Below are 57,671 nucleotides of genomic sequence, written 5' to 3' on the forward strand. Positions count from 1 at the left end.
CGGTCGAGGGCTTAACCAAAAGGTTATGGTTAAGGATAGGTAAGAGGAAGTTATTTCCTAAAGGATGGAAGATAGAAAGTAGAAGAAATTCAGTGTGCAGTTTTGAAGGTATATAAACGTTCAAGAAAATCAAATATAAACGTGGATGACGGGGTGTGGCTCAGCTTGGCTAGAGCGCCTGGTTTGGGACCAGGAGGTCGCAGGTTCGAATCCTGTCACCCCGATTCTTACAAATATGCGCGAGTGGCTCAGTTGGTGGAGCGCGACCTTGCCAAGGTCGAGGCCGCGGGTTCGAGTCCCGTCTCGCGCTCTTTTTATTTCTAGGATTTATGCGGGTTCCGAGGTTTTCGGAGCCCGCTTTTAATTTACATAGAATTGCTAAAAGTTTTTACTGAAGGTTTTGTATTATCATTCCGTATATGCTTGCTGGAAGAAATTCAAGAAACGAAGAAAAATGAAGGAAAATGCGTGATTTTTTTAATTTCCACTTGCATGTATACCGTGCCTGTGATATAGTATAAAGGCTGAAAATTCACGCCGGTCGGATTTACGCAGGACGGTGCTCATTATGAGTCCCCGCGGAAAGCATGAGAAGACGGCGGAAGAAAAACCAAAATTGGAGGAAAGAAACATGAGCGTTATTTCAATGAAGCAGTTACTCGAAGCAGGTGTACATTTTGGACACCAGACCAGAAGATGGAACCCGAAAATGGCTCCGTACATCTACACCGAGAGAAATGGTATCCACATCATCGACCTTCAGAAATCTGTAGGTAAAGTAGATGAGGCTTACAAGGCAGTATCCGATATCGCAGCAGACGGCGGCACAATCCTGTTCGTTGGTACAAAGAAGCAGGCTCAGGACGCTATCAAGACCGAGGCTGAGAGATGTGGTATGTTCTATGTAAACGAGAGATGGTTAGGCGGTATGCTGACAAACTTCAAGACCATCCAGAGCCGTATCGCTAGATTAAAACAGATCGAGGCTATGTCTGAGGACGGAACTTTCGACGTTCTGCCGAAGAAAGAAGTTATCGAGCTGAAAAAAGAGTGGGAGAAGCTGGAGAAGAACCTGGGCGGTATCAAAGATATGAAGAAGATCCCGGATGCTATCTTCGTAGTAGATCCGAAGAAGGAAAGAATCTGCGTACAGGAGGCTCATACTCTGGGTATTCCGCTGATCGGTATCATCGATACCAACTGTGATCCGGAAGAGCTGGATTATGTAATCCCGGGTAACGATGATGCTATCCGTGCCGTAAAACTGATCGTTTCCAGAATGGCAGACGCTGTTATCGAAGCTAAGCAGGGCGAGGCTGAGGCAGCTGCAGCAGAGGGCGAAGCAGAGGCTACAGAGGCTTAATTAACCCCAAAATTAAAAACTGAAACCAAAAGACCAGGAGCACGCCGCGGTTTTCCGCATAAAAGCGTGCTCCGCGCGGGTATACGAACGTGTACCTGAATTTATATACACGGAGGGATTTAAGATGGCAGTTACAGCCGCAATGGTAAAAGAGTTACGTGAAATGACAGGCGCTGGTATGATGGACTGTAAGAAAGCTCTTGCAGCTACAGATGGCGACATGGACAAAGCTGTTGAGTTCCTGAGAGAAAAAGGACTTGCAGGCGCTACTAAGAAAGCTGGCCGTATTGCAGCAGAGGGTATCGTTATGACTAAGGTTACCGCTGATGAAAAGAAGGCAGTTGTAGTAGAAGTAAACGCAGAGACAGACTTCGTAGCTAAGAACGAGAAGTTCCAGAACTATGTATCTGATGTTGCTGAGCAGGCGCTGAACACAAGCGCAGCAGATATTGACGCATTTCTGGCTGAAAAATGGGCAAAGGATCCGTCCCTGACAGTTGCAGAGGCTCTGTCTTCCCAGATCTCCATCATCGGCGAGAACATGAAGATCCGTCGTTTTGCTCAGTTAGCTGAGGAGAACGGTTTCGTTGCTTCCTACATCCATGCAGGCGGCAAGATCGGCGTTCTGGTAGACGTTGAAACTGACGTTGTAAACGATGCAATCAAAGAGATGGCTAAGAACGTAGCTATGCAGGCTGCAGCTCTGAAACCGCTGTACACCAACGACAGCGAAGTAGATGCAGATTACATCGCAAAAGAGAAAGAGATCCTGACTGTAGCAGCTAAGAACGAGAAGCCGGACGCAAACGACAAGATCATCAGCGGCATGGTTATGGGTCGTATCAAGAAAGAGCTCAAAGAGATCTGCCTTCTGGATCAGGTATATGTTAAGGCTGAGGATGGCAAGCAGAGCGTAGCTCAGTATGTAGCTCAGGTTGCTAAAGAGAATGGTGCGAAGATCACTGTTAAGAAGTTCGTTCGTTTTGAGACTGGTGAAGGTATCGAAAAGAAGGAAGAGAACTTTGCAGAGGAAGTTGCAAAGCAGATGGCACAGTAAGCGAACTACTTGTTGTAACTTCATATAACTTATTAGAAAGTGCTGAAACCCAGTATTTATGTAGGGTTTCAGCACTTTTTTGTGTACTGTTTTTTGATACTTTTTTATATAACTTGTTGCAATTTATTCTATCTTCTTATGCGAATTGTGTAAAAAAGTGTGTAGTGAGTTGTGTAGAGGTTTTGGGGGATTTGTGTAATAACACGAATGGAACGCCTCAGCTGATTGCAGACGCACCTTTGCAGTCTGCTCAGCATTACATTTACCGGTCTCAGGATCCCATTAGCGATTCTTTTGGGTGGCATTATGGGACTCACCGGAATCTGGCGGGCGCTTATGCTGACCTTGATCGTGAAAGGATAGGGGATAAAAGTGCACCAGAAAGTCGCACTTGAAAATTTCGCCAGATGCGCTATAATAAGTCTGGCGATGGTTCAGCATGGAAACATTGCAAATTTGATAAAAACAGGGGAGCTCGTTAGCGGGCTGAGAGGAAGTAATCGAACTTCGACCCTTTAACCTGATGCGGATAATGCCGTCGTAGGAAGTCATGAGATGAATTTTTACAGGAGATATCCGCAGGGGTATCTCCTGTTTTTTCATATAACAGGAAAATCCGTTGAAATTTCCTGTTATATAAAAAGTCCTACCGGGCGGGATCGCACTGCGGCGGAAGGGAATCATGTCGCAAGCGACCGCGCTCGGCGCGGGAATGTGCCAGGGCACATTCTTTTAAAATTAAATTCTTTGAAAGGGGGAACGTATTCCGCATGTGTGCGGCGAGCTGAGGGGGAGCGCCCTGAGCTTTGTAGGCAGCGATGGGAAGCCGTGTTCCGGCGTGAGAGGATACCAGAGAGTATCGACCGAATTTCATGCAGAAAACGTAAATTGTTCGTAACTGTTCAAGAATATCAAAGAAACAGAACAGTTGCAAATTTTCAAAGAAGGAGAAGAAAAATGAATAAGACAAACACGAAAAAACTGGCGATTGCGGCTGTATTCTGTGCCGTTGCCATCGTAGGAAGTTTATTTTCCGTTCCGGTGTTCGGAAGCAAGTGTTCCCCGGTACAGCATATGGTAAATATCCTGTGTGCCGTTCTTCTGGGACCGGGCTATGGACTGGGAGCGGCCTTTGCAGCGGCGCTGATCCGAAATCTGTTAGGACTTGGAAGCCTGATGGCATTTCCGGGCAGTATGTTTGGCGCCCTGATCTGCGGACTGGTTTACAAGAAAACGCAGAGTGTGTTCGCAACTTTGATCGGTGAGGTGCTTGGAACGTCCATTCTGGGCGGATTTGCAGCATATCCGGTGGCAGTTTTCCTGATGGGAAAGAGCGCGGCGGGACTGGCTGTCTATGCCTATGTGGTTCCGTTTTTGATCTCGACCGCGGGAGGCGCGATCATAAGCGCGGTTCTGATTTTAAGTTTAAAGAAAGCCAATATTTTAGCAGGAATGCAGGAAGCACTGAGAGAGGAGAAGCCAGCACATGTTTAAAGAAATATTTGATAATGTAAGAGAAAAATGTCCGTTAATCCACAACATTACGAACTACGTGACTGTCAATGACTGTGCCAACGTGGTACTCGCATGCGGCGCGTCCCCGATCATGGCGGATGATAAGGACGAAGTTTCGGATATCCAGACCATCTGCGGCGGACTGAATATCAATATCGGCACATTAAACAGCCGGACCATCGAATCCATGCTGCTTGCCGGAAAGCGGGCAAATGAGCTGGGTCATCCGGTAGTTTTAGACCCGGTAGGCGCCGGTGCGTCGAAACTCAGAACAGAGACCGCCAATCAGCTTTTAAAGGAAGTCAGGTTTACCGTGATCCGCGGGAACATTTCGGAGATCAAGACACTGGCACTTGGAAATGGGACGACGAAGGGCGTGGATGCCGATCTGGCAGACCGGGTGACGAAGGAAAATCTGGACGAGGCGGCAGCTTTTGCGAAGGCATTTGCCGGAAAGATGAATGCGGTCGTTGCGATCACCGGTGCGATCGACATTGTGGCGGATGCGGAGAAGGCATACTGCATTTACAACGGTCGTCCGGAGATGTCTTCCATCACGGGAACCGGCTGTCAGCTCTCGGCTCTGACGGCGGCCTTTGTGACAGCCAACCAGGAACAGCCGCTTGAGGCAGCTGCTGCGGCAGTCTGCGCGATGGGACTGGCCGGGGAGACGGCATACGCCCGTTTAAGTGAACTGGACGGCAATGCGACTTATCGGAATTATATCATTGATGCTATTTATCGCATGAACGGAGAAGCGCTGGAGGCTGGAGCAAAATTTGAAGTAAGATAATAGAGCTTTAGTGTCCGTTTTTATAAGAACAGCTGAGAAAAGGAGGAAATGCAGATGAACTGCAGACCGGAAGATATGCTGCTTTACGCGGTGACAGACCGCGCATGGCTGAAGGGGGAAACTCTGGAGAGTCAGGTTGAGAAAGCTTTGAAGGGCGGGGCGACGTTTGTCCAGCTGAGAGAAAAGGAGCTTGACGAGGCGGAGTTTCTGGAGGAGGCAAAGAAGCTTAAAATGCTTTGCAGAAAGTATCAGGTTCCGTTTGTGATCAATGACAACGTGGAGATTGCCCTGGCGGTGGATGCGGACGGCGTCCATGTGGGACAGAGCGATATGGAAGCGGGAAAGGTCCGGGAAAAGCTGGGACCAGATAAGATCATCGGCGTTTCCTGCAAAAATGTAGAACAGGCGCTTCTTGCGAAAAAGCATGGGGCGAATTATTTGGGAGTCGGAGCCATCTATCCGACGGGAACCAAAAAGGACGCCGATGCCGTGACGCCGGGGATGCTTGCCAAGATCTGTCAGGCAGTCGATATTCCGGTTGTTGCGATCGGCGGACTGAATAAAGAACATCTGGAACTGTTAAAAGGAACAGGTGTGGACGGCATTGCAGTGGTCAGCGCCTTGTTTGCGGCCGATGATATTGAAAAGGCAGCAGAGGAACTGAAGGAAGCTGTAAAAAAGGTCCTGTAAAGATGAAAACGTTGTCATTTTGTCAAAAAATGGCATGAAAAAGTTTATAAGAAAAAGCTTGTGAAAAAAGCTTCATTAAAAAATGGTAAGAAACTTTGCAAAAAGTTTTTTATGGCGGCACATTGGGGGCACCACCTTGTGTCGCCTTATAAAAGTTATTGATGCCTGAAAGGAGTTAATTATGAAGACAGCATTAACAATCGCTGGAAGTGATTGCAGCGGAGGCGCCGGTATCCAGGCCGATTTAAAGACGATGATCGCCAATGGAGTATATGGAATGAGTGCGATCACGGCGCTGACGGCCCAGAACACAACCGGCGTCCAGGGGATTTTTGAGATAACCCCGGAATTTCTGGAACAGCAGATTGACAGCGTATTTACGGATATTCGTCCGGATGCGGTAAAGATCGGTATGGTTTCTTCAACCGGACTGATCAAGTCGATTGCGAAGAAGCTTTGTGAGTACCAGGCAGAAAACATTGTTGTGGACCCGGTTATGGTGGCGACGAGCGGAGCAAAGTTAATCAGCGACGACGCCATCGACACCTTGAAAGAATCGCTTTTTCCATTAGCGGCGGTTCTGACACCGAACATTCCGGAGGCGGAGGTCTTATCAGGAATGGAAATTAAGTCTGCCGACGATATGATTACGGCAGCAAAATGTATCAGTGAAACGTACCATTGTGCGGTTCTCTGCAAGGGTGGACATCAGTTAAATGATGCCAACGATCTTTTATACCGGGACGGCGGATACCGTTGGTTTAACGGAAAACGCATCCACAATTCCAACACCCATGGGACGGGCTGTACCCTGTCCAGCGCGATTGCATCCAATCTGGCGAAGGGCTATGATCTTGACACCGCGGTGGAACGTGCCAAGGCATATATTTCCGGCGCACTGGGAGCGATGCTGGATCTTGGAAAAGGATCCGGGCCGATGGATCATGGATTTGATTTCTGGGGAAAAGGATTTGCGGAGGAACGCGTATGACAATGACAGAGAGGCTTTTGGAAGCCACAAAGGAGATCTGGGCTGGTTACAATGAAAAACCGTTCGTAAAAGGCATTGCGGACGGCAGTCTGGATCATGATAAATTCAAATATTATATGATACAGGATTATCTGTATCTGATTGATTACACAAAGGTGTTTTCCATCGGGGCGGCAAAATCAACGGATCTCGCATTTATGCGCCTGTTTGCCGGATATACCCACTCGATTCTGGATGGGGAGATGGATATTCACCGTGCTTACATGGAACGTTTGGGGATAACCAGAGAAGAGGCGGAACAGACGCCGGTCGCTCTGGATAACCTTTCTTATACTTCTTATATGCTTCGCATCGCTTATGAGGGGGGCACGCCGGAGGCGGCAGCAGCGATATTGTCCTGCGCCCTCAGCTATGAATGGATTGCGAAGAAAATCGCAGCAGACAGACCGGATGCCGACAAACATCCATTTTATGGGGAGTGGATCCGGGGATACGCTTCCGAGTCTTACCACAAGGAAAATGAAGTCCTTGTAGAGTGGATGAACCGTCTGGCAGAGGATCTGTCTGAGAAACAAAAGAAACATCTGGTGGATATTTTTGTGGCCTGCTCCCGCTATGAAGCGGCATTCTGGGATATGGCGTGGGAAATGAGGCGGTAAATATGCTTACATTTGACAACGTGCGTTTCCAATATGCGGTAGAGGATTTTTCGATCATTGACCATCTGTCGTTTGAAGTCCAGGATGGGGAGTTTGTGTCCATCATCGGCGCTTCCGGCTGTGGAAAAAGTACGATCTTCCGGCTGGTAAATAAGCTTCTTACCCCGGCTTCCGGTGTGATCCGGGTGGATGGGGAATCGATCGAAACGAAGAAAAATTACTGCGGATATATGCCGCAGCAGGATCTGCTGTTTCCATGGCGCACCGTGCGGGAGAATCTGATGCTTCCGATGGAGATTCAGGGCGGATATTCGAAGGAACAGATGCAGAAAAAAGCGGATGATGCGCTTCGATCGGTTGGACTTGCAGACTGGGGAGATAAGACGCCGAAAGAGCTTTCCGGCGGTATGCGCCAGAGAGCCGCCTTTGCGAGAACGGTTCTGACGGGTTCAGACCTTCTGCTTTTGGATGAGCCGTTTTCAGCCCTGGATTATCTGACAAGACTGTCTATGCGGGAGTGGCTTCTGGAACAGTGGGAGAAGGAGAAAAAGACGGTTCTTTTCATCACGCATGATGTGGAAGAAGCGGTGTTTCTGTCCAGCCGGATTCTCGTGGTGGAACAGTCACCGATCACACATCTGCGCTCCATCGAGGTCCCGGCGGGATATCCGCGATCCCGGGAAGAGCTTCGCAGACCGGAGATTCTGTCCTTAAAGGAAGAACTGATCGGAATGCTTAAGAAGGAGAAGGCGTGATGGAACAGAAAAAAACAAATAAAATGGGAAGCCGGATGAATGCGAATCTTCCAGCCCTGATTCTGGTGGCGGTGCTTCTGTTTACATGGCAGGCAGCGGCTATGGGGATTGATGCGGCCTATATTCTCCCGTCTCCGGTTCAGGTGGTTGTACGGCTGTGGGAACTTCGGGGTCCATTATTTACGGCACATCTGCCGGCGACGATGTCGGTAGTTGCGATTGGACTTTTGATCTCGATCGTGCTGGGCGTGGGACTGGCTGTGCTGATGGATGCCAGTGAGACGGCAAGAAAGGCGCTGTATCCGCTGATCATCGCCTCGCAGACGATCCCGACGACGGCGCTGGCACCGCTGTTTGTCCTCTGGTTTGGCTACACGATCTGGAGCAAGGTGCTGGTAACGGTGCTGATTACGTTTTTCCCGATCACGATCACGGTATTTGACGGGTTCCGGTCGGTGAAGACGGAAATGGAAGAACTTTTGTTTACATTTGGCGCGGATAAGCGTCAGATCTTTTTGAAATTAAAGATTCCGGCGACGCTTCCGTACTTTTTTTCAGCGATCAAGATGGCGGTACCGCTGTCGATCATCGGAGCGGCGATTGGAGAATGGCTGGGCGCTCAGAGCGGACTCGGATATTTCAGCCGGAGAATGATGACCCAGTTAGATGGAGCCGGTGTATTTGCACCGATTCTGCTCCTATCGGTAGTGGCGATGGCGGCAACGTGGGTTGTCTCGCTGCTTGAAAAGCGGATGATTTTCTGGAGGAATGAGTAGGAAATTGTGATATAGGATGAAATTTTGAAGTATGTGTGCGGATATTGAAAAGTCTGTATTTTTGAAATGTGTGCTGCAGGCCGAAAAAGTGTATTCACAAAAAGAGCTACTCGTGAAGAAGTCCAGATCGTTGAGATTGGTATGTGAATCCAGTAAGTCATATGCAAAAAAACTGGAAAACAGATAAGTGATAGGGAAATATAAACGGAAATTTGTAAAACTGAAAGGATATGAGATGAAAAAACGAATGAGAATGGCTGCCGCAGTGATGGCAGCAGTGATGGGAATGATGACACTTGGCGGATGTGGAACGGCCAGCGAAAAGAGTGAGACAGCTGCTCAGGCAGAGGGCACGGATGCGAAACAGACCTCGGAAGATGGAAAAAGTCAGGATCTTAAAGAGATCAATGTGGTTCTTGACTGGTATCCGAATGCGATCCATACCTTTATTTATACGGCGATCGAGCGCGGCTATTATGCGGAAGAAGGACTGGATGTGAATGTGCGTTTTCCGGCCAATGCGAACGATGCGTTATCACTGGTAGCGGCTGGAAAGGCGGAGATAGGCATGTACTATCAGCAGGATGTGATCCAGGCGGTTGCCAATCAGGGAACGAAGATCAAATCCATCGGTGCGATCGTGCAGTCCCCGTTAAGTGTCGTTCTTTCTTTAAAGGATAAGAATATCACAGGACCGGAAAATCTGGTTGGAAAAACCGTTGGTTACGGCGGAACAGCACTCAGCGAGGCGGTTGTCAAGAGCATGATGGAATATGTGGGAGCGGATGCATCGGATGTAAACCTGATCGATGTCGGATTTGAACTGATGAGTTCTATGACGACCGGCAATGTGGATGCGACGATCGGATGCCTTGTCAACCATGAGGTTCCGCAGATGGAGGAAGAGGGCTTTGATGTCAACTACTTCATGGCAGATGGATATGGAATCCCGAATTATTATGAGGAAGTATTCCTTGCCAACAACGAAATGATCCAGCAGGAGCCGGAAGTTCTGGAAGGATTCTTACGCGCATCGAAGAAGGGCTTTGAAGACTTTAAGAACGATCCGAATGGCTGCCTGGCAATCCTGATGAATAATCAGAATGAGGAAAACTTCCCTCTGACCCAGAGCGTGGAGGAGAAGTCCTGTGAGACACTTCTGCCGCTCATGGAGAGCGATGAGGTTCCGTTTTTGACCCAGACCGAAGAGTGCTGGCAGGAAAACATCGACTGGATGAGCGAGAGCGGGCTGATCGATAAGAAAGTGGATGTTTCGGATGTGATGGTAAACCTGCAGGAGTAAGAGCCAGAAGTAGTCAGAGACTGGCTGTTTGCGCAGAGCAAGTAAATTTCCGGAACTGGAAATTCTGGTGTTTAACATATATATGCAAGACAAGAATGGTAACAGAGTTACAGAGTTACTGGGGAAGATGGAGTCTCAGAATGTTGACAGTCTGCCAGCCAGGATATATAATATTTTCGTAACTGTTCAGTACCTTAACAGTCACGCGCAAAAATCCATTAAAGAAAAAACACCAGAATGGAAGGGGAAACAAATAGATGAAGAAAATTATTTTAACCGGCGATCGTCCTACCGGGCGCTTACATGTCGGACATTATGTTGGCTCTCTGAGCGAGAGAGTGAGACTTCAGAACTCCGGCAAGTTCGATGAGATTTATATTATGATTGCCGATGCGCAGGCACTGACGGACAATGCCGATCACCCGGAAAAGGTGCGTAAAAATATTCTGCAGGTTGCCCTGGACTATCTGGCTTGTGGAATTGACCCGGAGAAATCCACCATCTTTATCCAGTCGATGGTGCCGGAGCTGACAGAGCTTACTTTTTACTATATGAACTTGGTTACGGTATCCCGTGTACAGCGAAATCCTACCGTAAAAGCAGAGATTCAGATGCGTAATTTTGAGGCAAGCATCCCGGTTGGATTCTTTACTTATCCGATTAGCCAGGCGGCGGATATCACTGCATTCCGCGCGACGACCGTTCCGGTTGGAGAGGATCAGATGCCGATGTTAGAGCAGTGCAAGGAGATCGTCCATAAATTCAACAGCGTGTACGGCGAGACTCTGACGGAACCGGAGATTCTGCTTCCGTCCAACAAGGCGTGTCTGCGTCTGCCGGGTATCGATGGAAAGGCAAAGATGAGCAAATCGCTTGGAAACTGCATCTACCTCTCTGATTCGGAAGCAGATGTGAAGAAGAAGATCATGTCCATGTTTACAGATCCAAATCACCTGCGTGTCGAGGATCCGGGTAAAGTCGAGGGCAATCCGGTCTTCATCTATCTGGATGCATTCTGCCGTCCGGAGTATTTTGCAGAGTTCCTGCCGGATTACCAGAACCTGGACGAGCTGAAAGCGCATTACCAGAGAGGTGGTCTGGGCGATGTGAAGGTGAAGAAATTCTTAAACAACGTCATGCAGGCTGAACTGGCTCCGATTCGCGCGAGACGCCAGGAATGGGAGAAGAGAATCCCGGATGTATTTGACATCTTGAAAGAGGGAAGCAAGGCAGCAGAGGCGAAGGCTGCTGAGACACTTCGCGATGTGAAGGCTTCGATGCGGATCAATTACTTTGATGATGACAGTCTGATCGATACGATCGAAGACTAAGATAAAAAGTGGAAATTCGGCGTGGCTTTCTGGAATGCCGGGAGTGTGCTGCCGGAAATGAATTGAATTAAGAAATAGAGAAAAGTCTGTCTTTTGGCATGGGAAAGGTGTCGGGGGACAGGCTTTTTTGCGTGATTCCCACTTAAAAACGGTTTACATAGTCCCTAAAATTCGATATAATAGTCCATATTGCGTTATAACGCAAGGCTATATCAAATATGAAATGAAAGAATACTAAGAGGGCTACACATGAGTAAAAACAAACAATGGGCGAGTAAGCTGGGCTTTATTATGGCGACGGCTGGGGCGGCGATTGGATTGGGAAATCTGTGGAAATTTCCATATCTGATGGGAAAGAACGGTGGATTTCCATTTCTGGTTGCGTATCTGTTTTTTATCGTCGTTCTCGGACTGCCGGTTATGATCACGGAAATGTCCCTGGGACGGAAGACGCGGCATGATCCGGTGCAGGCATATGCGGACATTCATCCGCACGCACGGATTGTCGGTATATTCGGCGTACTGGCGGCGTTTATTATTTTGAGTTATTACAGCGTCATCGGCGGCTGGATTTTAAAGTATATTGCCAGCTATGTGACGACGGCGGCAGCGCCGGATTTTAACGCCTTTATCGGCAGCAGCGAGCCGGTGATCTGGCATATTGTATTTATGGCAGCGACTATAGCTGTCTGCTATTTTGGCATCAATGGCATTGAGAAAGCGAGCAAATTGATGATGCCGATGCTTCTGGTTCTGTTATTTGTCATCATTTTCAGAAGCGTGACGCTTCCGGGAGCTTCGAAAGGACTGTTATTTATCTTCCAGCCGGATTTTTCGGCGTTCACGCTTTCTTCTGTCAGCGCGGCACTGGGACAGGTGTTTTATTCCCTGAGTCTCTGTATGGGTATCACGATCACCTACGGAAGCTATCTGAGTGGAAAGGAAAATATTCCAAAAAGCTGTATGATCGTCGGTGGTCTGGACACCGTGATTGCGGTTCTCGCGGGTATCGCGATCTTTCCGGCAGTATTTGCCTTCGGTCTGGAGCCGGGACAGGGACCGGGACTGATTTTCGGCACACTGCCGATGGTATTTGCGAATATTGCGGGGGGAACTTTCTTTGCAATCCTGTTTTTTGCGCTGGTTTTTTTCGCAGCCGTTACGAGTGCGATCGCACTTCTGGAAGTCTGTGCCTCTTTTGCGATTGATTCGCTGGGCTGGGAACGCAAGCATGCGGCGCTTGTGATTGGTACGGCGATCACGCTGCTTGGCATTCCGAGTGCGCTGTCCTTCGGCGTCCTGAGTGATGTCACAATCCTGAATCAGTCGGTCTTTGATTTCGCCGGACTGGTAACGGATAATATTCTGATGCCGCTCGGTGGACTCACGATGTGCTACTATGTAGGCTGGAAATGGAAACCGGAGTATCTGCTTGCGGAGATCGAGGCGGACGGTACGAAATTCCGTCTGGGAAAACTCTGGGTGTTCTGCATCCGATTCCTGACGCCGATTATGGTGGGAATCGTCAGTGTAACTGGATTTTATAATTTGTACTTGGCGATTCGGTAGGAAGAGCGGTTTTGTTGACAAAAACAGGAAATTGCCGTATAATTTGTTAAAGTTCAGACAAGGTCATGGAAATAGGGATAGGATGTGCTTGACGGTGGATCAAGGGCGGAAAAAGACCATTTGTGTGATAATCTGAATGGACAGACAACTTGGGGAAACTTGAATATAAGACAATTAAATTATGGGGATACCGCAGAATGACAAGGATGTGATTAGGCGGTGTCCCTACTTCGACTGTCGGGAATGAATCGGATATGAGGCATTGCCGCAGGCAGAAAAGCTGCGCCGTGTGAGTGAGCACAGAATCACAAGCCGGAAGACGTTGCGGAGAAAGCAGAGAAGGAGGATGAGATATATGGTTCAGAGAAAGAAAACATTAGCCAAGACAGCGGCAAAGAAATCTGTTTCAACGGAAGAGAAAAAGGTTCCGTCTGTTGTGGAGAAAAAAGAGACAGCCGTAGCTGAAGTGGCGAAGAAAGAAACGGCAGTGGCAGCAGTCGCAAAGAAAGAGACAGCGGTAGCGGAAGTGGCAAAGAAGGAAACAGCTGTTGCAGCGGTGGAGAAAAAAGAGACGGCAGTAGCATCCGTTCCGAAAAAGGAAACTGCACTGGCACATGTAGAGAAGAAAGAAACAGCCGTAGCGCCGGTACAGAAGAAGGAGACCGCCCTCGCAGAGAAGAAAGAGGTGGCAGCAGCCGCAGAGAAAAAGGAGACAGACGTGACCGTAAAGAAAACAACTGCAAAGAGAACCACAAAGACAACCACAAAGACAACCACTGCAGCAAAGAAGACAGCTGAGAAAAAGGAAGTAAAGACAGTTGCATACGTACAGTACGCAGGTGCTGAGATTTCTATCGAGAAGCTGGAGGCAGAAGCAAAGAAAGCATATGCAGCTCTGGGACATAAAGAGGACGAGATTGAGACTCTGACCCTGTATGTTAAACCGGAAGAGCGTGCCGTTTACTATGTGGTAAATGGAGAAGGTTCCAGCGAGTACAAGATTGTGTACTAAGGTGGTCGTTCGGTGAAGTTTCCGGCTCTGTATGACGGGAAGTTTACATACCATATCTGCTTAAAATGAGGGAGCAGGTATAAAAATTTAAGAATGGTAAAAAGCCAGTTTTTATATCTTTGGTGTATTAAGAGAGATATAGAATTGGCTTTTTTTGTTGATAGGGAGATGTTTAAAAAACGCTTTGCAAGAATTACAACAGGGAATGCGGATGATTCGATGCCAGGCGTAGTGAAGGAAAAAACAGCCAGAACAGTACGCCAGCGGTTAAGGTCAGGCAAATTTCCATGGCACTGTTGATGATTCCCGATAAAATCCAGCTGTCCAGACAGAAAACACAAGAAGTCCAGAGAAGCAGGAGGCAGAGGCGCCCACGGGCAGCAGGAGAATCCAAAGAGTGAGTCAATTTGCTGAAAAAGGCAGTATTGGAGGGGGGTTGGGAATAACGGGCAGGAGCTGGGGACGAAAGATAGAGCTGCAAGCTTAAATAAAACAGATTATAAAGAAATAACAGTGCAGCCGCCAGTGCCAGAAGCGTGTGAAGGATAGCACAGACTGGGAGGTGCTCCGGGGTATAGGGCAGCAGGGCAGCGGCAGTGAGGAGAAGCAGGCAGTATTTTGCCTGGCGGGGGCGGTACAGGGAGAGTTGGGAGTAGAAAAAGCCGCCGCAGAGCAGGCACCAGAGAAAAAATTCCCCGCGTCGGTGCAGTGCGATGCTGATACTGGAAAAATTGGAAGAAAACAGATTGCATCCGCGTGTGAGTGAGAAACTAAAAAATGGGAGGAGAACGAACGTAAATATCCATCGAATCATGAGGATAGTGTGGGAAAATGGGGCGGAAAAGATACTGGAAAGAAGAGGCAGAAATAGTTGACGGAATTGCTGTTTATGTAATAGTATTATTATTTAGGAAAGATGAATTATATGTTTGATTAAGAAGGATAATACAAAACCATGATAAATTTACCAGCAGCATTTACTGAACGAATGAAACAGATGCTCGGCAGGGAGTACGATGCGTTTATCGCCAGTTACGACAAGGAGCGCTCACAGGGACTGCGCGTGAACGGACTGAAAACGGATCCGGCGGAATTTGCTAAGACGGCTCCATTTTCTCTGAATCCGGTTGCGTGGGCGGCGGAGGGATTCGCTTATGGGGCGGAGGATCGTCCGGGGCGTCATCCGTACCACGATGCGGGCGTTTACTATATTCAGGAGCCGAGCGCGATGATTGCGGCTTCGCTTTTAAACCCGCAGCCGGGGGAAATGATTCTGGATCTCTGTGCGGCACCGGGCGGAAAATCGACGCAGGCGGCGGCGAGACTGAGCGGAGAAGGACTTCTGGTGAGCAATGAGATCCATCCGGCGCGTGCAAAGATTCTCTCGCAGAATATCGAGCGCATGGGAATCCGGAATGCGGTTGTGACAAATGAAGATTCCGGGCGGCTGACGAAGTATTTTCCGGCATTTTTTGATGGGATCATCGTGGATGCACCGTGTTCCGGCGAGGGAATGTTCCGCAAGGATGAGACGGCGGTCACGGAATGGAGCCCGGAGAATGTGCGTCGCTGTGCTGGGCGGCAGCAGGAGATTCTTGAAAATGCGGCGATGATGCTGAAACCGGGCGGACGGCTGGTGTACTCCACCTGTACTTTTGCGCCGGAGGAGGACGAGCAGGCGATCGGACGTTTCTTAGAGGCACATCCAGAGTTTGCGCTAGAGGAAACGCCGGACTATCCGGGACTTTCGCACGGCGTTCCAGCCTGGGGGGCGGGTGTGACGGATGGAATCGAGAAAACGGTCCGTATCTGGCCGCACCGGACCGAGGGAGAAGGCCATTATGCGGCACTTCTTCGAAAAACGGGTGAGCCGGAGATCGTGAAGCGTAAATATCCGGCTTCAATGAAGGACAAGAAGCTTCTGGCAGTCTATGAGGATTTCTGCAAAGAGATATTTATTGAGCCGAAGAAATGGACAGCGGACAGTACGATGACGATGTTTGGCGACCAGCTTTACCGGACGCCGGAGGAGATGGTCGATTTTAAGGGGCTGCGGGTGCTTCGCCCGGGGCTTCAGATGGGAGAATTTAAGAAAAACCGTTTTGAGCCGTCCCACGCGCTGGCACTTGCCCTGCATCCATCGGAGGTAAAACAGAACGTGAACCTGTCTGCCGCCGCGCCGGAGACGGCGGCATACCTGCGCGGCGAGACGATCCAGCTTTCTGAGGAAGACGCCGGAAAAGGCTGGTGCCTTGTGAGTGTGGACGGGTATTCGCTCGGATGGGGCAAGAAGAGCGGCGGTACGCTGAAAAACCATTATCCGAAGGGACTGAGAAAGCAGTATTAATGGAAAAAGGAAAAATCCTCCGGCATCGGAGCCGTAAACTCCATTGCTTCCCCTGTGATCGGATGCCGGAATGCCACCGTATAGGAGTGAAGCGCCTGCCGTCCGATGAAGCGGTAATCCGGGTTGTATAGAAAATCCCCTAAAAGTGGGTGCCCGATGGCTTTCATGTGGACCCGGATCTGGTGGGTGCGCCCCGTTTCCAGGCGAAGCCGGACGAGGGAGCAGCCGAGATCGTCCCGGTAATCGAGACACCGGTAATGGGTGACGGCGTGTTCCCCATGATCCATATCGATGCAGCGTTCGATGGTGGAACCATCTTTTCGGGCGATCGGCAGATCGATGGTGCCGGATTCTTCTGGTTTACCGGCAACAATCGCGAGATATTCGCGGCGTATCTCTTTTTTTGCAGTCATGGCGGAGAGAAATGCGCCGCTTATTTTATGTTTGGCGATCAGCAGAAGACCGGTGGTGTCGCGGTCTAAGCGGTTCACGGCACGGAACACGAAATGTTCGCCGCGCGAGGCAAACCGGTACGCGAGGGCGTTTGCCAGAGTATTTTCATGGTGTCCCTGGGATGGGTGGACAGGCATTCCGGTGGCTTTGTTGAGTATTATGAGATCTTCGTCTTCATATACTATATCGATCGGAAGATTGACCGGAAGAATATCTGAAGAAACGGGTTCGTCCGGGAGAAAGAGCGTCAGGGTGTCTCCGATCTGAAGCGGTGTGTTTAGCCAGGACGGTGTTCCGTTCAGGCAGATCTGCTCAGGGTTCTGTTTGAGCTCGATGAGTATGCGGCGGGAATATCCGGCATCGCGGAGGAAGGCGCCGATGGTGTCAGCTTTGTTTTTATTTGTAATAGTGTATGATAATGTCCGTTTCATTTAGGGAACCTCTTTGGGGTGAAAATGGGTTATTTGTTGTCATTCCAATAAGGATAACATAAAAGCAGGATGGGCTGCAATGTCAGAGTGAAATTTGTTCTTGATTACGGCTACATTATTTTGGAACAGGAAGCGCCACATGAGAACGTATGACGAAATTTTGAAGGATTCTCGAAACACTATTGACTTGCCATGAAAAACCTAGTATCATTACTAATAAGTAAGGCTGTTTTTATTCAAATTACTTATAAGTAGAACTAATAAATACAATGCAGAGAAAAGGAGAATGAACGATGGCAAAAGTAGGAATTGTAATGGGAAGCGATTCGGACATGCCGATCATGGCACAGGCAGCAGATTTTCTGGACAAGATGGGGATTGATTATGAAATGACAATCATTTCTGCACACCGTGAGCCAGACATCTTTTTTAACTATGCAAAATCCGCTGAGGAGAAAGGCTTTAAGGTTATCATTGCAGGTGCTGGCAAGGCAGCACATCTGCCGGGTATGTGCGCGGCACTGTTCCCGATGCCGGTAATCGGTATTCCGATGAAAACCTCGGATTTAGGCGGAGTTGATTCTCTGTATTCGATCGTACAGATGCCATCCGGTATTCCGGTTGCAACGGTAGCGATCAACGGCGGCAAGAACGCGGGTATTCTGGCAGCCAAGATTCTGGCAACTTCCGATCCGGAGCTGTTAGCGAAATTAAAGGCATACTCCGAGGAGATGAAGAATGAAGTAGCCGGTAAGGATGAGAAATTACAGAAGCTGGGACATAAAGAGTATCTGGCACAGAAATAAAAACAAAAAATATAAACAAGGACATACGGAGGAAAACCATGGATTACAAGAATTCCGGAGTAGATATTGAGGCTGGTTATAAGTCGGTAGAACTGATGAAAGAGCATGTAAAGAAAACGATGCGTGAGGAAGTGCTGGGAGGTCTGGGCGGCTTTGCCGGTGCATTCTCCCTGGCAAAGATTAAAGAGATGGAAGATCCGGTTCTCTTATCTGGTACGGACGGCTGTGGTACCAAGGTAAAACTGGCGATCATCATGGACAAGCATGACACGATCGGTATCGACGCGGTTGCGATGTGTGTCAACGACATTGCATGTGCAGGTGGCGAGCCGCTGTTTTTCCTGGACTATATTGCCTGCGGCAAGAACTATCCGGAAAAGATCGCGGATATCGTAAAAGGCGTTGCAGAAGGCTGCTTACAGTCGGAGGCAGCTCTGATCGGCGGCGAGACAGCCGAGCATCCGGGACTGATGCCGGAGGAAGATTATGATCTGGCTGGTTTTGCTGTCGGTGTGGTTGATAAAAAAGACATGATTACCGGCGAAAACCTGAAACCGGGTGATGTACTGATCGGTATGGCATCCACCGGCGTTCACAGCAATGGTTTCTCCCTGGTCCGCAAGGTATTTGAGAAGGAACTTAACAAAGAGGGGCTGGAGACCTACTATGAGGAGTTGGGAACCACGCTTGGCGAGGCCCTTCTGGCACCGACCCGTATCTATGTAAAGGCGCTGAAAGCAGTGAAGAATGCAGGCGTGACTGTGAAAGCGTGCAGCCATATCACAGGCGGCGGCTTCTATGAGAATGTTCCGCGTATGCTGAAAGACGGTGTCCGCGCAGTCATCAAGAAAGACAGCTATCAGATTCCGCCAATCTTTGGTATGCTGGCGAAGAAAGGCGATATCGAGGAGCATATGATGTACAATACCTACAACATGGGTATCGGCATGGTTGTAGCAGTCGATGCGGCTGATGCAGAGCGTGCGATGGAGGCAATGAAGTCCGCTGGCGATACACCGTACATCATCGGTTCCATTGAGGCAGGAGAAAAGGGAGTAACATTATGCTAAGAGTCGTTGTAATGGTGTCTGGCGGCGGTACAAATCTGCAGGCAATCCTGGATGCGGTTGATAACGGCAAGATCACGAACGCAGAAGTTGTGGCGGTTATCAGCAACAATGAGGGCGTTTATGCGATTGAGCGCGCGAAAAAACACGGTGTCCCGGCGTTTGTTGTGACTCCGAAGGCGTATGAGACGCGAGATGCATTCGATGAGGCGCTTTTAGAGACCGTCAAGGCGTGTAAGCCGGATCTCATCGTTCTGGCTGGATTTCTTGTGAAGATTCCGGCGGCGATGATCGAGGCATACAGAAATAAAATTATTAATATCCACCCGTCCCTGATTCCGTCCTTCTGTGGCGTCGGCTATTATGGACTGAAGGTGCATGAGGCGGCACTGGCGCGCGGCGTCAAGGTGACGGGCGCGACGGTTCACTATGTGGATGAGGGAACCGATACCGGTCCGATCCTCTTCCAGAAAGCCGTAGAGGTGCAGCCGGATGATACGCCGAAGACGCTGCAGCAGCGCGTGATGGAACAGGCAGAGTGGGTACTGCTTCCGCAGGCGATCGATGCGATTGCAAACGGAAGAATATAAGGAGAAGAACATGAAAGTTTTAATCGTTGGCAGCGGCGGACGTGAGCATGCGATCGCATGGAAAGTGTCTCAGAGTCCGAAGGTAGATAAAATTTATTGTGCACCGGGCAATGCGGGAATCGCAGAGTATGCAGAGTGTGTGCCGATCAGTGCGATGGAATTTGATAAGCTGGCGGCATTTGCGAAAGAGCATGAGGTTGATCTGACCGTGATTGGCATGGACGATCCGCTGGTTGGCGGTATCGTGGATGTGTTCGAGGCACAGGGACTGCGTGTATTTGGACCGAGAAAAAATGCGGCGATTCTGGAAGGATCGAAGGCATTTTCCAAGGATCTGATGAAGAAATACAACATTCCGACCGCAGCCTATGAGACTTTTACCGATCCGCACAAGGCGCTGGAATACTTACAGAGCGCTAAGATGCCGATCGTTTTGAAAGCAGATGGTCTGGCACTTGGAAAAGGTGTTCTGATCTGCAATACTTTAGAGGAAGCAGAGGCAGGCGTCAAGGAGATCATGGAGGACAAGAAGTTTGGTTCTGCCGGCAATCAGATGGTCATCGAGGAGTTCATGACAGGACGCGAGGTTTCTGTCCTTTCCTTCGTCGATGGCGATACGATCCGCATTATGACTTCCTCCCAGGATCACAAGCGGGCGCTGGACGGCGATCAGGGCTTAAATACAGGCGGTATGGGAACCTTCTCGCCAAGCCCGTTCTACACAAAAGAAGTAGACGAATTCTGCAAAAAGTACATCTATCAGCCGTCGGTTGACGCGATGAAGAAGGAAGGACGTACCTTCAAGGGCATCATTTTCTTCGGTCTGATGCTGACCGAAGATGGTCCGAAGGTGCTGGAATACAATGCGCGTTTCGGCGATCCGGAGACACAGGTTGTCCTGCCGCGCATGAAGAACGATATCGTGGAAGTCTTTGAGGCATGTATCGACGGAACCCTGGATCAGATTGAGCTTGAATTTGAGGACAATGCGGCAGTCTGTGTTGTTCTGGCGTCGGATGGTTATCCGGTGAAATATGAAAAGGGCTTCAAGATTCACGGTCTGGAGAAGTTCAAGGATGCAGACGGATACTATGTATTCCACGCGGGCACGAAGTTTGATGAGGACGGCGACATCGTGACAAACGGCGGTCGAGTGCTGGGCGTTACTGCAAAGGGCAAAGACCTGAAAGAGGCGCGCGCCAACGCATACAAGGCGACCGAGTGGATCGATTTCGCTAACAAATATATGCGCCATGATATCGGGCATGCGATTGATGAGGCGTAGGGGAAGCGGTAGGTAGTAGATTCCTATTTAGAAAAGAAACGGGGATATCAGATTTGAACGTCTGATATCCCTGTTTTTGTCTGGATGTTGGAAAAAAATGCTTTTGAAAAACATATTAAAAACATTCAAGCGTGCTATAATAGAAAGAAAAGATGAACTGTTTTCATGCAATTAAAAGGAGGACAATGCAATGGCTAACAAATATGCAGGAACCCAGACGGAAAAGAACCTGAGGGAGGCTTTTTCTGGTGAATCACAGGCAAGAAATAAATATACCTATTTTGCATCCAAGGCAAAAAAAGAGGGATTTGAGCAGATTTCCGCCCTTTTTTTAAAGACCGCAGACAATGAGAAAGAACACGCAAAGATGTGGTTTAAGGAATTAGACGGTCTGGGAAATACCGCAGAGAATCTGGCATCTGCTGCAGACGGCGAGAACTATGAGTGGACAGATATGTATGATGGATTTGCCAAGACGGCTGAGGAAGAAGGATTCCCGGAACTGGCAGCGAAATTCCGTATGGTAGCGGAGATTGAAAAGCACCATGAAGAGCGCTACCGTGCCCTGCTTCACAATGTGGAAGCACAGGAAGTATTTAAGAAGAGCGAAGTGAAGGTATGGGAATGCCGCAACTGCGGTCATATCGTAGTAGGCGAGAAAGCACCGGAAGTTTGTCCGGTATGCGCACATCCGCAGGCTTATTTCGAGATCCATGCGGAGAATTACTAAATCTGGGGATCAATCGTGGAAGCAGATGCCTTTTGTGGGAATGTGAGACGCAAGAGGCAGTTATGGATTTGGTATGTGATTGAGTATCAGTAATGTGAGTTAGAGTGGATATGCCATGGACGGCGAGGATCTGATGGATTTGCTGGTCAGTCAGCTGGGGGCACTTTCGGAAACGACGAGGCGCCAGCTGGGGAGGTTGCCGATTCCTTATTGTGTATAAAAAAGGAAGATGCATCATATAAAAGATACGAAAATTAAGCAGGCTGTTTTGGATCAGTTCATATGAGATCGTCTTTTTTATCATTCGCACCAGATGTTTCGAAGGAACAATGCCAGGCAGAGCATTGGATCGATATAGAAAATGTGTCAGAATCAGTAAAAATGACGCCGGAAGAAATTGAAAATTTGAATGCACGGATTTTACGGACATATGGAACGGAAATGCATGATTTGAAAAATGAAGCCTTTGCCAAAGAAGAGAGAGTTGTTTATGATAAATGGTGTGGAAATTTCTTATCATTTGGGATACAGGGGATAAATTGGACTGTGCGTGATGCTCAAAATTCCGTGGATAAAAATGTTCATATCAAATATGGAATCGCGACTTCACAGGGGTTGATCAAACAGTTTCCGATGGAGACTTTTTTAGCTGATGAGGAGGATCCATCCGATCCGGAGTGGGATGAGGCAGCACTTTGTCTCTGTATGGTCGGGGAACCGCTTTTGATTTTGGGTTCGGTGCAGGAGGAGGGTTATCTGTATGTCCAGAATGAATGCAGCGAGGGCTGGATATCGGCAGAGTCGGTGGCAGTCTGTCGGAACCGGGCGGAATGGCTGATGGCGGCATTTCCGATCCATCCGTTAGTAGTGACAGGGGATATGGTCTGGCTGGAAGCAAGTGCAGTCTATCCGGGAACCAGTGCATACCGGCTTCGGATGGGGACGGTGTTGGAATTGTGCGTGGAAGAAGGAATTCCAGAGATAAAAGAAACAATAGAAACAAACAGAATAAAAGGGACAGGAGCGGTAATAGAGACAACAGAAGCACAGGAAGAACAGAGTGTACAGAACAGACTGTCTTGGAATAATTACATCGTCTGGCTTCCATGCCGCGCCCCGGATGGCAGTTTCTTCCGGCAAAAAGGATTGATTCCGATGAGCCGGGACGTATCGGTGGGATATTTGAGCTTGACAAATGAGGAGATTATTAAACAGGCGTTCAAGTGTCTGGGAGACCGCTACGGCTGGGGCGGAATGCTGGAGAGTCGGGATTGTTCTTCCTATATCCGGGAAGTGTACCGCTGTTTTGGATGGATCCTGCCTCGCAATACGACCGGTCAGCTGCAGATGCCAGTTCGAAAAATAGAGCTGGCGGGGCGGCGCTGCTCAGAAAAAAAGCAGATTTTAAGAGCATTAGAACCAGGCACACTTCTATATTTTCCGGGACATGTGATGATGTATCTGGGATATGAGAATGGCAATTTTTATGTCATAAACGATGTGAGCAGGCTGGTAAAAGAAGGAGAAACGATGCCGGTGCGTGTACGATCGGTGATTGTCAACACGCTGGCAGTCAGGCGTCCCAATCTGCGGACCTGGATGGAGGAGCTGACGCTTGCTTTGATTCCTTGGGAAACATGAAGCGTACAGCAGATAGAAAAAGGGAGAAAAAGAGAGATGAAGATAATTGTATGTGTGGATAATCAGAACGGCATGATGTTCAATCACAGACGGCAGAGCCAGGACCGCGTGCTTAGAAAGCGTATTCTGGAGCTGACAGGTGGGAAAAAACTGTGGATGAATGCATACAGCCAGAAACAGTTTTTACAGGTGAATGGAAATATGCCGAAAGAACAGGAACAATCCGGGCAACTGGGGCAATCCGGGCAGATTCAGGCAGATGAAGCGTTTTTGGAAAAGGCGGGGCCGGGAGAGTACTGTTTTGTCGAGGACAAGGATGTTGTTCCGTATGAGAGCCGGATCGAAGAAGTGATTCTTTGTCATTGGAACCGGGATTATCCGGCAGATATGTATTTTAAGATGGATCTGGGCAGCTGGAAGCTGGCAGAAACGCAGGAATATGCGGGTTCCTCGCATGAGAAAATCACAGAAGAGCGGTATGTGCGCAGGTAAAAAATATACATAAAAAGTAAGTACAATATAAAAGAGTAAGAAAAACATAAAAAACAAGTCAAATATAAAAAAGAGCCGGTTCTGCACCTGAAAATCAGGCGCCAGAACGCACAAATCTACATGGCTCTGAAAGGGATAGGCTTAAACGGAAAGGCAGAAATTCATATGAGAAAATTGAAAATGTGGCTTCTGGGGCTGGCTGCAGCGGCGATGCTGTCTGTTTCAGCGTGCGCGCAGGAGATTCCAGAGGGAAGTCTGAATGGAAACGGAAGTGTCAGCGCGGAGGAAAATCAGGCGGAAAGTGCGGACGGAGATTCGCAGGCGGTGTCATCGTCAGAAAATGGTGGAAACCGTGTATCTTCTGCTTCGGGAACGTCATTTAATCTGGCGGATGTACCGGCATATTCCGGTCAGCCGTATGTGGCGGTCAATGGAAATGTGCCGTATTTTACCGATGCGGACCTGACGGATGTATCATTTGAGAGTTACAGTGATCTGGACAGCCTGGGGCGCTGCGGCGTGGCATATGCTTCGGTTTCGCAGGACACGATGCCGACGGAGAAGCGCGGCTCGATCGGGGAAGTCAAGCCGACGGGCTGGCATACGGCGAAGTATGACAATGTGGATGGAAAGTATCTCTATAACCGCTGTCATCTGATCGGCTACCAGCTCACGGCGGAGAATGCCAATGTCAAAAACCTGATTACCGGAACCCGCTATCTGAACGTACAGGGAATGCTGCCATTTGAAAATCTGACAGCCGATTATGTGAAAGAAACCGGAAACCATGTCATGTACCGCGTAACGCCGGTTTTTGAGGGCAATAATCTGGTTGCCTCCGGCGTCCTGATGGAGGCGGAATCCGTCGAGGATCAGGGCGAGGGAGTGCTATTCTGCGTGTACGTCTATAATGTCCAGCCGGGTATTGCGATCGATTATGCGACAGGAGAAAGCTGGGCGGACGGCTCTGGAAGTGCGGGAAGCACAGCCGGACAGGGAACGGTTGGAAATGGCAGCAGCCAGAATCAATCGGCTGGATCGGGAGCAGCTGGTTCGTCGGGAGGCGGCGCTGGATCCTCTGGAAGCAGCGCGACGGTTCAGACCTACATTCTCAATACCAACTCGAAAAAATTTCATCTTCCAAGCTGCACATCTGTCACCCAGATGAAGGCGGCAAACCGGCAGGAATTTACCGGTACGCGCGATGAAGTGATTGCAGATGGATATGAACCATGTAAGAACTGCAATCCCTGATAAAACAGGAGTGCAAAGTGTCTCGTTTCTGGGATTGGTGCTGTCCCAGTATGCGTACTTAAATGCAATCAAATGGACCAATTCGGGAACGGCGACGGTTTTGATTATGAAATAGTATAAGAATAATATTAGAGATTTACTTTTTTAACAATGCTTTGCAAGAATTCTCCTATCCTCTTTAGTGTGGCAGTATCAATAGAGAGAAAAAGGATTGACAATTTCACAAAATATTCACAAATAATTAGCACTCACCTCTTGACAGTGCTAACGGAAAGTGCTATAACATAGCCAGAACGAAGGAAGAGGAACAAAGAGGAAGCAAAAAGAAAGGGTTGAGCGCTTCCGGGAATGTTCCCAGACCGTCCCGGTTCCGAAAATGTTGGTTATAAACATAATGAACAGCTAGTAAGCTGAAAAAAAGGAGAGATGACTTATGTTAATGCCGAGTATTTTTGGAGAAAATTTGTTTGATGATTTCTTTAATGATTTTCCGTTTTATGATGATAAAGCCGGACAGAAGATAGAGAAAAAGCTGTATGGACGCCATGGACAGAACCTGATGAAGACCGATATCAAGGAAATGGAAGATGGCTATGAGCTGGAGATGGATCTGCCGGGATTTAAGAAAGAAGAGATTTCGATTTCCCTGGAAGATGGTAATCTGACGATTCAGGCTGCGAAGGGACTGGATGAGGACGAGAAGGAGAAAAAGTCCGGTCGTTACATCCGCAGAGAGCGTTACGCAGGTTCCTGTGCGAGAAGCTTCTATGTCGGTGATGATATAACAGAGGAAGATATCAAGGCGGAATTTAAGCATGGTATTTTGAAGATTTTTGTTCCGAAGAAAGAAGCAAAACCGGAAGTCGAGCAGAAAAAATATATTGCGATTGAAGGATAATGTAGAAGAAGCAGTCAGCCGGATTGATGGATGCAGTTGTCTGGCTGTAACATAGAAAAGAGCGCTGTGGCACTCATGAAGCAGTTTTACCAGAAATGGAAAGCCGGTTTGTGAGTGTTGCGGCGCTCTTTTTCACTATTTTATCTCTGATTAGTAGTTAATAGCTGTGATACCGATAGATCCCTCTTTGTCCAGACCAAAGGTAACTGCCGGTTTACCGGATGGATCGCCTACGATGAAACCTGCCTTGGTCAGTTCGTTGGAAGAAACATCGGCTGTCTTGACTGCCTCAATCAGCGCGTCGGTAAATACCTTGTCTGCGTCGAGAGCCATAAATTCAGTTCTGTTATTTACGACAATCCCGTCATCGATGCCGATGTAGGACGGATAGACAAGCAGCTCGGCTAAATCGTTCATATTTTTATTGGCGATGATGCTTTGAAGGGATCTGGCAAAACCACGGTAAAGTTCTGTGATTTCTTTTTCACTCAGAGTCTCGTCTTCTGCATGATCTGCATCCGTTGTCTGGGCGGTTTCTTTTTCTCTGGCAGTAGTTGTTTCGCTGGCATCGCTGCTTTCTGCTGATGTATCGTTTTCCTGTGTGGATTCAGCGGCAGTTGTTTCAGACGGCTGGCTGGAGCAGGCGGTCATGCTGGCGGCTGCGATGAGAGTGGAAACCATCAAAGTATAAATTGATTTTCTCATAATTTCCTCCATTTGCAATCAATGGACTCCCGGAAGCTTTCTGTGCTTAATGTTGTGAGATGATTTGCAGGAAAGACTCCGAGAGTACCTATCAATAAGGTATGGACAGTAGGTGTCCTCTGCCTGTATGTTTTGCTGATATGATTATCATATCATAAGGCGATGGGAATGTATATGAGGTTTAATGTAATGCGTTTAAATCCGCCTTTTTAAGCCTTTTATTTTTTATAGAAACAATTCCCACCAACCACCTGATAGCTGGAGTAGCTGTCGTAGTTTGCTGATTTGGTCGAGGTAAAATAAAGGTAGTCGCCTATCTGATTCTCCCCGGCGAGCGCTGCCTTTGCCGCCTTGGTGGCAGTAGAGGACGGTCCTCTATCGAGATATTTGTCAAGCAGGCCGGAGGTCGCGCCTGGGAACTGTCCGTCCGCGTAGATAACGCTGGAGATGGATTTGCCCCATTTGCCAGATTTGACGCGGTTGACGATCAGACTTCCGACTGCCAGATAGCTTTCATAGGATCCGCCGTTGGCTTCCATCGTGAGGCAGGCGGAGAGCAGATAAACGTCGCTCTCGGAGGCGGAGATCACGTAGGCTGATTTTGCGGCTGGTGCAGCCGTGCTCTTTTTCGAAGAGCTTCCAGAATTTCCAGATTTTCCCGAAGTCTGGGAGGAACCTTTAGCTGCGTTTGCTTCTGCCTGCGATTTCGCGGCTGCAATCTGGGCTTCTTCGGCGGCTCTGGATGCCTGCTCAGCTTCTTCAGCAGCCTGTCGTGCCGCCTCCAGCGCTGCCATCTCAGCCTCAATGCTGATTGCGCGTCCTGGCTTGACGCTGATTGTGACATAATCAGAAGAAACGTAACCGGAGGTGTCAACGGAAAGCTGGATTTTGACCCATCCAGTTTCCTGACTCAGCACAGGATAGTAGTCTTCCGCGGCAGCCAGACCGACGATGGCAGAATCCGTGCTGGCTTCCTCACGTACATGGAGTGTCTGTGTGCTGACGGTAGCGATATAGAGACCGAGCTCTTTGGCGAGCGGCTTGATATCATCGCCAAATACAAGATAATCGTCCTTGAGCCATCCCTCCAGCCCACCGGAGCGGATTTTTGTCCAGCCATTTTTGCGTTTTAAAATGGTACCGCCGCCTCCGCGGAAGCAGGTGCCGAGTACCTTGGCATCTGTATCTGGTTTTTCTCTCAGGTTCAGCGCATCATCCACATTGGCGACCGCGAGATTTTCATACGGATCGACCGGCTTTTCTTCTTTGATTTTGGCTTTCGCCGTACTTTTAGCATCGGTGCCGGTCTGATGACTGTTTTTTAAGGTGCTGGAAGAAGCGATGGAAGGATCAGAGCCGGCGTTGTTCTTCTTATCAGAAGGTTTAGAGAGGCATAGAAATGCCAGCAGAGCCGCCCCGGCCACAATAAAAAGGATCAGGAAATAGATCGCCATCATTGTTTTATCCATTTTTTTGCGCCTGGAAGAAGCAGGTTTCAAAGGGGAATCGTTCATATCGTATATCCTTTCTGATATAAAAACATCTTGGAAATATTACAAAGATATTACAAAATTCTTCATTTACTATAGCAAATGGGGAAATCCTTGTCAACAAAGGCGGATTTTACGATTAGAAGAGGAGATGAAGCTGAGTAAAAAAGATGTTTTTGGAAACACTATTCCATCAGTGACAGCAATCGTTTCGCCGGAATTCACACGAAACAATCAATCAAAAACAATCATAAAAAATCAAAATTGTGCAATATAACCCAAAAAGAGGCAGCATGTTTGTGAATAAGTTTGATTGATTTTGAATGAAAATGATTTTATAATACAGTCAGAATCAATCAAGATAAGAAAGGAATGAAGGCTTATGATTTATACGGTAACCTTTAATCCATCGTTAGATTATATTGTGTCAGTGAGCGATTTTAAGCTCGGACTGACCAACCGGACGGATTCGGAGCTTTTGCTTCCGGGCGGAAAGGGAATCAATGTTTCGACGGTCCTTCAAAACCTTGGAATTGCCAATACGGCGTTTGGCTTTACTGCCGGGTTTGTCGGCGAGGAGGTTCGGAAGGAAGTGGAGCAGCTGGGCGTGAAAGCCGAGTTTATTTCCCTGGATGAGGGAGTCTCCCGCATCAACCTGAAGCTGAAATCCATCGACGGGACTGAGATCAACGGTCGGGGACCGAAGATTCCGCGGGAAGCGGTGGATGCGCTGATGACCCAGCTTGACCGACTGGGGGCGGATGATACGTTGGTGCTGGCTGGAAGTATTCCAGCGTCGATGCCGGATGATATTTATCAGAAGATTATGGAGCGCCTGGATGGCAGGGACGTCCGGATTGTTGTGGACGCGACCAAGGATCTGCTGCTCAATGTGCTGGGACACCATCCATTTTTAATCAAACCGAACAATCATGAACTGGGAGACATTTTCGGCGTGAAGCTCTCGGAGCGGGAGGAAGTTGTTCCGTATGCGAAGAAGCTGCAGGAAAAAGGTGCGGTCAACGTGCTGGTTTCGATGGCAGGCAAGGGCGCGGTTCTTCTGGCGGAGGATGGAAGCGTCTATGCGGCGGAAGCGCCGAAGGGAACCTTGAAAAATGGTGTCGGAGCCGGAGATTCGATGGTAGCCGGTTTCCTGGCCGGATACGGGGAGAGCGGAGATTATGAACACGCCTTCCGCATGGGACTGGCAGCTGGAAGCGCGAGCGCCTTTTCGGAGCAGCTGGCGACGAAGGATGAGATAAAGAAAGTGTATGAGAACTGTAAAATCACAAAAATCGGATGAGGTTGTATGCAGACATTTTTGAAGCTGGCAGAATGTACTGCCGGATATGCAATGCATACCTGACATTCGGGCATAAATAGGGAGGCAACAGATATGAAGATTACTGATTTACTGGATCCGAGAAGTATATCGCTGGATGCGGCACCCACCAGCAAATCGGAGACACTGGACAAGGCGGTAGAGCTGATGGCGGCGAGCGGAAAGCTGTCGGATGTCGAGGCATTCCGCAAGCAGGTTTATGCGAGAGAAGAAGAGAGCACGACCGGTATCGGCGAGGGGATTGCAATTCCTCATGGAAAATGTGATGCGGTCAAAAAGCCGGGGCTGGCGGCGATGGTCATCAAAAATGGCGTGGATTTCGACTCTCTGGACGGCGAACCGGTCACTCTGCTGTTTCTGATTGCAGCGCCAAATACAAAAGATAACGTACATCTGGATGTGTTGAGCAAGCTTTCCGTTCTCATGATGGACGAGAATTTCTCAGATTCCCTGCGAAATGCCTCTTCGGTGGAAGACTTTCTTTCCATTATTGATAAGGCAGATGCAGAACAGGCAGGCATCGATGAGAGACTGGCGGCTGATTCCGGCGAAGAAGCGGCAGATACAAATGGAGAGAATGTCGCACAGGCAGGTGGTCAGGAGATTCAGGCGCAAAAAGCGGGTGCAGAGACGGAACAGACAGCCGGACCGAAGATCTTAGCGGTTACTTCCTGTCCGACCGGTATCGCGCACACCTACATGGCTGCCGAAGGCCTGGAAAAAGCGGCACGCGCGAGGGGATGGAAGATCAAAGTTGAGACGCGCGGTTCAGCCGGAGCAAAAAATGTGCTGACGGCACAGGAGATCGAGGCGGCGGACTGCATCATCGTGGCAGCGGACGCACAGGTGCCGATGGATCGGTTTGACGGAAAACGAGTGATCGAATGTCAGGTTTCGGACGGTATCAGCAAGGCACCGGAGCTTTTGGAGCGCGCGGCGTCCGGGGAGGTACCGGTTTACCACGCAGCATCATCTGGAAACAGCAGCCCGGCAAAGGCAGCCTCTGGCGGCAAATCGGGCAGTGTCGGACACCAGATTTACACGCAGCTGATGAATGGTGTTTCCCACATGCTTCCATTTGTAGTCGGCGGCGGCATCCTGATTGCGATTGCGTTTCTGATTGATGGTTTCAGTGTGGATATGAATGCACTTCCGCTCGACCAGCGTGTAAACTTTGGTACGATTACCCCGCTGGCGGCATGGTTTAAAAATGTCGGCGGTGTGGCATTTGGCTTTATGCTCCCGATTCTGGCTGGTTTCATCGCGATGGCGATCGGAGACCGCCCGGCGCTGGCAGTCGGTTTTGTCGGCGGCATGATTGCTTCTCAGGGAAAATCAGGTTTCCTTGGCGCCCTGGCGGCAGGTTTTATTGCCGGATATCTGATTCTGGCGCTTCGGAAAGCGTGCGAGAATCTTCCAGAGGCACTGGAAAAGATTGCTCCGGTCCTGATTTACCCGGTTGTGGGCGTCCTGCTCATCGGACTGGTTATGAGCTTCGTCGTAGAGCCGGTCATGGGCGCGATCAATATGGCGTTAAACAATGGTCTGAGCAGCATGGGTGGTTCGAGTAAGCTGATTCTTGGTTTTGTGCTGGCGGCGATGATGGCGATCGACATGGGCGGTCCATTCAACAAGGCGGCATATGTATTTGGTACGGCGGCAATCGCCTCCGGCAACTACGATGTGATGGCAGCTGTTATGATTGGCGGTATGACACCGCCGTGTGCGATTGCGCTGGCAACAATGCTGTTTAAGAAGAAATTTACAAAGGAAGAGCGCGAGGCAGGACCGACCAACTTCATCATGGGTCTGGCATTCATCACGGAGGGCGCGATTCCATTTGCAGCGTCCGATCCGGTACACGTGCTTCCAGCCTGCATCGTCGGTTCGGGTGTTGCGGGAGCGATGAGCATGTTATTTAACTGTACGCTGATGGCGCCGCATGGCGGAATCTTCGTATTCCCAGTCATGGGAAATCCGCTGTTCTATCTGCTGGCACTGGTGGTTGGCATGGCGATCTCGACGGTACTCTTAGGAGTTCTCAAGAAGAATGTAGAAGAATAGATAAATAATTTTTTTTGACGGAATGTGAATCTTTATTAGAAATTTTTTGGTCAAATCAATCAAAATAGGTTATAATGAGAAGGAGAACATCATCATGAAAGAGTTTAAATATACCATTACAGACCCGGAAGGAATCCATGCACGCCCGGCAGGTGAACTGGTAAAGGCGGCAAAACAGTTTACGAGTACGATCAAGCTGGCGAAAGATGGAAAGAGCGGCGACTGCAAAAAGATTTTCGGTATCATGGGACTGGCGGTAAAGAACGGACAGGAAGTAACCCTGACCTTTGAGGGCGAGGACGAAGAAGCAGCTTATGAGGCAGTCAGCCAGTTTATGAAGGAAAATATGTAGTTTAACAAAGATGCCGCGATGTAAGGGATTATTACATGGCGGCATTTTTCGATAATGGATCAATGGAAAGGGGAATGATCATGCAGACGTATCGTGGAAAAAGTGTATTTGGCGGTGTCGCAGTTGGAAAAATATGTGTGTATCAGAAAGGCGAGCAGACCGTAAAACGGACGAAAATAGAGAATACAGAGCAGGAAAAAGCGCGGTTTAATGCGGCGGTTCAGGAGTCCATCCGCCAGCTCGGCGAGTTGTATGAAAAGGCGGTAAAAGAAGTTGGCGAGGCGAATGCGTCGATTTTTGAGATTCACCAGATCATGCTGGAGGACGAGGACTATCTGGACGCGGTTCAGAATATCATCGATACGCAGAAGGTCAATGCCGAGTATGCGGTTGCGGTGACCGGTGACAATTTCGCCCAGATGTTTGCGGCGATGGAGGACGAATATATGCGCGGGCGCGCGGCGGATGTCAAAGATATTTCGGAGCGGATTGTGCGCGTTCTGTCCGGAGGCGCAGGTCAGGGCATCCATACGGACGAGCCGGTGATTATTCTGGCAGATGATTTAGCACCGTCAGAGACGGTACAGCTTGAAAAGGACAAGGTGCTATCCTTTGTGACGGTACACGGTTCCGTCAATTCACACACGGCGATCCTGGCGCGTACGATGAGCATTCCGGCGCTGATCGGAACGGACGTGGCGCTCGATGAGACGGTAGATGGGAAATTTGCGGTTGTGGATGGTACTAACGGAGTCCTGTATGTGGAACCGGATGAGGAGACATTGGAAACAATGCGCCGCCGGCAGAGGGAGGAACAGGAGAAGAAAGAACTGCTGCAAACACTGAAAGGGCGCGAAACAGTCACTCTGGATGGCAAGAAGATCCGCCTGTATGCGAACATTGGCAACAGCAAGGATCTGGCGTCGGTCATTCATAACGATGCGGCGGGCATCGGACTGTTCCGCAGCGAATTTTTGTATCTGGAAAAAGAAACATTTCCGACGGAGGAGGAGCAGTTCCAGGTATATAAACAGGTAGCGGAAACGATGGCGGGCAAACCGGTCATTATCCGCACGCTGGACATCGGCGCGGACAAGCAGTGCGATTATTTTGAACTGAAAAAAGAGGAAAATCCGGCGATGGGCTGCCGAGCGATCCGTATCTGCCTGACAAGACCGGAGATTTTCAAGACACAGCTTCGTGCGTTGTTTCGGGCAAGTGCCTATGGCAATCTCCAGATCATGTATCCGATGATCACAAGTGTCTGGGAGGTCGAGGCGATCGCGAAGATTGTCGAGGAGGTCAAGACGGAGCTGACCGCACAGAATCTCCAGTTTGGCGACCCGAAGCAGGGCATTATGATTGAAACCCCGGCGGCAGTCATGGTAAGCCGGGAACTGGCGAAAAAAGTGGACTTTTTCAGCATCGGAACGAACGACCTGACCCAGTATACGCTGGCAGTTGACCGTCAGAATCCGGAGCTGGATGCATTTTACGATCCGCACCATCCGGCGGTGCTGGCGATGATCCGCATGGTTGTCGAAAATGCGCACGCCGAGGGCATCTGGGCAGGTATCTGCGGCGAATTGGGCGCGGATCTGAGTTTGACAAAAGAATTCCTGAAAATGGGTGTGGATGAGCTTTCCGTATCGCCGGGGCGTGTGCTGCCGATTCGGAAGGTCATTGTCGAAAGCAGCTGCAGTTGATAAGAATATTAAGACAGAGAGAAGTGAAAAATTGAGCTAAAAAAGTTCAACCACAGCAGAAGATGAAAGGAAAAGAGTCATGCTGACAGAAAAAAGATACGAACTGATTTTGGAACTTCTGGATAAAAAGAGGAGTGTGACAGTTCCTGAGATTAAAGAGGTGCTGGGAGTTTCGGAATCGACGATCCGGCGGGATCTGAATGCGCTTGACAAGGCGGGGCGCCTGACCAAGGTGTTTGGCGGCGCGGTGTCCTCAGACGGGACATTTACGGGAACCGAACCGTCAGTGGCACAGAAGATGGAATTGCAGCAGGAGGAGAAAAGGAGAATCGCCCAGTTTGCGGCGGGACTTATCCAGCCGGATGATTTTGTCTATCTGGACGCGGGCACGACGACCGGGTATATCTTAGACTATCTTCCGGCGCGCAGCGCCACGTTTGTGACGAATGCGGTATCACATGCCAAACGGCTGGCAGCCGCCGGAAACCGCGTAATTCTGATTGGTGGTGAGTTAAAGGGCACGACGGAGGCGGTCATCGGAAGCCAGGCGATCCTGACGATCCAGGGCTATCATTTTACAAAGGGATTTTTTGGAACCAACGGCGTCAGCAAGCGCCACGGTTTCACGACGCCGGATCCGAATGAGGCATTAGTCAAGCAAGAGGCGATGCGCCAGACAGAGCGCTGCTATGTGCTGGCGGACAGCCAGAAATTCGGCATGGTAAGTTCGGTGACGTTCGGGGTGTTTGAAGAAGCGACGATCCTCACGGAGACAGAGCCGCCGGAAGGATTTAGCGGCAGCAAGAATATCCGGGTGGCAAAGTAGAATAGTGAGCAGTAACAATCGTGTTTTTCTAATGAAATCCTAACATATATACGATTTGACAAACTATTAGAATATTGCTATATTTATAGAAAATCAATAGGGCGGCAAACGGGCAGGATTATGTATGACGATCGGGAGGAACGATGGATCCGAACCGATCGCAGTCAGCATGGATCCTGAATCGTTATGCCGCCCTTGTTAGTGTTTACAGTTATGTAAAAGGAGAACTTTCTAAAAGGAGAATTTACCATGCAGCAATTTCACGGCAGTGACGAATACATCGCTTCGGATGAACTGATCCGCAGCGTTAACATTGCGGCGGCGCTCAAAAAGCCGCTCTTAATCAAGGGAGAACCGGGCACTGGAAAGACGATGCTCGCGGAGGCGATTGCCAGATCCCTCGATATGGAACTTTTGATCTGGAATATTAAATCGACGACTCGCGCACAAGACGGTCTTTACGTGTACGATACGGTACAGCGTCTTTACGACAGCCAGTTTGGTGCGGACGGCGTTGATGATATTGCCAGATATATCCGCCTCGGAAAGATGGGAGAGGCATTTGAGAAGGAAAAGCAGACGGTTCTTTTGATCGATGAGATCGATAAAGCGGATCTGGAATTCCCGAACGACCTGCTCTGGGAACTTGATAAGATGGAATTTTACATTCCGGAGACGGGAAAGACTGTCAAAGCGAAGCACCGTCCGATTGTGATTATTACCTCCAATGCGGAGAAGGAGCTGCCGGATGCGTTCCTGCGCCGCTGTATCTTCCATTATATTGCATTCCCGGAGCAGCCGATGATGGAGAAGATCATCAAGGCACATTATCCGGATCTCGACCAGAAGCTGATCGACGGCGTGCTGGACGCCTTCTATCGGGTGCGCGATCTGCGCGGCCTGCAGAAGAAGCCGAGTACCTCCGAGGTGTTGGACTGGATTCAGGCGCTTGTGATCGGCGGCGTGCCGGTGGAGAAGCTGGAAAAGGAGATCCCGTTTGCGGGGGTACTCTTAAAAAAGACAGAGGATTTAAAGCTGGTGGAGAATAACCGATATGTTTACTGATTTTCTGTATCTACTCCGTTCTTACGGGATGAAGACGAGCCTCAATGAGTGGAAAAGCCTGATGGATGCGCTGGAAATGAACCTGAACGACGCGAGCCTGACGGAGTTTTACTATATGGCGAGGGCGGTTCTGGTCAAAAAAGAGTCCGAATATGACAAATTTGACCAGGCATTTCTGGCATATTTTAAAAATGTGCATACGTTTGAGAAACTTCCGAAGGAGGTCTTAGACTGGCTTGCCAAGGCGCACGCGCAGACGCCGTATGATAAGGATGAGGTCGATGCGCGGTTTGCGGGACTTGATCTGGACGATATCCGTAAAATGATGGCGGAACGACTGAAAGAGCAGCATGAGCAGCACCACGGCGGCAATAAGTGGATTGGAACCGGCGGTACGTCGGCATTTGGACATTCCGGTTACAGCCCGAAGGGCATCCGCGTGGGCGGACCGGGCAAAAACCGGAGCGCGCTGCAGGTGGCGGAACAGCGGAATTACCGCGATTTCCGCGACGATGCGGTTATCCAGATCCGGCAGTTCCAGGTGGCGCTCAAAAAGCTGCGTCTTTTATCCTGCCGTGAGGATGGACCGAAAACGGAACTCAATGTGGAGAAAACGATCGAGAAGACCTGTGACGAAGGCGGACGTCTGGAGCTCGTCATGGAGCGCCCTAGAAAGAACCAGACGAAGCTCCTGCTTCTGATGGATAGCGGCGGGTCGATGTGGGCATATGCGGATCTGTGCAACCGGCTGTTCCAGGCGGTCAATCAGTCGTCCCATTTTAAGGATTTGAAGATTTATTATTTCCACAACTGTTTCTACGATCAGCTGTTTACGACGCCGTCCTGCTCCTGGCGGGATAAGATCTCGACCGAGTGGGTCTTTCACAACCTGAAACCGGAATACAAGGTAATTCTGGTCGGGGATGCGTCGATGGCGCCGTCGGAACTTCTGTACCGCGGCGGCAGTCTCGACTATTTCCACAGCAACGAACGGACGGGCATTTACTGGCTGCAGGAGATGCACCGGCGTTTTCCGTCGGCGATCTGGCTGAACCCGATGCGGGAAAATAACTGGGCATATGCCTACGGTGCGTACACGATCAGCCTGATCCGAGATGAGATCCCGATGTTTCCGCTGACGGCGGCAGGGCTTGAGGCTGGGATTAAGGAATTGAAGAAATAAATTATGGAAGAAAGGGCGTTTCCCGATATTGACAACTAAGTAAACTTGTGCTATTATTCACCATAAACTCTTTGCACTGCATATCAAACTACAGTACAAACTGAGCAGACCGTGAATATCATGGGGTCGGGTCGCAGAAGCGACAGTGGAAGTTAGTTTCATCCACGGGACAGTAGTTACTCATACTGGTTCGTGGGTGTTTTTTTATACTTTTTTACGGGTTAAACCGCAGCACCCACCTATCGTTAGTGCCATGAGATATTTTTTGGAGGTAACGAATATGAAACAGAACGATTTTCAGAAGGTGGCAAATCAGGTGTCTTTTGTAACGATAGTAGTGAACATCCTTTTGTCGTTTATGAAGCTGTTAGCGGGTGTGTTCGCACATTCGAATGCGATGATCAGTGACAGTATCCATTCGGCGTCCGATGTGTTCAGCACGATGATCGTGGTGATTGGAATTAAGCTGTCGTCCAAACAGCCGGACAAGGAGCACCCGTATGGACATGAGCGGATGGAGTGTGTGGCTGCGATTGTCCTCTCGATGGTTCTCTTTATGACAGGTCTGGGGATTGGCGTGGAGGCGCTTACGGACGTGCTCAAGGGAGAATACAGTCACCTGCAGGTTCCGGGAATGCTGGCGCTGGCAGCGGCTGTTATATCCATTGTCAGTAAAGAAGCGATGTACTGGTACACCCGATATTATGCGAAAAAGATTGATTCCAGCGCACTGATGGCAGATGCATGGCATCACCGTTCCGATGCGTTTTCCTCGATCGGTGCGCTGGTCGGAATCGTGGGCGCGAGAATGGGATTTCCGGTCATGGATCCGATCGCGAGCCTGGTTATTTTCGTCTTTATCGTGAAAGCGGCGTATGAGATTTTTAAAGATGCGATGGATAAAATGGTCGATCATTCCTGTGATGAGAAGACCGAAGAACAGCTGCGCGCCTGCGTTCTTCAGAATCCAGATGTGGCGCGGATTGACCTGCTTCAGACGCGGATCTTTGGCAATAAAATTTATGCGGACATTGAGATTGAGGTAGACGGTTCCATGCCGCTGCGGGAGGCGCACAAGATTGCCGAGTCGGTGCATAACAGCATTGAAAAGACATTTCCGAAGGTAAAACACATTATGGTGCATGTCAATCCGGAAATTGACCGGAAATAGAAAGAAGGACTGCCGCAGACTGGCATATTTCCTTTTAAGCAGACCAAGATAACAATAAAAATCTTGTTTACTTAGAAGAGGGCATGCCAGATGCGGCGGTCCTTTTGGCGCTTTTGGGAACATGAAAATTTTAAACATTTTTAAGGACGTTCTGAAAGTTATACTTCCCATTTGCAATGAATACCATCATACTGCAAAATGGAAAAACTGCAATCATGAATATGGAAAAAATGAAAGAAAAAGGAAAGAAAAAAGGAACCGTTAAGAAATTCTTACGAATCGGATCTTTTGACGATCTTTTTTAGAATCGGTCTGGACTTTTTTTCCGACTCTGCTATAATAAGGATTCAGAATCCATATATACAGGCCGCAGCCATATGGCGCGGCAGAGAGGTTTGTGAAAAAATGAAAAATAAAAGTATGAGTATACTTAAAATGACTGGTGCAGCAGCTGCACTGGTGCTGATGTTTGCACAGCCAGTACTGGCAGATGGCAGTTTTGCAAATGGAACAAGTGTAAATGGCGTCGCAGTCGGCGGAATGAGCAATGAGGAAGCGAAGGCAAAGCTGGAGCAGAATTACGGTTCTTATAAATTAACGATTAAAGAACGTGGAGGCAAGACAGAAGAGATCACCGCAGCGGAGATCGGCTATAAAGTAGTGATTACAAATGAGCTGCAGGCAGCGATTGACCAGCAGGCAGCAGGGGTAGCTGGAGCAGGAGCGCTGACGATCGCGATGCCGCTTTCCTGCGATCAGACGATGCTTGCAAACCGCATTGCTTCCTTAAATTGTATGTCAGATAGTGTAGCACCGACGGTAGATGCCCATATATCCGCCTGGGAAGAAGGAAAAGATTTCACGATTGTTCCGGAAGTAAAGGGAGAATCTGTGGATAAGGCAAAGGTACAGACGGCGATCAATGCGGCGATCGCCTCCGGCATGACAGAGATCGATCTGGAAGCATTGGGATGTTACACACCGATCCAGGTGACTTCCGGCGATGCATCCTTAAAAGCACTCTGCGCCCAGATGAACCAGGCTAAAAATGCGACCATCACCTTCCATATCGGTGATGCGACCGAGACACTGTCCGGTACTGAATATGTCAGCTGGTATACAGGCGGCGAGAATGGTGTCATTACGGTAGACCGCGATAAGGCAGCTGCTTACATCAAGGCGCTGGCAGCGAAATACGACACAGCTGGAACTACCCGTACTTTCCATACCACTTCCGGAAAAGAGGTAGCCTTGACAGGCCCTTATGGATGGAAGATTGACCAGACTGCAGAGACAGACAACCTGGTTCTGATGGCGCAGACAGGTATCAATCAGGAACGTGAAGTCCAGTTCTCCCAGCAGGCAGCCAGCCATTCAGACGCAGACTGGGGCAATACCTACGCAGAAGTTGATTTCGGCGCCCAGCATGTATATATGTATGAAAACGGCGCCCTGACTTGGGATGCTCCGTGCGTAACCGGAAACGTATCCAAAAACTACACAACCCCGGAAGGTATTTACAGCCTGACCTACAAGCAGGCCGACCGCGTTCTGCGCGGCGCCAAACGGGCAGACGGCACATATGAATATGAAAGTCACGTAGACTATTGGATGCCATTCAACGGCGGCATCGGTTTCCATGACGCAAGCTGGAGAAGTAAATTCGGCGGAACCATCTACCAGTATTCCGGCAGCCACGGCTGCATCAATCTGCCGGTTGATAAAGCAAAACTTCTCTACGAGAAAGTATACAAGGGAATGCCAGTTCTCTGCCATAACTAAACATTTCTTCTAAGCGCACATTCAGTATTTAGAAGAAAGACATGGGGGACTTTCTTGAATATAGTTAGATAAGAAAGTAGATGGTGGACAAAGTAATTTATCATACGGAACGAAAAAAGATCCTACGCCGTCATCCAGCCGCATTCATGCGCTGGATGACACCAGGATCTTAAATTTTACCAAGTTATCATCCAATAAACAGGAGAAAAAGCCGCCCGGGCAAAAATGAAATTTTCGAGACTGTGGATTTACTTGGCAGATTCGGATTTGATGTTGAAAGAAACCGCAACAAACTTGCTTTGTGAGGATTTCTTTCTGTTTTTAATCAAACCGAAGATGCCTAGAAAATCCCAGTCCTCGAAACCTGATCATTTTTGCCCGGGCGGCTTTTTCTCCGTCCCATCCACGACAATCAAATTATTTAGCTATCTATTTATTTCCCTTCCCCAATAATCAATTCTTCCCCATACGGCAAAGTCTTGATCCAGTCACAGAATGTATGCCACTCCGCCAGCTTATGATCCTTTCTGGCATAATAAATATTAATCAGTGTCTCATAATTAAACGAACAAGTCCGCATCTGATTATAACTGCTCGGCAGCAGCTGGATCATATCATACCAGTCATCCTTATTCTTTGTCTCCAGATAACGCAGGCGGATTTCCTCCAGCTTGGCGACAACTGTTTCCATAAATGCGCGTGTTCCGGCTGTCATGTGGTCGCAGCTGAAATCGTCCATCGAAAACGGTTTGCTGGCGATTTTGTGCATCGTGCTGGTTGAATTGGCGACGGTCGCTACTTTATAAGTATCATATTCTTTCCACCAGTAGAGAGGTGCGGTCACATCGACTGAGACAAATACCTGGCGCAGAAACTTGCGGTGGTCGCTGCCTGCTTTGCGGAGACGTTTCGCAAGGTCGAGATCATTCGGTCCCAGTTTATATTTGCCATTCTCATCATAAAAGCTGTCCATCCGTCCCCAGCTGTTCATCGGATTGCGGGCACCGCGCATGGCATTTTCCAGATTCATGACGCTGGTACGTTCTAATTTAAGCATAATCAAACTCCTTTTTCATATAAGTGAATTATTTTCAGGATAAACTCACTTTTGTGAGTTGTTTCAGGCGGGATCAGTATACCACAAAAACCATGTCCCGTAAACAAAGCATAAAAAAACATACAGAATTACAAGAATCGATAGTTACTGTTCCCGGGTGGGCACTTTTGGAAGCGAAAGTGCCGTAAGAAAACGTGGTGGCAGCAGGAATTTGCCGTATTTAAATGCGAAGCCACGGCAAATTCCGTTACTGGGCACGTATGCGTGAACAGTAAGATCGATAAAAATTACAATCCAAAACAGAATACAGGAAAAAGCAAAGATATTATGCGATATGCACAGAAAAACATAATGAAAATATGTATTTTTAAATATGAAATAGTATTGACACAAAATGAAAAACGTGCTAATATTTAGCCATAGAAATTCATTAATATGAAAAATAACAAGAAAGAGTTAGATTTAATGAAAATAAAGCGAGAAAAGTTTTCATATCATAATCACGAATGAGACAAAATGTCAAAAAGGAGAGATGAACAATGAGCAATGGATATTTCAAAGTAGAGATGCCGAAAAATGAGCCGGTAAAAGCATATCTTCCAGGAAGCCCGGAGAGAGCCAGCTTAAAGAAAGAACTGGAGCGCCAGTCCGCACAGGTTGTTCAGGTTCCGATGATCATCGGTGGTAAGGAAGTTTGGACAGAGAGAAAAACCAAAGCAGTTATGCCGCATGACCATGCTCATGTAATCGCAGAAGCAGCTTCCGGCGGTGAGAAAGAGTTAAAGGATGCAATCGCAGCGGCTCTGGCAGCTAGAAAAGCATGGACCGAGATGCCGATGGAACACCGCGTATCTATCTTTTTAAAAGCAGCTGATTTAATCGCTGGTCCGATGAGAGATAAAGTAAATGCAGCTACCATGTTAGGACAGAGCAAGACCGCATATCAGGCTGAGATTGATACCTGCGAGCTGATTGATTTCCTTCGTTTCAACGTATACTACTTACAGCAGATTTATGACAGACAGCCGAACAACACACCGAATGTTTGGAACCGCATCGAGTACCGTCCACTGGAAGGTTTCGTAACCGCGATTTCCCCATTCAACTTCACATCCATCGGTGCTAACCTTCCGACCGCTCCGGCGATCGCAGGTAACGTAGTTCTCTGGAAACCGGCTACCACAGCAGTTCTTTCCAACTACTATGTAATGCAGGCCCTGATGGCTGCAGGACTTCCGGCAGGTGTTATCAACTTCGTACCGAGCCGTGGTTCTGACATGAGCAAGTACGTATTAAGCGATCCGAATCTGTCAGGATTCCATTTCACAGGTTCTACCGAAGTATTCAGCGGTGTTTACTCCTTAGTAGGCGAGAACATCAAGAAATACAAAACATATCCGCGTCTGGTTGGCGAGACTGGTGGAAAGGACTTCATCTTTGCTCACAATTCCGCAGATGTACCGGGTCTGGTAGCAGCTCTGACAAGAGCATCCTACGAGTATCAGGGACAGAAGTGCTCCGCAGCTTCCCGTGCATTTGTTCCGGCAAGCATCTGGCCGCAGGTTAAAGAGGGTATGCTGGCAGAGATTGAGAAGATTAAAATTGGCGATATAACCGATTTCAGAAACCTGATGGGCGCTGTTATCGATGCATCCGCATTCAAGACCAACAAAGAGTACATCGACTATGCAAAAGCATCCGAGGATGCAGAAGTTATCTGCGGCGGATACGATGATTCCAAGGGATATTTCATATATCCGACCCTGATTGAGGCTAAGAAGCCAGATTTCAAGACTATGGTAGAGGAAATTTTTGGACCGGTTATGACCGTATATGTATATCCGGATGACAAACTGGATGAGACTCTGGCAAGCTGCGATACCGCAACGTCCTATGGTCTGTCCGGAGCAATCTTTGCAGATGACCGAGAAGCTATCGTTAAGATGGAAGATGCACTTAAAGGAACAGCCGGAAACTTCTACATCAACGACAAGCCGACCGGTGCAGTTATCGGCCAGCAGCCGTTCGGTGGTGCAAGAGCATCCGGAACCAACGACAAAGCCGGCAGCGAGATCAACATGTATCGCTGGTTAAGCCCGAGAACCATCAAAGAACTCAGAGTACCGTGCCTGGATGTAACATATCCGTACATGGTTGAGGCATAAGCAGTGCAAAGCAGGGCAGTAAGACAGGAACGTTGTGCTTGCCCATAAGGAACTGTCTTGCTGGACTGATTTATAGGGCGCAGCCCGTCCAGCGAAAAAGCGCAGCTTTTTTGAGCTGGGGCACTGAGCACGCTGAAGCCACTGAGCATGCTGGGGCGCAGCTCTTCCCCATAATTTACTAAATTAAAACCAACCACCCAGAGGATCGGCGCTGATCCGGAATCTGTGTAACGAAACACACGATTTCATATCGGTGCCGATCCTTTTTATAATTTAGAAAATCTGTCCGAGTATCCCAGCCACACCCGCTCAGATATTGTTCCGTTTGTTTGGAATGAAATTGCGGCATTCTGTTATTAAAAATCCCATTATGTTACTGCTCACACATGTGTGCCCAGCAACGGGATTTTGCCGATGCTGCGCATTCCAAATCGGCAAAATCTGCTGCGAGAACTGTATCGTACGGAATTTTCAGTTCAGAAAATTCCTATTTGTGAACAGTTACCCTATTATTCCTTACATTCATCTGATTTGAACCAGTCCTTGTATTTTTCATAAAGATCCAGTAAAATCAAATACGAAATATGGATTTGAGGATTTGTTTTTGTTCAAATTTTCTCGGTTCGATTTTAAATTCAAACAAAAAGGATGAGAAAGCAATGACGGTGATCGATGTATCTGGCTGCGGAAGCGGTGCGGTGTTTTTGATAAAGGGAAAAGCCAATCTCCTGTTCGAGGCGGGGATGGCGTATGCTGCCGATCAGATGGTGGAAAATATAAAAAGAGAACTGGGCGATGCAGAGTTAGACGCGGTTCTTTTATCCCATTCCCATTATGATCATGTAGCGGGGCTTCCGGCGGTGCGGAAAGCATGGCCGGAGGTGAAAACATATGCTTCCGAGCGCGCAAAGGAAATTTTAGTGAAACCGGGCGCTTTGAAGACGATCCGGCGCCTAAGCGGCGAGGCGGCAGAAGCGGCGGGGCTTCCATGGGATTCAGAATATGACGATGCAGATTTACAGATTGATGTAGCGCTGGAGGACGGCGAGACGATCGAACTGGGCGATCATACGATCTACGCGTTTGCGACGATCGGTCACACGAAATGTTCCATGTCTTACCTGATTGACGATGAGTTGATGCTGTGCAGTGAGACGGTAGGCGTCATGGGGCATGATGGGAGTTATATGCCGTCGTTTCTGGTAGACTATAAGGCGGCAGAAGAATCGATCGAGTATTCATCGGAATTGGATGCAAAAGAGATTATTTTAAACCACTATGGCTTTGTCAGTGAAGCGGATAAGGCGACGATCTGGGATGTCCTGATGCAGAAGCTTCGTGACAGCCGTGATGCAATGATTGATATTATGAACCGGTTCCCGGAAGAAGAGACGGCGCTTCGGGAGATGGAGCGCGTGTTTCATTCTCATGTAGATAAGAAAGAACAGCCAGACGAGGCATTCTATATCAATGCGGCGAGCATGATGAAGACACTCAAAAGACAGTTTCCGGAACGGTTTCCGAGACATTTTCAGCTGATTGCGGCAGTGGATCGGAACTGGGGTATCGGCAATAAAGGGCAGATGCTGACGGTGATCCCGGCGGATCAGAAATTATTCCGGCAGGAAACGATGGGAAAAATCATCGTGATGGGCTATAAAACGTTTCTGACTTTCCCGGCTCAGCGACCGCTGGATGGCAGAATCAACCTGATTTTGACAAAAAAGAAGGCTCTGAGCGTAAAGGGGGCAGAGATCTGCCACAGTGTCGAGGAGGCGCTGGTGCGGATTGACGAGCTGAAACAGGAAAAACATCTGACAGATGTAGATGTCGTCATCATCGGCGGCGAGTCGATTTATCGGCAGTTTCTTCCGTTCTGCGACACAGCGCAGATCACCTGGATTGATTTTTCCTATGTGGCAGACACACATATGGTTGATCTGGAGAAAGAAGGCTGGGAACTGGTAAGACGAAGCGGCGAGCAGACATTTTTCAATTTGTGCTATGAATTCAGGGAATATCGGAAGCTGGAAAAGGAATCGCTCTAAGGTTGTCAAAAATAGGACAAAGTGGTAAAATAATTGAGAATTCTGAAAAGTCAAACAATAAAATGTTCATATAACTGTAAGGAGGAATAGAATGTACCCGATTTTAAAAGCTGAAAAACTGGCAGATAAGATTTATCTGATGGTTGTAGAAGCACCGCGTGTAGCGCGTGCATGTGAGCCGGGCGAATTTGTCATCGTCAAGATGGGCGAAGAGGGCGAGAGAATCCCGCTGACTATTTGTGATTTTGATCGTCAGGCAGGAACGATCACGATCGTATTCCAGACCGTGGGAGCTTCTACCGAGAAGATGAGCACCCTCAAGGCTGGGGATGCATTCCATGATTTCGTAGGACCGCTTGGAAATCCGTCCGAGTTTATCCATGAGGATGTAGAAGAGCTGAAAAAGAAGAAATACCTCTTCGTAGCCGGCGGTGTCGGTGCGGCTCCGGTTTATCCGCAGGTAAAATGGATGCATGAGCACGGCATTGATGTAGATGTTATCGTAGGTTCTAAGACCAAAGATCTGCTGATCCTGACCGAGGAGATGGAGAAGGCAGCCGGAAACCTTTACATCACAACCGATGATGGCAGCTTTGGCATTAAAGGTATGGTTACAGGTGTCATCGAGGATTTAGTTGAAAAACAGGGACGCAAGTACGATGTCTGTGTTGCAATCGGACCGATGATCATGATGAAATTTGTCTGCCTGCTGACGAAAAAACTGGAGATTCCGACGATTGTCAGCCTGAACCCGATCATGGTAGATGGAACCGGTATGTGTGGTGCCTGTCGTGTCACCGTAGGCGACCAGGTCAAATTTGCCTGCGTAGACGGACCGGAGTTTGATGGACATCTTGTTAATTTTGACGAGGCGATGGAACGTCAGAGAATTTATAAGACTCAGGAAGGCAGAGCGATGCTGCGCTTGAAAGAGGGCGATACTCATCACGGCGGATGCGGACAGTGCGGAGGTGACAAATAATGGAAGCAAAGAGAGATATGATGAAAAAGGTGCCGGTCAGAGAGCAGGATCCGAAGGTACGTGCGACTAATTTTAAAGAGGTATGTCTCGGCTATAATATGGAAGAAGCAGTTGCGGAGTCTGAGAGATGTCTGAACTGTAAAAATGCAAAATGTATCGCTGGATGCCCGGTTTCCATCAATATTCCGGCGTTTATCCAGGAAGTAAAAGCGGGAAATATTGAGGAGGCAGCGAAAGTCATCGCACTTTCTTCAGCACTTCCGGCAGTCTGTGGACGTGTCTGCCCACAGGAATCCCAGTGTGAGGGACAGTGTGTGCGCGGTATCAAAGGCGAGGCGGTTTCCATTGGTAAACTTGAGCGCTTCGTGGCAGACTGGTCCCGTGAGCATGGTTTTGTACCGGCAGCGCCGGAGAAGACAAACGGAAAGAAAGTAGCAGTCATCGGTTCCGGTCCTGCAGGTCTGACCTGTGCAGGCGATCTGGCAAAACTGGGCTATGAAGTAACCATTTTCGAGGCACTTCATGAGCCGGGCGGAGTATTGACCTACGGCATTCCGGAGTTCCGTCTTCCGAAGAGCGGCGTTGTACAGCCGGAGATCGAGAATGTCCGCAAGCTGGGCGTTAAGATTGAGACAAACGTAGTTATCGGAAAATCTATCACAATCGACGAGCTGATGGATGAAGAAGGTTTCCAGGCAGTCTTCATCGGTTCTGGTGCCGGACTTCCGAAGTTCATGGGTATTCCGGGTGAGAATGCCAACGGCGTATTTTCCGCAAATGAGTACCTGACCAGAAATAACCTGATGAAGGCATTCCGCGATGATTATGACACACCGATCATGGAATCGAAGAAGGTAGTTGTAGTCGGCGGCGGAAACGTAGCGATGGATGCGGCAAGAACGGCTCTGCGTCTCGGTGCAGAAGTTCATATTGTATATAGAAGAAGTGAGAAAGAGCTTCCGGCACGTGTGGAGGAAGTACATCACGCAAAAGAGGAGGGCATCCATTTTGACCTTCTGACCAACCCGGTTGAGATTCTCGAGGATGAGAACGGATGGGTCAAAGGCATCGTATGCCGCCATATGGAGCTTGGCGAGCCGGATGAATCTGGAAGAAGACGTCCGATTGAGGTGGTCGGTTCTGATTTCACGATCGATGCAGATACCGTTATCATGGCGCTGGGTACTTCCCCGAACCCGCTGATTTCCAATACGACCAAAGGTCTGGAGATCAACCGCTGGAGATGTATCGTGGCGGATGAGAGCAATGGAAAGACAACGAAAGAGGGCGTTTACGCCGGAGGCGACGCAGTGACTGGCGCGGCTACGGTTATTCTCGCGATGGAAGCCGGACGAGCAGGTGCAAGAGGCATCGACGAGTATCTTTCTGCAAAATAATGAAATCTCATCATGTAGATTTGCTGAATGAAGCAATCGCCCCGGCACTGACCCGGCTGGCGCTTCCGATCATGGCGACCTCTCTGGTTCAGATGCTTTACAATCTGACTGATATGGCGTGGATCGGACGCCTCGGGGCAGGCGCCGTCACGGCGGTGGGATCGGCAGGTATGTATACCTGGTTTTCACAGGGATTTGCGATTTTGGCGAGGACGGGCGGTCAGGTAAAGACCGCCCATTGTCTTGGTGCGGGAGAAAATGACAGTGCGGCGCAGTATGCGAGAGGTGCGCTGCAGCTGGGGATTTTGTTTGCCGTGCTGTATGGGCTGGTTTCGCTCTTTGGAGCCAGTCGGTTAATTGGATTTTTTAAATTAAACAGCCCGGAGGTGATTGCACAGGCAGAATGGTATGTGCGGATCGCCTGTGGGCTTGTGATCTTTTCTTATCTAAATGCGATCTTGACAGGACTTTTGACGGCGGCGGGAAACAGCCGGACACCGTTTATCGTCAATGTGGCGGGGCTTGTCTTCAATGTTGTGCTGGATCCGGTGCTGATCTTTGGAATCGGACCATTTCCGGAACTGGGAGTCAGCGGAGCAGCGGCTGCGACGGTCACGGCACAGGCGCTCGTAAGCCTCCTGTTTTTCAAGGCAGTCCTGCGGGAAAAGGTGCTGTTTCCGCATCTGCGTCTCTGGGTGCTGGTTCCAGTGAAGGTTTGGAGGGAGATCGTGCGGATCGGTGTGCCGTCGGCGGTGCAGAACTTGATTTACGCAGGAATTTCGATGATTCTGACCCGCCTTATCACCGGATGGGGGGATCTGGCAGTGGCGGCACAGCGTGTTGGCAGTCAGATTGAATCCGTTTCCTGGATGGTCGGAGATGGCTTTTCGGCGGCAGTCAATGCATTCCTCGGACAGAATTATGGGGCGAAGCGGTATGACCGTGTGCGCCGCGGCTATTTCTGTGCGATCGCGATGACGGCGGCGTGGGGACTCTGCACGACATTTTTGCTGATCGGAATGGCGCGTCCGCTGTTCTCGATCTTTTTGCAGGAAGAAGAGGTCATGGCGATCGGCGTCAATTACCTGCGGATCGTGGGACTGAGCCAGATGTTTATGATGGTGGAACAGACCTCGATCGGTGCGTTTTCCGGTCTGGGGCGAACGCTGTATCCGTCGATCGTCAGCGTGACTTTTACCTCCGCGCGCATCCCAGTGGCGGTGTTGTTGTCCTCGGTGATGGGACTTAGCGGTATTTGGTGGGCGTTAAGTATTTCCAGCATGGTAAAGGGATGTATTCTGTTCGTTAGTTTTGTCCTGTTTTTGTATGTTTTTTTGGAGAGAAAGAAAGATGAGAAAACCGTCTGAAAAGTTACAAAAAACCTATGGACGAATTGAGAATTTCGTGAGATAATAGGGACAGGATTGATGTGATAAAATTAACAAAGTACAAAATCCAATCATTTCGAAAGGAGTCTTACAATGATTTATTCACAAGAAGTAGAAAATATGTGTCCAGTAGCCCAGGGCGTAAATCACGGCGCTGCTCCGATCCCGGAGGAGGCAAAGTGGGTTAAGTCCAAAGAAGTAAAGGATATTTCCGGTTTAACACACGGTGTTGGCTGGTGTGCGCCGCAGCAGGGTGCTTGTAAGCTGACCCTGAATGTTAAGGAAGGTATCATTCAGGAGGCTCTGGTAGAGACGATCGGATGTTCTGGTATGACCCATTCTGCAGCGATGGCAGCAGAGATTCTTCCGGGAAGAACCGTACTGGAAGCATTAAATACAGACCTTGTCTGTGATGCAATCAACACCGCCATGCGTGAGCTGTTCCTCCAGATCGCATATGGCAGAACGCAGAGTGCGTTTTCTGAAGAGGGGCTTCCGATTGGTGCCGGCCTTGAAGACCTTGGAAAAGGACTCCGCTCTCAGGTAGGTACGATGTACGGAACTCTGAAAAAAGGTCCGCGTTACCTTGAGATGGCAGAAGGCTATGTAACAGGAATTGCACTGGATGAAGAAGATCAGATCATTGGTTACCAGTTTGTAAACTTAGGTAAGATGACCGACTTCATCAAGAAGGGCGACGATCCGACCACTGCATATGAGAAGGCAAAAGGTCAGTACGGCCGTGTAGACGATGCAGTTAAGATTATCGATCCGAGACAGGAATAATTGTTATTGTACATAGATAGGAATTTTCTGAACTGAAAATTCCGTACGATACATTTCTGACATCGGAGTTTGCCGATTTGGAATGCGAAGCATCGGCAAAATTGCGTTGCTGGGCACGTATGCGTGAACAGTAACAAATAATCACAGGGTACATAGTTAAGGAGGAACATCACAATGGCATTATTTGAATCATACGAGAGACGAATTGACAAGATCAATTCCGTATTAAATAGCTATGGCATTGCTTCGATCGAAGAAGCTGAGAAGATCACGAAGGATGCCGGACTGGATGTATACGATCAGGTAAAGAAGATCCAGCCAATCTGTTTTGAAAATGCGTGCTGGGCTTACACGGTAGGCGCGGCAATCGCAATCAAGAAAGGCTGCCGCAGAGCTGCCGATGCGGCGGCAGCGATCGGCGAGGGACTGCAGGCATTCTGTATTCCGGGTTCCGTAGCAGATCAGCGTAAAGTAGGTCTGGGACATGGAAACTTAGGTAAGATGCTTCTGGAAGAAGAGACCGACTGCTTCTGCTTCCTGGCAGGTCATGAGTCCTTTGCAGCCGCAGAGGGTGCGATCGGTATCGCAGAGAAAGCAAACAAAGTCCGTAAAAAACCGCTTCGCGTTATCTTAAACGGTCTTGGCAAAGATGCGGCTCAGATCATTTCCCGTATCAACGGCTTTACATATGTAGAGACAGAGATGGATTATTACACAGGCGAAGTGAAAGAACTGTGGAGAAAATCTTACTCCAAGGGACTTCGTGCGAAAGTAAACTGTTATGGTGCAAATGACGTTACCGAGGGTGTAGCGATCATGTGGAAAGAGGGCGTAGACGTTTCCATCACCGGTAACTCCACCAACCCGACCCGTTTCCAGCATCCGGTAGCAGGTACATATAAGAAGGAATGCGTAGAGAAAGGCAAGAAATACTTCTCCGTAGCATCCGGCGGCGGTACGGGACGTACCCTTCACCCGGATAACATGGCAGCAGGTCCGGCTTCTTACGGTATGACTGATACCATGGGACGTATGCACTCCGATGCACAGTTCGCAGGATCTTCCTCCGTACCGGCTCACGTAGAGATGATGGGTCTGATCGGTATGGGTAATAACCCGATGGTTGGCGCTACTGTGGCGGTTGCAGTTTCGATTGAGGAAGCAGCTACAGCTGGAAAATTCTAAAAAATATTGATTTTTCAAGGGTTTTAAGGGTGGTTAGATGTGGTAAAAAGCAGTAAAAAGTACATCATTTGTTAATTACTTGTTAACTATTTGTTAACCATACTTGTTAACCTAAGAAGAGTGGGAAAAGGGGTCGATTTCGATCCCTTTTCTCGTGAGAGCGTTTGGTTCCTTTTATGATGTATTGTAATCCTAGTTACTGTTCACGGGTAGGCACTTTTGGAACCGAAAGTGCCGTAAGAAAACGTGGTGGCAGCAGGAATTTGCCGTATTTAAATGCGAAGCCACGGCAAATTCCGTTACTGGGCACGTATGCGTGAACAGTAACTAATCCTACATATTTTATATGATTCCGAGGAAGCGTAGCTTGTACCTTTCCTAAGAACATGGTATCATAAAACCAGTATATGGATGAAACTGCTTTTATCAGGGCAGTTTCGAAGAAAAGGGGAAACGATATAATGTATAAGGATGATACGATTCTGGTTGTAGGTCAGGCGAAACCGAGCAAGGAGGACGCGATTTACAGCCTGCACGGCGAGTTTTATGTGAGTTTTGTAGTAGAACGGGCGACGGGAAAGATTCTTGATCTGGAGTGCAATACGATTTTGTCGGTGACGCGCAATTTTGTTGTGTCGATGCTGCTTGGAAAGAGTTTGAAAACGGATTTGGACGAGATGCAGCAGAGTATCCGGGAAAGGTATTTTGCACTGACTCAGAAGCCGCTCATTGCCTGTCTGAAGGACGCACATAACCGTTATATGATGGTGACAGGGCAGAAGTGATGTGGGTATTGGCGGTGTGCTTGTATAAACTATAAAGGCACGGTGCTGATAAAACGATTGGCAGAGAATTAACAGAATAAAGATGGCAGCTCATCAGCAGAAATTGATGGGCTGCCATTTTGGTTATCATAGAAACGTATTCTACAACATTATTCTTTTCCGTTCCAGCAATACGTACACAGCTTGCACGGTTCCAGACCAATCGACTCGATTAAATCGTCGAGGCGGTGGAACTGCAGGGAGGTAAAGTTTAAGCGTTTACGGATTTCTTCGACCATTTCCTTATAATTCTGGCTGTCTGGGTTTGCATAATCATCCAGAAGCTCCGGGGAAACATTGTCGCCCTCACGGTCGCGGATGATGCGGCGTGTGATGAGGTCCAGCTCGGAATTGGAGCGGGAGAAGTTCAGATATTTACATCCAAACAGCAGCGGCGGACAAGCCGGACGGATATGTACTGCTTTGGCACCGCTCTGATACAGAAATTCGGTTGTTTCGCCGAGCTGGGTGCCGCGGACGATGGAATCGTCGATTAAGAGCAGACTCTTGTCGCGGATCAGGGCGTCTACCGGGATCAGCTTCATACGTGCGATCAGGTTTCTCTGGCTCTGGGTGGTCGGCATGAAGGAACGCGGCCAGGTTGGGGTATATTTAATGAATGGACGGGCAAATGGAATGCCGGATTCATTGGCGTAGCCGACTGCATGCGCGATACCGGAATCGGGGATTCCGGCTACCAGATCGGCGTCGGACTGATCGCGTTTGGCAAGCATACGACCGCAGTGGTACCGCATTTCCTCGACGTTGATTCCTTCGTAGCAGGAGGTCGGATAACCGTAGTAAACCCACAAGAAAGAACAGATTTTCATTTCCTTGCGAGCCGGGCTGAGTACCTCTACGCCGTCGGCGTTCATGCGGACGATCTCGCCCGGTCCCAGTTCTTTGTAGTCCGTGTATCCAAGGTTGATGTATGCAAAGCTTTCAAAGGAAACACAGAACGCACCATCTTTGCGTCCGATGATCGCCGGGGTACGTCCGAGGCGGTCACGGGAGATATAGATGCCCTCCGGGGTCAGCAGGAGAATGGTCATGGAACCCTTGATTTTTTCCTGTGCCAGTTTCAGACCTTCAACAAGGGAATCTGCCTGACTGATGATGGCGCCGACCAGCTCGGTTGCATTGATCTTGCCGCCGCTCATTTCCATGAAATGAATATGCCCGTTCTTAAATGCTTCCTGAATCAGCTCTTTTTCATTATTGATCTTGCCGACTGTGGTAATGGCATAGCTTCCTAAGTGCGACTGAATTAACAGAGGCTGCGGTTCCATATCTGAGATACAGCCGATGCCCATGTTACCCTGCATTTCATCGACATCGTGCTCAAATTTTGTACGGAACGGGGAATTCTCGATATTGTGGATAGAACGGCTGAAACCGTTTTCTCCATAAACCGCCATACCACCGCGTCGTGTTCCCAGATGGGAATGATAGTCCGTACCAAAAAAAAGATCCAGTGTACAGTTTGTTTTTGATGTGACACCAAAAAATCCGCCCATTTGTTACTTCCTTTCAACTCTTTTGTCAATAAACTCCATGTGTTACGTTGCACGCGTTGTGATGCGTAACGACATCATTTTTATCATAGCATATATTAGGTGTATTACACAATATGAAATATTTATTAAAAATACTTATGAATATTCTTTGGAGCTGTTTACAGGCAGGCACATTTGGGATCGAAAGCGTCATAAGAGAACGTGGAGGTAGCAGGAATTTGCCGTATTTAAATGCGAAACCACGTCAAATTCCGTTACCGGGCACGTATGCGTGAACACTAACCTTGTCAGAAAAATGTAAGAAGTAAAATGGGACGAAGTGTTCTTAATAAAGGAAGAGTGTGATATAATAAAACCATTGTACGTGAGTATGTCACATGGTCGGCTGTTCCGGATTGCATCGGAATGGCAGAAGAAAAAGAAAACAATTTGGAGGGTTTGGAGCGGTATGAGAAAAACATGGAAAATGAGAGCAGTAGCACTGTTACTTACGGCGGTCTGTACGGTAGGGGCGTCGTTTGCGGCGTATGCGGATGATGTGCCGTCCGGACCGGCATCGGATATGGAGCTGATTCAGAGGCGGGAGCAGGCGTCCGGTTCCCAGAATGAGGCGGGGGATGCACAGACGGCTGCTGGCAGCGAGAATCATGCTGGCGCAGCGGAAGGACAGCAGACAACAGAGAACCAGGAGACAGGAAATAACGGACAGACTGCTTCTGAGACACAGGGAACGGAGCAGGGGGACAGCCAGGTTCCGGATGGAATGGTAGCCAGCGGCGGTCGTTATATCGATCCGAATGCACCGATGGTGGCACTGACCTTTGATGATGGTCCGTATGCCCCGGTTGGAAACCGCATCATGGATTGCGCGGAACAGTACGGCGGCCGTGTGACCTTTTATGTGGTCGGAAACCGTGTGAATTCCTATAAGAGTGAGATTCAGCGGATGTATGCCAATGGGCATGAGATTGGAAATCACACGCAGGATCACAAGTATCTCCAGAAGTTAGGCCCACAGGAGATTCGTCAGCAGGTGGAGGCCTGCAATCAGGCGGTTGCCGCGATCACAGGCGAGGCACCGAAAACAGTCCGTCTTCCGGGCGGTGGAAAAAACAGCACTGTGCTTGCCAATATCAGCCAGCCGATCGTACTCTGGGATGTGGATACGCTGGACTGGAAGACGCGCAATGCGGCTTCATCGGTGCAGACCGTGTTAAACCAGGTAAAAGATGGCTCGGTGGTTCTGATGCATGAGCTTTACAATGCTTCCGGTGATGCGGCAGTCACGATCATTCCGGCGCTTGTGGAGCGTGGCTATCAGCTGGTGACGGTCAGTGAGCTGGCGCAGTTCCGCGGTGGACTGGCAGGCGGAACCGTCTATTACAGCTTCCACAAATAAGAGGCTGCATTCACATACGGCGAAAGCCCCCATATTCTAACAGTAAGGGAAGAATATGGGGGCTTTTTCCTGTGAACCGGGCGAGAGAATGGATTCATTGCAATGAGGCGTACAGACGAGGACTGACAGGAAAAGGCGTCGGGGTGGCGATCCTGGACACAGGGGTATTTCTGCATCCGGATTTGGAAAATTGCGTTTACGGATTTCGGGATTTCCTTAAGAAAAAGCAGCAGCCGTATGATGACAATGGGCATGGAACGCATGTGGCAGGGATGATTGCCGGCAGCGGCACGGCGTCGGCGGGACGCTATCAGGGTGTGGCGCCGGGGGCGCAGCTGGTCTGCCTGAAAGTGCTGGATCAGAGGGGAAATGGGTATGTATCGGATGTGCTGGCAGGGCTTCGCTGGGTGCGCCAGAATGGCAGCCAGTACGGGATCCGGATTATCAATATATCGGTTGGCTCCTTTACACCGAAGGGAATGAGCGAGGATTCGGCGCTGGTGCGCGGTGTCGATGCGGCGTGGGATGCCGGGTATGTGGTCGTGGTGGCAGCGGGAAATAATGGTCCAGCCGCGCACACGATCACAACGCCGGGGATCAGCCGGAAGGTCATCACGGTGGGATGTGCGGATGATGACCGGGAGGTAGAGGTGGCAGGCAGCCGGATGGTGGACTATTCGGGGCGGGGGCCGACGGACGCCTGCATCTGCAAGCCGGACATTGTGGCGCCTGGATCACGGATTGTGAGCTGTAACCTGCGGCGGAACGGGTACCGTTTTAAAAGCGGGACGTCCATGTCTACGCCGCTTGTCGCGGGGGCGGCGGCGCTTCTGCTGGAGCAGAACCCGGACATGACGAACCGGGATGTGAAGCTTCGCTTTAAAGAGCGGGCAGTGGATCTGGGGCTGCCGCGCAACCAGCAGGGCTGGGGGGCGCTGGATATCGGGCGGCTGTTAGAGTAGAAGCGGGGCGGTGCCAGATGACGTGTACAGGCAGGCATTTTTGCAACGGAAGGTTTTGTGTGAACAGTAATGGTGGCAGCGTAACTGTTCACAGGTAGGAATTTCCTGAACTGAAAATTCCGTACGACACAGTTCGGGTAGCAGCTTTTCTCGGCAAAATAATAGACAGAACCAGCCGGAAAATGATATAATTGTAGATACTTTGAATCGCAGAATCAGGTTATAGATCCGGCAGCATCCTGCAGTGCGTCCGGGGGAAAACCAAAAGAAAACAGTTGACATTTACAGCCGGATCCGCTATGATAGAGCTAAGTTTAGAACGTTTGTTCGTGATTGGCCGCGGAGCGGCGCTTTGGAGGGAAAGATGAATAAAGAAGACAAGCTGAAAGCATTGGATGCTGCGTTGACACAGATTGAGAAAGCATACGGAAAAGGCTCGGTGATGAAGCTGGGTGATTCTGGTGCGAATATGAATATAGAGACGATTCCGACCGGCTCCCTGAGCCTGGATATTGCACTGGGACTGGGCGGTGTTCCGAAGGGACGAATCATCGAGGTATACGGACCGGAGTCCAGTGGTAAGACGACGGTTGCCCTGCATATGGTGGCAGAAGTACAGAAGAGAGGCGGTATCGCTGGATTTATCGATGCAGAGCATGCACTCGATCCGGCATATGCGAAGAAGATCGGTGTTGATATCGATAATCTGTATATCTCCCAGCCGGACAACGGCGAGCAGGCGCTTGAGATTACCGAGACGATGGTGCGCTCCGGTGCGATCGATATCGTGATTGTGGACTCGGTTGCCGCACTGGTTCCGAAGGCAGAGATTGACGGTGAGATGGGTGATTCCCACGTAGGTCTGCAGGCACGTCTGATGTCGCAGGCACTCAGAAAGCTGACCGCAGCAATCAGCCGTTCAAATTGTATCGTTATCTTTATCAACCAGCTGCGTGAGAAGGTTGGTATCATGTTCGGAAACCCGGAGGTTACGACCGGTGGACGGGCACTCAAGTTCTATTCTTCTGTCCGCATGGATGTCCGCCGGATTGAGTCTCTGAAGCAGGGCGGCGAAGTGATTGGAAACCGTGTCCGCATCAAGGTTGTGAAGAACAAGATTGCTCCGCCATTCCGTGAGGCAGAGTTTGATATCATGTTCGGAAAAGGTATTTCCCGTGAGGGCGATATCCTGGATCTGGCGGCGAAGGAGAACATCGTGGAGAAGAGCGGCGCCTGGTATGCTTATGAGGGCAGCAAGATCGGTCAGGGACGCGAGAACGCGAAGAATTTCCTGGCAGCAAATCCGGAAATCTGCCTTGAGATTGAGAACAAGGTACGTGTCAAATACGGACTTTCCGAAGACACGATGATGCCGGAGGCGTCCAAGGAAGCACCGACGGAGCTTCCGCCGGTAGGAGTGGACGCAGAGGACGAAAAATAGAGTAAAATCCTGTTACAGGGCACATATGTGTGAACAGTAACAGGAAAAGTTACAGCTGGCAGCGTGTGAACTGTAGCTATGAAAAGGGGCTGTATATGCGGATTGAACGCGTAGAATCCCTGGATAAGAGAAAGTGCAAAGTTTTCACGGATGAGGACTTTGCCTTTCTTTTATATAATGGGGAATTAGAAAAATACGGTGTCTGTGAGGGCGCGGTTTTGGAAGAAAGAACGGAGAGGGAGCTTTTGGATCTTTTAAGCCGCCGGGCACATGAGCGGGCGCTGAATCTTTTGAAGGTGCAGGACCGGACGGAAGGAGAAATGTGCCGCCGCCTTTTCCAGGACGGGTATCCGGATTCGATCGTGCAGGAGACGATTGGATTTTTGCAGGAATATCATTTTGTGGACGATGCCAGATATGCGGCGAATTACCTGCAGGTTCATGGAACGCGGAAAAGCCAGGCGGAATTGAAGCTTTACCTGCAGCGAAAAGGCATATCGCGCGAGATCATCCGGGAGCAGCTGGAAGAGACAGAACATGATTCGGGCGAGGCAATCCGCGTTTTGCTTGAGAAGAAGCATTACAAGGCGGGAGAGACAGCGCCGGAGGAGGAAAAAAAGATCATTGCCTATCTGATGAGGCGGGGATTTTCATGGGAAGATATCCGGAGAGAGATGAAGGAGCGGGAGGATGCATTTAGTTGACTTTCAGGCGCAGAGTCATTTACCAAAGATGATTTTGAATGGATTTTGTTTCATGACTGTGAACGTGCAAATGTATTATGAAACAGAACAGAACGCTGTCTGAAGGTGTCCCAGGAAGCTGGTTAGGAAGCGCTTATTCTGCTTGACATACTGTATAAAACCGTTTAAAATTATAGTATTGTATTTTCGTACAATGAAAACTAAATAAGGAGGTGCTCCTGTGTCACAAGTAATAATTGCGGTTATCGTTACAGGTGTTATTGTAGCAGCTATTACTTGGGTCGTTGCGAACCAGCATCGCCAGAAGACATATGAGGCGAAG

General features: G+C 49.1%; 52 protein-coding genes, 2 tRNA genes and 2 riboswitches (1 of these 56 running past the window's edge). Of the genes, 49 read left to right on the plus strand and 5 right to left on the minus strand.

Translation table 11 applies throughout. The annotated features are described in order from the left end of the window. The first annotated feature begins 149 nt into the window (after positions 1-149). The 18 genes from DW931_RS05740 to DW931_RS05820 all read left to right on the plus strand — a co-directional run bounded on the left by DW931_RS05740 (position 150) and on the right by DW931_RS05820 (position 16,161). Positions 150-224, plus strand: a tRNA-Pro gene (locus DW931_RS05740). A gap of 13 nt (positions 225-237) precedes the next feature. Next, positions 238-310, plus strand: a tRNA-Gly gene (locus tag DW931_RS05745). Positions 311-631: 321 nt separating this feature from the next. Continuing rightward, the gene (rpsB, locus tag DW931_RS05750; protein WP_022359217.1) at positions 632-1,363 is read left to right on the plus strand and encodes a 30S ribosomal protein S2; all 732 of its coding nucleotides are present in this window, start codon (positions 632-634) and stop codon (positions 1,361-1,363) included. A 124-nt stretch (positions 1,364-1,487) separates the two neighbouring features. Then, positions 1,488-2,420: a translation elongation factor Ts gene (tsf, locus tag DW931_RS05755; protein ID WP_117796323.1), complete on the plus strand. Its 933-nt coding sequence runs from the start codon at positions 1,488-1,490 to the stop codon at positions 2,418-2,420. Between the two features lie 457 nt (positions 2,421-2,877). Then, positions 2,878-2,984: riboswitch (TPP riboswitch) on the plus strand. Positions 2,985-3,377: 393 nt separating this feature from the next. Next, on the plus strand, positions 3,378-3,914 hold the full coding sequence (gene thiW, locus DW931_RS05760) for an energy coupling factor transporter S component ThiW (protein WP_107000378.1): 537 nt from the start codon (positions 3,378-3,380) through the stop codon (positions 3,912-3,914). Further along, the gene (gene thiM, locus DW931_RS05765; RefSeq protein ID WP_117796325.1) at positions 3,907-4,728 is read left to right on the plus strand and encodes a hydroxyethylthiazole kinase; all 822 of its coding nucleotides are present in this window, start codon (positions 3,907-3,909) and stop codon (positions 4,726-4,728) included. Before thiW ends, thiM begins: the two co-directional genes overlap by 8 nt. Positions 4,729-4,782: 54 nt before the next feature. Then, on the plus strand, positions 4,783-5,418 hold the full coding sequence (gene thiE / locus DW931_RS05770; protein ID WP_118467799.1) for a thiamine phosphate synthase: 636 nt from the start codon (positions 4,783-4,785) through the stop codon (positions 5,416-5,418). Positions 5,419-5,599: 181 nt separating this feature from the next. Continuing rightward, on the plus strand, positions 5,600-6,409 hold the full coding sequence (gene thiD, locus DW931_RS05775; RefSeq protein WP_118467801.1) for a bifunctional hydroxymethylpyrimidine kinase/phosphomethylpyrimidine kinase: 810 nt from the start codon (positions 5,600-5,602) through the stop codon (positions 6,407-6,409). Continuing rightward, complete coding sequence (tenA, locus tag DW931_RS05780) at positions 6,406-7,068, plus strand: thiaminase II (RefSeq protein WP_118467803.1); 663 nt, start codon at positions 6,406-6,408, stop codon at positions 7,066-7,068. Before thiD ends, tenA begins: the two co-directional genes overlap by 4 nt. Positions 7,069-7,070: 2 nt before the next feature. Continuing rightward, complete coding sequence (locus DW931_RS05785) at positions 7,071-7,823, plus strand: ABC transporter ATP-binding protein (protein WP_118467805.1); 753 nt, start codon at positions 7,071-7,073, stop codon at positions 7,821-7,823. A 35-nt stretch (positions 7,824-7,858) separates the two neighbouring features. Then, on the plus strand, positions 7,859-8,599 hold the full coding sequence (locus DW931_RS05790) for an ABC transporter permease (RefSeq protein ID WP_117796467.1): 741 nt from the start codon (positions 7,859-7,861) through the stop codon (positions 8,597-8,599). Positions 8,600-8,834: 235 nt separating this feature from the next. Next, the gene (locus tag DW931_RS05795) at positions 8,835-9,902 is read left to right on the plus strand and encodes an ABC transporter substrate-binding protein (RefSeq protein ID WP_118468079.1); all 1,068 of its coding nucleotides are present in this window, start codon (positions 8,835-8,837) and stop codon (positions 9,900-9,902) included. Positions 9,903-10,159: 257 nt separating this feature from the next. Beyond that, complete coding sequence (gene trpS / locus DW931_RS05800) at positions 10,160-11,233, plus strand: tryptophan--tRNA ligase (protein ID WP_117796329.1); 1,074 nt, start codon at positions 10,160-10,162, stop codon at positions 11,231-11,233. Positions 11,234-11,482: 249 nt separating this feature from the next. Continuing rightward, positions 11,483-12,802 (plus strand): sodium-dependent transporter, encoded by a 1,320-nt coding sequence (locus tag DW931_RS05805; protein WP_117796330.1) that lies wholly within the window; start codon positions 11,483-11,485, stop codon positions 12,800-12,802. Positions 12,803-13,157: 355 nt separating this feature from the next. Beyond that, a complete protein-coding gene (locus DW931_RS05810) occupies positions 13,158-13,814 on the plus strand; it encodes a DUF6465 family protein (protein ID WP_118482353.1) in 657 nt (218 codons plus the stop codon). Positions 13,815-13,907: 93 nt separating this feature from the next. Continuing rightward, on the plus strand, positions 13,908-14,114 hold the full coding sequence (locus DW931_RS16060) for a hypothetical protein (protein ID WP_118482354.1): 207 nt from the start codon (positions 13,908-13,910) through the stop codon (positions 14,112-14,114). Between the two features lie 238 nt (positions 14,115-14,352). Further along, positions 14,353-14,580 carry a hypothetical protein gene (locus DW931_RS05815; RefSeq protein ID WP_118482355.1) on the plus strand — a complete coding sequence of 76 codons (228 nt, stop codon included), beginning with the start codon at positions 14,353-14,355 and terminating at the stop codon, positions 14,578-14,580. A 189-nt stretch (positions 14,581-14,769) separates the two neighbouring features. Then, on the plus strand, positions 14,770-16,161 hold the full coding sequence (locus tag DW931_RS05820; RefSeq protein ID WP_182429164.1) for an RsmF rRNA methyltransferase first C-terminal domain-containing protein: 1,392 nt from the start codon (positions 14,770-14,772) through the stop codon (positions 16,159-16,161). Here DW931_RS05820 and DW931_RS05825 read toward each other — a convergent pair. Beyond that, entirely contained in the window at positions 16,158-17,045 is an 888-nt protein-coding gene (locus DW931_RS05825; protein WP_118482356.1) for an RluA family pseudouridine synthase, read from the minus strand. The genes DW931_RS05820 and DW931_RS05825 overlap by 4 nt on opposite strands. 293 nt (positions 17,046-17,338) lie before the next feature. Between DW931_RS05825 and purE the strand changes: the two genes are divergently transcribed. The 9 genes from purE to DW931_RS05870 all read left to right on the plus strand — a co-directional run bounded on the left by purE (position 17,339) and on the right by DW931_RS05870 (position 25,808). Continuing rightward, positions 17,339-17,851 (plus strand): 5-(carboxyamino)imidazole ribonucleotide mutase, encoded by a 513-nt coding sequence (gene purE / locus DW931_RS05830; protein WP_107000367.1) that lies wholly within the window; start codon positions 17,339-17,341, stop codon positions 17,849-17,851. Between the two features lie 38 nt (positions 17,852-17,889). Then, positions 17,890-18,921, plus strand: coding sequence for a phosphoribosylformylglycinamidine cyclo-ligase (gene purM / locus DW931_RS05835; RefSeq protein WP_022359210.1), 1,032 nt, complete (start codon positions 17,890-17,892; stop codon positions 18,919-18,921). Then, entirely contained in the window at positions 18,915-19,508 is a 594-nt protein-coding gene (purN, locus tag DW931_RS05840) for a phosphoribosylglycinamide formyltransferase (RefSeq protein ID WP_118467813.1), read from the plus strand. Before purM ends, purN begins: the two co-directional genes overlap by 7 nt. 10 nt (positions 19,509-19,518) lie before the next feature. Further along, positions 19,519-20,793, plus strand: a complete 1,275-nt coding sequence (purD, locus tag DW931_RS05845) for a phosphoribosylamine--glycine ligase (protein WP_118626922.1) — start codon at positions 19,519-19,521, stop codon at positions 20,791-20,793. A gap of 190 nt (positions 20,794-20,983) precedes the next feature. Then, positions 20,984-21,523: a rubrerythrin gene (gene rbr, locus DW931_RS05850; RefSeq protein ID WP_118482357.1), complete on the plus strand. Its 540-nt coding sequence runs from the start codon at positions 20,984-20,986 to the stop codon at positions 21,521-21,523. A 363-nt stretch (positions 21,524-21,886) separates the two neighbouring features. Then, positions 21,887-23,164, plus strand: a complete 1,278-nt coding sequence (locus DW931_RS05855; RefSeq protein WP_207664440.1) for an NlpC/P60 family protein — start codon at positions 21,887-21,889, stop codon at positions 23,162-23,164. A 36-nt stretch (positions 23,165-23,200) separates the two neighbouring features. Further along, a complete protein-coding gene (locus tag DW931_RS05860) occupies positions 23,201-23,656 on the plus strand; it encodes a ribonuclease Z (RefSeq protein ID WP_118482359.1) in 456 nt (151 codons plus the stop codon). A 165-nt stretch (positions 23,657-23,821) separates the two neighbouring features. Then, positions 23,822-24,910 carry a DNA/RNA non-specific endonuclease gene (locus DW931_RS05865; protein ID WP_118482370.1) on the plus strand — a complete coding sequence of 363 codons (1,089 nt, stop codon included), beginning with the start codon at positions 23,822-23,824 and terminating at the stop codon, positions 24,908-24,910. A 433-nt stretch (positions 24,911-25,343) separates the two neighbouring features. Continuing rightward, on the plus strand, positions 25,344-25,808 hold the full coding sequence (locus tag DW931_RS05870) for an Hsp20/alpha crystallin family protein (protein ID WP_118472111.1): 465 nt from the start codon (positions 25,344-25,346) through the stop codon (positions 25,806-25,808). A gap of 150 nt (positions 25,809-25,958) precedes the next feature. On the opposite strand, the gene DW931_RS05875 is transcribed toward DW931_RS05870, so the two are convergent. Both DW931_RS05875 and DW931_RS05880 read right to left on the minus strand, forming a co-directional pair. Then, complete coding sequence (locus tag DW931_RS05875) at positions 25,959-26,513, minus strand: hypothetical protein (protein ID WP_118482360.1); 555 nt, start codon at positions 26,511-26,513, stop codon at positions 25,959-25,961. A gap of 218 nt (positions 26,514-26,731) precedes the next feature. Continuing rightward, positions 26,732-27,982, minus strand: coding sequence for a cell wall hydrolase (locus DW931_RS05880; RefSeq protein WP_243015348.1), 1,251 nt, complete (start codon positions 27,980-27,982; stop codon positions 26,732-26,734). Positions 27,983-28,385: 403 nt separating this feature from the next. Here DW931_RS05880 and pfkB point away from each other — a divergent pair, with 403 nt between their 5' ends. The 9 genes from pfkB to DW931_RS05925 all read left to right on the plus strand — a co-directional run bounded on the left by pfkB (position 28,386) and on the right by DW931_RS05925 (position 39,494). Next, positions 28,386-29,306, plus strand: coding sequence for a 1-phosphofructokinase (gene pfkB, locus DW931_RS05885; protein ID WP_118524616.1), 921 nt, complete (start codon positions 28,386-28,388; stop codon positions 29,304-29,306). A gap of 93 nt (positions 29,307-29,399) precedes the next feature. After that, entirely contained in the window at positions 29,400-31,409 is a 2,010-nt protein-coding gene (locus DW931_RS05890) for a PTS fructose transporter subunit IIABC (protein WP_118482361.1), read from the plus strand. 94 nt (positions 31,410-31,503) lie between these two features. After that, the gene (locus DW931_RS05895) at positions 31,504-31,761 is read left to right on the plus strand and encodes an HPr family phosphocarrier protein (RefSeq protein WP_022359198.1); all 258 of its coding nucleotides are present in this window, start codon (positions 31,504-31,506) and stop codon (positions 31,759-31,761) included. A gap of 80 nt (positions 31,762-31,841) precedes the next feature. Continuing rightward, complete coding sequence (gene ptsP, locus DW931_RS05900) at positions 31,842-33,467, plus strand: phosphoenolpyruvate--protein phosphotransferase (protein WP_118482372.1); 1,626 nt, start codon at positions 31,842-31,844, stop codon at positions 33,465-33,467. Positions 33,468-33,546: 79 nt separating this feature from the next. Then, positions 33,547-34,293: a DeoR/GlpR family DNA-binding transcription regulator gene (locus DW931_RS05905; RefSeq protein WP_107000352.1), complete on the plus strand. Its 747-nt coding sequence runs from the start codon at positions 33,547-33,549 to the stop codon at positions 34,291-34,293. A 249-nt stretch (positions 34,294-34,542) separates the two neighbouring features. Further along, on the plus strand, positions 34,543-35,358 hold the full coding sequence (locus tag DW931_RS05910; protein ID WP_022359195.1) for a MoxR family ATPase: 816 nt from the start codon (positions 34,543-34,545) through the stop codon (positions 35,356-35,358). Then, positions 35,348-36,541: a VWA domain-containing protein gene (locus tag DW931_RS05915; RefSeq protein ID WP_118482362.1), complete on the plus strand. Its 1,194-nt coding sequence runs from the start codon at positions 35,348-35,350 to the stop codon at positions 36,539-36,541. The genes DW931_RS05910 and DW931_RS05915 overlap by 11 nt, the downstream gene beginning before the upstream one ends. 90 nt (positions 36,542-36,631) lie before the next feature. Beyond that, positions 36,632-36,716, plus strand: a riboswitch (NiCo riboswitch). A 105-nt stretch (positions 36,717-36,821) separates the two neighbouring features. Next, the gene (locus DW931_RS05920) at positions 36,822-37,712 is read left to right on the plus strand and encodes a cation diffusion facilitator family transporter (protein WP_118482363.1); all 891 of its coding nucleotides are present in this window, start codon (positions 36,822-36,824) and stop codon (positions 37,710-37,712) included. Between the two features lie 420 nt (positions 37,713-38,132). Beyond that, the gene (locus DW931_RS05925; protein WP_243015349.1) at positions 38,133-39,494 is read left to right on the plus strand and encodes a L,D-transpeptidase family protein; all 1,362 of its coding nucleotides are present in this window, start codon (positions 38,133-38,135) and stop codon (positions 39,492-39,494) included. A gap of 433 nt (positions 39,495-39,927) precedes the next feature. Here DW931_RS05925 and DW931_RS05930 read toward each other — a convergent pair whose 3' ends face one another. After that, positions 39,928-40,551, minus strand: coding sequence for a hypothetical protein (locus tag DW931_RS05930; RefSeq protein WP_118482364.1), 624 nt, complete (start codon positions 40,549-40,551; stop codon positions 39,928-39,930). A gap of 539 nt (positions 40,552-41,090) precedes the next feature. On the opposite strand from DW931_RS05930, the gene pruA reads away from it, so the two are divergent. The 8 genes from pruA (at position 41,091) to DW931_RS05970 (ending at position 51,287) form a co-directional block, all read left to right on the plus strand. After that, a complete protein-coding gene (gene pruA / locus DW931_RS05935; protein ID WP_118482365.1) occupies positions 41,091-42,716 on the plus strand; it encodes an L-glutamate gamma-semialdehyde dehydrogenase in 1,626 nt (541 codons plus the stop codon). Positions 42,717-43,375: 659 nt separating this feature from the next. After that, the gene (locus tag DW931_RS16460) at positions 43,376-44,764 is read left to right on the plus strand and encodes a dihydrofolate reductase (RefSeq protein WP_347559431.1); all 1,389 of its coding nucleotides are present in this window, start codon (positions 43,376-43,378) and stop codon (positions 44,762-44,764) included. A gap of 91 nt (positions 44,765-44,855) precedes the next feature. Then, positions 44,856-45,746, plus strand: a complete 891-nt coding sequence (locus DW931_RS05945) for a sulfide/dihydroorotate dehydrogenase-like FAD/NAD-binding protein (protein WP_022359686.1) — start codon at positions 44,856-44,858, stop codon at positions 45,744-45,746. Then, a complete protein-coding gene (gene gltA / locus DW931_RS05950) occupies positions 45,746-47,143 on the plus strand; it encodes an NADPH-dependent glutamate synthase (RefSeq protein ID WP_118482366.1) in 1,398 nt (465 codons plus the stop codon). Before DW931_RS05945 ends, gltA begins: the two co-directional genes overlap by 1 nt. Then, a complete protein-coding gene (locus DW931_RS05955) occupies positions 47,143-48,510 on the plus strand; it encodes an MATE family efflux transporter (RefSeq protein WP_118472104.1) in 1,368 nt (455 codons plus the stop codon). Before gltA ends, DW931_RS05955 begins: the two co-directional genes overlap by 1 nt. A gap of 114 nt (positions 48,511-48,624) precedes the next feature. Next, the gene (locus DW931_RS05960) at positions 48,625-49,317 is read left to right on the plus strand and encodes a hypothetical protein (RefSeq protein ID WP_022359683.1); all 693 of its coding nucleotides are present in this window, start codon (positions 48,625-48,627) and stop codon (positions 49,315-49,317) included. Positions 49,318-49,491: 174 nt separating this feature from the next. Next, positions 49,492-50,502 carry a GGGtGRT protein gene (locus DW931_RS05965; protein ID WP_107000346.1) on the plus strand — a complete coding sequence of 337 codons (1,011 nt, stop codon included), beginning with the start codon at positions 49,492-49,494 and terminating at the stop codon, positions 50,500-50,502. Between the two features lie 461 nt (positions 50,503-50,963). Further along, a complete protein-coding gene (locus DW931_RS05970) occupies positions 50,964-51,287 on the plus strand; it encodes a DUF3870 domain-containing protein (RefSeq protein ID WP_022359681.1) in 324 nt (107 codons plus the stop codon). A gap of 149 nt (positions 51,288-51,436) precedes the next feature. Here the strand turns inward: DW931_RS05970 and DW931_RS05975 are convergent, their stop codons facing one another. After that, complete coding sequence (locus DW931_RS05975) at positions 51,437-52,843, minus strand: amidophosphoribosyltransferase (protein ID WP_117796354.1); 1,407 nt, start codon at positions 52,841-52,843, stop codon at positions 51,437-51,439. 448 nt (positions 52,844-53,291) lie between these two features. Here DW931_RS05975 and DW931_RS05980 point away from each other — a divergent pair, with 448 nt between their 5' ends. From DW931_RS05980 to rny, 5 genes are all read left to right on the plus strand, one after another. Continuing rightward, positions 53,292-54,242 (plus strand): polysaccharide deacetylase family protein, encoded by a 951-nt coding sequence (locus tag DW931_RS05980; RefSeq protein ID WP_118482373.1) that lies wholly within the window; start codon positions 53,292-53,294, stop codon positions 54,240-54,242. A 71-nt stretch (positions 54,243-54,313) separates the two neighbouring features. Then, positions 54,314-55,204, plus strand: coding sequence for a S8 family peptidase (locus DW931_RS05985; protein WP_022359678.1), 891 nt, complete (start codon positions 54,314-54,316; stop codon positions 55,202-55,204). Between the two features lie 364 nt (positions 55,205-55,568). Further along, positions 55,569-56,645 carry a recombinase RecA gene (gene recA, locus DW931_RS05990; RefSeq protein ID WP_022359677.1) on the plus strand — a complete coding sequence of 359 codons (1,077 nt, stop codon included), beginning with the start codon at positions 55,569-55,571 and terminating at the stop codon, positions 56,643-56,645. A 95-nt stretch (positions 56,646-56,740) separates the two neighbouring features. Further along, entirely contained in the window at positions 56,741-57,349 is a 609-nt protein-coding gene (locus tag DW931_RS05995; protein WP_118482367.1) for a regulatory protein RecX, read from the plus strand. A gap of 220 nt (positions 57,350-57,569) precedes the next feature. Continuing rightward, a protein-coding gene (gene rny / locus DW931_RS06000; RefSeq protein ID WP_107000340.1) for a ribonuclease Y crosses the window boundary here: on the plus strand, positions 57,570-57,671 show its 5' portion. 1,446 nt of this gene lie beyond the right edge of the window; only the first 102 of its 1,548 coding nucleotides appear in the window; the start codon lies at positions 57,570-57,572; its stop codon lies off the right edge, out of view.

The organism is Clostridium sp. AM43-3BH (genome assembly GCF_003479985.1).
GTDB lineage: Bacteria > Bacillota > Clostridia > Lachnospirales > Lachnospiraceae > Otoolea > Otoolea fessa.

Excerpts from the sequence above, each read along its gene's own strand:
- rpsB (WP_022359217.1), top strand. The coding sequence starts at position 632 with ATGAGCGTTATTTCAATGAAGCAGTTACTCGAAGCAGGTGTACATTTT.
- tsf (WP_117796323.1), top strand. The coding sequence starts at position 1,488 with ATGGCAGTTACAGCCGCAATGGTAAAAGAGTTACGTGAAATGACAGGC.
- thiW (WP_107000378.1), top strand. The coding sequence starts at position 3,378 with ATGAATAAGACAAACACGAAAAAACTGGCGATTGCGGCTGTATTCTGT.
- thiM (WP_117796325.1), top strand. The coding sequence starts at position 3,907 with ATGTTTAAAGAAATATTTGATAATGTAAGAGAAAAATGTCCGTTAATC.
- thiE (WP_118467799.1), top strand. The coding sequence starts at position 4,783 with ATGAACTGCAGACCGGAAGATATGCTGCTTTACGCGGTGACAGACCGC.
- thiD (WP_118467801.1), top strand. The coding sequence starts at position 5,600 with ATGAAGACAGCATTAACAATCGCTGGAAGTGATTGCAGCGGAGGCGCC.
- tenA (WP_118467803.1), top strand. The coding sequence starts at position 6,406 with ATGACAATGACAGAGAGGCTTTTGGAAGCCACAAAGGAGATCTGGGCT.
- DW931_RS05785 (WP_118467805.1), top strand. The coding sequence starts at position 7,071 with ATGCTTACATTTGACAACGTGCGTTTCCAATATGCGGTAGAGGATTTT.
- DW931_RS05790 (WP_117796467.1), top strand. The coding sequence starts at position 7,859 with ATGAATGCGAATCTTCCAGCCCTGATTCTGGTGGCGGTGCTTCTGTTT.
- DW931_RS05795 (WP_118468079.1), top strand. The coding sequence starts at position 8,835 with ATGAAAAAACGAATGAGAATGGCTGCCGCAGTGATGGCAGCAGTGATG.
- trpS (WP_117796329.1), top strand. The coding sequence starts at position 10,160 with ATGAAGAAAATTATTTTAACCGGCGATCGTCCTACCGGGCGCTTACAT.
- DW931_RS05805 (WP_117796330.1), top strand. The coding sequence starts at position 11,483 with ATGAGTAAAAACAAACAATGGGCGAGTAAGCTGGGCTTTATTATGGCG.
- DW931_RS05810 (WP_118482353.1), top strand. The coding sequence starts at position 13,158 with ATGGTTCAGAGAAAGAAAACATTAGCCAAGACAGCGGCAAAGAAATCT.
- DW931_RS16060 (WP_118482354.1), top strand. The coding sequence starts at position 13,908 with ATGGTAAAAAGCCAGTTTTTATATCTTTGGTGTATTAAGAGAGATATA.
- DW931_RS05820 (WP_182429164.1), top strand. The coding sequence starts at position 14,770 with ATGATAAATTTACCAGCAGCATTTACTGAACGAATGAAACAGATGCTC.
- DW931_RS05825 (WP_118482356.1), bottom strand. The coding sequence starts at position 17,045 with ATGAAACGGACATTATCATACACTATTACAAATAAAAACAAAGCTGAC.
- purE (WP_107000367.1), top strand. The coding sequence starts at position 17,339 with ATGGCAAAAGTAGGAATTGTAATGGGAAGCGATTCGGACATGCCGATC.
- purM (WP_022359210.1), top strand. The coding sequence starts at position 17,890 with ATGGATTACAAGAATTCCGGAGTAGATATTGAGGCTGGTTATAAGTCG.
- purN (WP_118467813.1), top strand. The coding sequence starts at position 18,915 with ATGCTAAGAGTCGTTGTAATGGTGTCTGGCGGCGGTACAAATCTGCAG.
- purD (WP_118626922.1), top strand. The coding sequence starts at position 19,519 with ATGAAAGTTTTAATCGTTGGCAGCGGCGGACGTGAGCATGCGATCGCA.
- rbr (WP_118482357.1), top strand. The coding sequence starts at position 20,984 with ATGGCTAACAAATATGCAGGAACCCAGACGGAAAAGAACCTGAGGGAG.
- DW931_RS05860 (WP_118482359.1), top strand. The coding sequence starts at position 23,201 with ATGAAGATAATTGTATGTGTGGATAATCAGAACGGCATGATGTTCAAT.
- DW931_RS05865 (WP_118482370.1), top strand. The coding sequence starts at position 23,822 with ATGAGAAAATTGAAAATGTGGCTTCTGGGGCTGGCTGCAGCGGCGATG.
- DW931_RS05870 (WP_118472111.1), top strand. The coding sequence starts at position 25,344 with ATGTTAATGCCGAGTATTTTTGGAGAAAATTTGTTTGATGATTTCTTT.
- DW931_RS05875 (WP_118482360.1), bottom strand. The coding sequence starts at position 26,513 with ATGAGAAAATCAATTTATACTTTGATGGTTTCCACTCTCATCGCAGCC.
- DW931_RS05880 (WP_243015348.1), bottom strand. The coding sequence starts at position 27,982 with ATGGATAAAACAATGATGGCGATCTATTTCCTGATCCTTTTTATTGTG.
- pfkB (WP_118524616.1), top strand. The coding sequence starts at position 28,386 with ATGATTTATACGGTAACCTTTAATCCATCGTTAGATTATATTGTGTCA.
- DW931_RS05890 (WP_118482361.1), top strand. The coding sequence starts at position 29,400 with ATGAAGATTACTGATTTACTGGATCCGAGAAGTATATCGCTGGATGCG.
- DW931_RS05895 (WP_022359198.1), top strand. The coding sequence starts at position 31,504 with ATGAAAGAGTTTAAATATACCATTACAGACCCGGAAGGAATCCATGCA.
- ptsP (WP_118482372.1), top strand. The coding sequence starts at position 31,842 with ATGCAGACGTATCGTGGAAAAAGTGTATTTGGCGGTGTCGCAGTTGGA.
- DW931_RS05905 (WP_107000352.1), top strand. The coding sequence starts at position 33,547 with ATGCTGACAGAAAAAAGATACGAACTGATTTTGGAACTTCTGGATAAA.
- DW931_RS05910 (WP_022359195.1), top strand. The coding sequence starts at position 34,543 with ATGCAGCAATTTCACGGCAGTGACGAATACATCGCTTCGGATGAACTG.
- DW931_RS05915 (WP_118482362.1), top strand. The coding sequence starts at position 35,348 with ATGTTTACTGATTTTCTGTATCTACTCCGTTCTTACGGGATGAAGACG.
- DW931_RS05920 (WP_118482363.1), top strand. The coding sequence starts at position 36,822 with ATGAAACAGAACGATTTTCAGAAGGTGGCAAATCAGGTGTCTTTTGTA.
- DW931_RS05925 (WP_243015349.1), top strand. The coding sequence starts at position 38,133 with ATGAGTATACTTAAAATGACTGGTGCAGCAGCTGCACTGGTGCTGATG.
- DW931_RS05930 (WP_118482364.1), bottom strand. The coding sequence starts at position 40,551 with ATGCTTAAATTAGAACGTACCAGCGTCATGAATCTGGAAAATGCCATG.
- pruA (WP_118482365.1), top strand. The coding sequence starts at position 41,091 with ATGAGCAATGGATATTTCAAAGTAGAGATGCCGAAAAATGAGCCGGTA.
- DW931_RS16460 (WP_347559431.1), top strand. The coding sequence starts at position 43,376 with ATGACGGTGATCGATGTATCTGGCTGCGGAAGCGGTGCGGTGTTTTTG.
- DW931_RS05945 (WP_022359686.1), top strand. The coding sequence starts at position 44,856 with ATGTACCCGATTTTAAAAGCTGAAAAACTGGCAGATAAGATTTATCTG.
- gltA (WP_118482366.1), top strand. The coding sequence starts at position 45,746 with ATGGAAGCAAAGAGAGATATGATGAAAAAGGTGCCGGTCAGAGAGCAG.
- DW931_RS05955 (WP_118472104.1), top strand. The coding sequence starts at position 47,143 with ATGAAATCTCATCATGTAGATTTGCTGAATGAAGCAATCGCCCCGGCA.
- DW931_RS05960 (WP_022359683.1), top strand. The coding sequence starts at position 48,625 with ATGATTTATTCACAAGAAGTAGAAAATATGTGTCCAGTAGCCCAGGGC.
- DW931_RS05965 (WP_107000346.1), top strand. The coding sequence starts at position 49,492 with ATGGCATTATTTGAATCATACGAGAGACGAATTGACAAGATCAATTCC.
- DW931_RS05970 (WP_022359681.1), top strand. The coding sequence starts at position 50,964 with ATGTATAAGGATGATACGATTCTGGTTGTAGGTCAGGCGAAACCGAGC.
- DW931_RS05975 (WP_117796354.1), bottom strand. The coding sequence starts at position 52,843 with ATGGGCGGATTTTTTGGTGTCACATCAAAAACAAACTGTACACTGGAT.
- DW931_RS05980 (WP_118482373.1), top strand. The coding sequence starts at position 53,292 with ATGAGAAAAACATGGAAAATGAGAGCAGTAGCACTGTTACTTACGGCG.
- recA (WP_022359677.1), top strand. The coding sequence starts at position 55,569 with ATGAATAAAGAAGACAAGCTGAAAGCATTGGATGCTGCGTTGACACAG.
- DW931_RS05995 (WP_118482367.1), top strand. The coding sequence starts at position 56,741 with ATGCGGATTGAACGCGTAGAATCCCTGGATAAGAGAAAGTGCAAAGTT.